Raw genomic sequence first — 57,671 nt, 5'->3', positions numbered from 1 at the left:
ATATTCCTCTGAACTATATTTTTATCCATGGTTTATTTGGCATGCCCGAGATGGGCGGCGCAGGCTGCGGTGTGGCAACAGCACTGGTATTGTGGATAAATGTGTTGTTACTGGCGGCTTATACCAGCGTCACCAAGCGGCGGGAATTTGCCAGCACTCGCTTTTTTTATGGATTTGCGAGTCCAAATCGCACACAGATCAAAAAACTTCTAAAATTGGGGATTCCTATTGGTGTCTCTATCTTTTTTGAGGCCAGTTTATTTAGTTTGGGCGCTCTTGTTATCAGTCCGCTCGGAGAGCTTGCAACAGCCTCACACCAAGTAGCGTTATCAGTGACGTCACAGCTGTTTATGATACCGATATCTGTTGCGATGGCACTCACGATTATGGTCTCAAATCGTTATGGTCAAAAAAACCTCTTAGCCTTACGTCAAGTACAAGCAACTGGACTTGTCTGGACCGTATTGATTGCGCTCACTTGTATGCTTGGTATATGGCTATTTAGACCAGAGTTGGCAGCAGCATTTACCGATAATCCAGCGGTTAGAGCGGAGTCGATGCACTTGCTCATCTTTGCCCTTGCCTATCAGTTATTTGATGGCTGGCAGGTCAATGTCGCTGGTATATTACGCGGCATGCAAGACACCACCATACCGATGTGGGTCACGCTTTTTTGCTATTGGTTAGTGGCGCTACCACTGGGTATCTATTTAGTGCGTTTCACTGATGTTGGCGCTCAAGGCTTTTGGATGGCATTAATCACTGGCCTATTCTTATCTTCTATTCTATTGACCCTTCGTTTGCGCTATCAGCAAAGACGTTTAACCGCGCTGTGGGGTTGAAACTGATTGATTAAAACGTCACACCTCATAACCATTGCTAGCGATATATGGTCACATAGACTATGATAAATCGTAGATGATTTCTTGCTAAAAAGATGGCTTACGTCAAAATATGTAAAAAATCTCAGTTAACAACTGTACATTGATTGCTCATTACTCTGAATCTAGGTATCATTAGCAACTAATTAGACAATATTTAGTTACACTATTTTCGAATTTAGTACAAGGTCAGATAAAAACTATGGATATTGAAAAAATACGCACCCTCATCGCCCTTATGGAAGAAAGTGAACTGGTTAATTTAGAAATCAGTTCAGACGATGAGCATATTAGCTTGACTCGTCACTATGATGCGCCTACACCCACCATGATGGCCGCACCAACTGCTAGCGCAGCGCCTATTGCTGCTGAAGGAAAACCTGCGGAAAAAGCGGGTAGCGTCGAAAACTCGCCAATGGTTGGTGTTTTCTATTCAGCGCCAAGTCCTAACGACCCACCATTTGTAAAAGTTGGTCAAAAAGTTCAAGCGGGTGATACTCTAGGTATTATCGAAGCGATGAAAATAATGAACCCTCTTGAAGCGACTCAAAGCGGTATTGTTGACGAAATCTTGGTAGATAATTCTGAAGTCGTACAGTTCGGCCAACCTGTCATACGTTATAAAGCGTAACGATATTTGCCATACTTTATTTCATTATGGCTGGTTTTTGATATAGGTATCGCATCAAAGTCAAATAACAGGATGCTAGATATCAAAACTTGGTCAATAACTGATGCTTCGACAAGGATGAACCCATGATAAAAAAATTGCTCATTGCCAATAGAGGTGAGATTGCCCTGCGTATCGTTCGAGCTTGTAAAGCGCTAGGTATCGAAACGGTAGGCGTCTACTCTACTGCTGATGCCAACTTGATGCACCTGCGCTTTGTTGATGAGGCAATTTGTATTGGTAAGCCTAATGCCAATCAAAGTTATCTTGATATCAATACCATCTTAACGGCGGCTGAAATCACTGGCGCGGATGCTATTCATCCCGGTTATGGTTTTTTGTCTGAAAATGCTGAGTTTGCTGAGCGCGTAGAAGAAGCAGGATTGACCTTCGTTGGTCCTAACGCTGACCATATTCGCTTGATGGGCAATAAAGTCTCTGCGATCAACGCCATGAAAAAAGCGGGCGTACCAACCGTGCCTGGCTCTGTGGGTGCCGTTACGCTGCACAATGCTGAAGAACAGGCACGTAATATTGGTTTTCCGCTATTGATTAAAGCGGCTTCTGGCGGCGGTGGACGTGGTATGCGTGTGGTTGAACGTTTTGATGAGCTGGTCGGTCAAGTGCAGGCTGCTAAGCAAGAAGCTGAGCTCTGGTTCGGTGATGACACCGTCTATATGGAACGCTACCTACAAAACCCGCGCCACGTAGAAATACAGGTACTGGGTGATGGCAATGGTAATGCCATCCACCTATATGACCGTGATTGCTCATTGCAGCGTCGTCATCAAAAGGTACTAGAAGAAGCGCCTGCGCCAGATATCCCAGATGATGTCCGCGAACCTATCTTGAAGGCCTGTGTGAGAGCCTGTGAGCTTGTAAAATACCGCGGCGCTGGTACGTTTGAGTTTTTGTTTGAGAATAATGAATTTTTCTTTATTGAGATGAATACGCGCGTACAGGTTGAACATCCAGTAACCGAGATGATTACTGGTATCGATGTCGTGGTTGAACAGCTAAAAATTGCAGCCGGCTATGGTTTATCTTATCGTCAAAGTGAGATTGAAATCCAAGGCCACGCGATTGAGTGCCGTATCAATGCTGAAGATCCAGCAACTTTTGTTCCTTGCCCTGGTACTGTCAATCAACTGTTTGCGCCAAGTGGCGCAGGTGTTCGATTCGATTCACATCTATACCCTGGCTATGAGATACCGACTTACTATGATTCACTCATTGGTAAGCTTATCTGCCATGGTCAAACTCGTCAGCAAGCGGTTGCTAAAACCTTACATGCATTAGATGAATTGATCATTGAAGGCATCAAAACCAATATACCGCTACACCGTGATGTGATTTTGTCAGATGATAATTTTGCCAAGGAAGCGCAAAACATTCATTATCTCGAAAGAGAGCTTCTAAACACAGACAAAGCCGAGAAAGAGGCATAGATCAAAACAGCGCTAAGCTGTAGTTTGCTTACTCGTACTGACTGGGACAGTAGTCATTTCCCATAAAAATCAATTTCCACAAAAAAAGCCGCTATCGATATAGCGGCTTTTTTATGCTTAGTAGATGTCGAATAACTCGTGCAATATGATACAAGCCACTTATTATGGCAATACTCTATTAAAAGTCATAAAGCACTCTGTACCGTCAGGATCAGCACACCACTGCATCTGATTGCCATCATGGTATAAAAACGCAATCAACGCTTCGTCACTTTGATCCACTTGGTTGCCTGAGCAGTCTACTTCGTTATTATCATAAATCGTCTTGATAGCGATGACGGGCAGGCCTTCTTCGCGGTGTGTGACTAGATAGCGACCGTATGTCCACTCTTTGCCACTGACCGCCCACATCTCATTGTCCGCGCCAAAATTATATAGCTCACGGCATTGGTTTGACTTATTTACGGATGCCATTAAGTTTTTGCGGCTTGTTGGGTCAGCGTTCACGATGCGCGCTTCACTTTGAGTGATTATGCCACCGTCCATATCAGCTACCACCTTAGGCTCTGAACTGTTTTTTTGCAGACTATTCGATGATGCCGCTTGCTGAGCTTTCGCGTCTTTGGTCATGGTGATAGAACTGTTTAAATCTATCTCCCACTGTCCTGTAATGGCTGGACTAATATGCGTAGTGATTGTCGGCTCAGTAACTGTCTCACCATTCACTGGCAATGAAGCCAGAATAGATGCCAATGTAAATGAAGCAAATGATATAGGTTCCATGATTAACCTTTTATTTATAATATTTTATATACATTAGCGTAAGTCGTAGACACCAAAAACACAAGTAACATTATGCTATTGGGCAAAATACCTTAATCCAAACGATAAGCAAAACCTTAGTCAGTAGTGACGTTGAAGTAAGATAATGCCCGATAATCTAGTCGCTTTCTACTCATAAAAAAATGACACCGTAGCTTTGCTTGTTGAGTACAAAGAGCTACGGTGTTATATATTTATGAAATCAAGACCAGTAAAGTATTACGATATAGTTATCTAATACTAAGCAGCTGCTACACTCAATGCTTGAGCAAAGGCTGATAACGCCCCTTTTAGCATGGCTGAGACCGTGCTACTACATGTACCGATGCCAGAGTACACTTCGCCATCTACATTCAGTTGAATATAAGCGGCGGCATTTGCATTGGTTTTATTATCACTATTGGTATCATCATCGATACCGTTACCACTATTATGATGCGGGTTAATGGCATGCTCTGCATAGTTAATAATATGCAATGATTTACCCGTATGCTGTGCAAGACCGTCGATAAACGATGATAATGGACCATTACCCGTACCATCGATATCAATGGTGTCGTTATTCATCTGGACTTGGCCGCTGAAATACACCTCACCGCCTTTGTTACTGACATTATAATCTAGTAACTCAAACTTACCTTGCTGCAAGTAGGTATCCTCAAAGGTTTGTAAAATTTCATCATTTTGTAATTCACGGGCAACCGCTTCCGCTTGCTTTTGTACCACACGGCTAAAGTCAATCTGCATCCAACGTGGTAGGTTAAAGCCATAATTACGCTGCAAGATATACGCAACACCACCTTTGCCCGACTGGCTATTGATACGTACTACATCTTGATAGCTACGACCAATGTGCGCAGGATCAATTGGCAAATAGGCCACATCCCACACGTTGTCAGTCTCAGTTTGGTTGTTTTCATTGTAATCGAGTGACTTCTTAATGGCATCTTGATGTGAGCCGCTAAAGGCGGTAAAGACCAATTCACCCACATAAGGATGGCGCGGGTGTAGCGGTAAGTTATTGCACTCGCTCACGACCTGTACGATTTCACTCATGTTGCTAAAATCAAGCTCGGGATCGATACCTTGGCTAAACAAGTTCATGGCCATGACCATAATGTCCATGTTACCTGTACGCTCGCCATTACCAAGCAACGTGCCCTCGATACGATCTGCACCTGCCAAAACACCCAATTCGGCTGCGGCTACAGCACAGCCACGGTCATTATGAGTATGAAGACTAATAATGACATGCTCACGCTGAGGAAGATTGCGGCAGAAATACTCTACTTGATCCGCAAAGACATTCGGCATAGATGCTTCAACAGTCGCTGGCAAGTTAAAAATCACCTCTTGGCCTTGTTGTGGCTGCCACACATCACAAACCGCATCACAAACTTCTACTGCGTACTCAGTCTCTGTTTGACTAAAGCTCTCTGGCGAGTACTGGAACACCCAATCTGTCTCAGGGTATTTGGCCGCATACTCTTTCAGTAGTTTGGCGCCAGTGATAGCAATTTCTTTAATTTCGTCTTTGTTTTTGGCATAGACTTTTTCGCGTTGTACACGGCTGGTTGAGTTGTAGACATGGACGACGGCGCGTTTGACGCCTTTTAATGATTCAAAAGTACGGGCGATCAAATGCTCACGTGCTTGTACCAATACTTGTAGCGTCACATCATCCGGTACGTGGTTTTCTTCGATAAGTTTACGGGTAAAGTCAAATTCAACCTGCGCCGCTGACGGGAAACCAATCTCAATCTCTTTAAAACCCACCTCTACTAAGGTCTTAAAAAAGCGCATTTTTTGTTCAATGGTCATTGGATCAATCAGTGCCTGATTACCATCACGCAGATCTACACTTGCCCATATTGGCGACTTCTCAATTGTTTTGCTCGGCCACGTACGATCTGGCAGCGATGGCGCAAAGGCAAATGGACGGTATTTACGGAAGTCAAAAGCGGCATTTTTCGGTGTAATCTTTGCAGTCTTTGCGACTGCCGTAGGCGTGGTTTGGTCAGACATAATCAATCCTTAGATGATATGGTTATTTGTATGTTTAGCTAGATGATTAGCTGTTGTTTAGAATTGTATTTATCATACGAGATAACGAGTAGTTACACCATAATAATAGCAAAGTTTAGCGAATAGAAACCTGCTATTTTTTACTTTATTTTCTATGATTTTAGTGAAAAAACCCAATTTAGTAGTTACAATCAACTAAATTCACTATTGAGGTACTAAAAATGCCAGAAAGTCATTTTAGAAGTATGGGCACAATAGATATAGATGACATCGATAAGCAATTATTGCGCTTGTTACAGACGCAGGCACGTATGAGTATTACGGAGCTTGCTGAGCGTGTCAATCTCTCTGCCACCCCTTGTGCCCGCCGTATTAAACGCTTAGAAGACGCTAATATCATTACAGGCTACCATACCAAAACCGATGCGCAAAAACTGGGCTATCCGCTTGCCGTGTTTATCGCCGTCAGTATGGATCGTCATACGGCTGAGCGTTTTGAGCAATTTGAGCGTAGCGTTCAGAGTTTTGAGGAAGTCGTGAGCTGTAGTATTGTCACAGGACGTACAGAAGACTATCTGATTAAAGTCAGAGTGCGTGATATGGCACATTATGAGGAGTTTTTATTGCATCGCCTCAATCGTATTGAGGGCGTTGCTCAAGTACATACCAGTTTTGAGCTGCGGGAGGTATTCAGCCGTAGCGTCGTATAGAGCGCTCATGGCGTTAAAAATGCTAAGCGAGCGTTGGTGACTGTCTACGAAACATTATTATCAAAATCAGTCCAATCATCAACCCAATAGCAGCGACCAGTAACCCTGCATTGAAATTGCCATCCTCTCCTGCCAATGCTACCGTCACCAAAGGTCCCAAGAACTGCCCTAGCGCATAGGCGAGCGTTGCCAATGCAATCAGTAAATTAGAATAAGCAGGATTGATGTTTTTAAACAACGTGAGGGTCATCGATACCATACCGACGAAGGTCAACCCTAGAATAATAGCATTGCCGTATAATCCAAGCGCACCATCAAACCATATAGGCAAACACATGCCAAACGCTTGTAATACCGTGAGACCCATTAGGGTTTTTACCTCACCGATACGTTTGGCAAGCGCACCCCATAACGGGTTTGATAGCATCGCAAAAACACCAACCACCAACCAAATCATCAATCCAGCATAGGTCTGTGTCGTTAAGCGCTGCGCTGCCATAACGGGCAGGAAAGTTGCTGAGCTGATATAACCAAATCCTGCCAATATATAACTGACAAAAAGCAAAGCAAGCGCTTTATGGTGTCCAGAAATCGCTTCATATAAAGAGCGTTTGAAGTTCAAATAGCTCTGATAAACGGACACGTGCTGATCATAGTCGGTCCGCTGTGATACTGAACTATCTACTGGTTTGGGTTTTATCGCGTAGAGGAGCCATATCAGCGGTAAACTGGTGCAGCCTGCAACCAGCCAAATCACATCAAAGTGATAGCCCAATGTTAGAAGCCACCATGTCACAATGGCAGAAGCACTAATACCAACACCAATACCTGCATAATGTACGGCCGAGAGTATAGAACGGCGCTCGGGGCTCAGGTTTTGAATCACAAACGATGAGCTCAATATCATCGCTACCCCGCTTGCAATGCCTGCGATTAGGCGAATGATATACCATAACGTGAGCGACATATTTGGTATAACGAGTAGCATTGTTGTGACAACACTGATTATTGCCCAAAGCGTCATCGCCTGCCATGTCGCACGCTGAGGCACAAACATAGCAATGAGGGCACCGATAAAATAACCGATATAGTTGATTGATGCTAGCCAGCCAGCAATCGTCGTTGATAGTGACAATTGCACCATAATATCAGGTAGAGTGGCGGTAAAGAGAAAGCGTCCATAGCCCATGACAACTGCCAAACAGTACATACCGATACAGGCAATGGCCGCTTCATTGGTGATGGTAGGAGCGACACGGCTTTTAATAGCAGTCATCATGACAGCGCCATTTTTGTGGCAATTAGCACACAATCCTTTGTGTTAGATAATTAAAAGCAATAGTAAAATAAGTAGGAGTCAAACAGTTATTAGAGCTATTGGGACATCATAAAATAAAAACAAACCCTACAATACATCTAACGTGGTTGTCCCTATCGTATCCTGTCCTAGCATTTGTACACGCTGATCGCTAAACATATCCATGTCAGGGGCTAGCGTACGCATAAACCGATCAAAATATAACATCTGCTTGGTCAATAAAGCAAAGTCGCGTGGAAAATGGATACCATGACGTTTGCCAACTTCGACAATCTCAAGCATCATTTTATTGAGCTCGTCAGCTTGCTCTTTACTGTTAAAAGGCACACCGCTGGTAAAGGTCTTATCTTCTGCCATGATCGTTATCATCATGCGCTCTAGATCGTTACCTAAGGCAACCACATCAACTTTATTGCCACCATGCGTCATTTCCATGTCAATCATATAACGTGCCATCGCTTGATAGTCACTGTCTTGCATCGCTTGCATCATACCCATGCACGCACGCCAGCTCTCGGCTTTTAATTTACCGACAATACCAAAGTCTAAGAAACCAATACGTCCATCGGTTAATAGCATCAAGTTACCCGCATGCAGGTCAGCATGAAAACTATTGCACAGCATAAGACTGGCAAACCAGGTGTTTAATGTATCTGCCATGATTTGCGCAGGATCGCTGCAATACTGACGCATGAGCGACTCATCAACCATAGAAACCCCATATAGGCGGCTCATCGTCAATACACGCTTGGTGGTCAGATCGTCATACACTGTTGGTGCCACTACCCGAGTATTACCTGAGACGGCTAAGAACTGCTGAAAATCGCGGATGTTTTGTGCTTCAGCGATAAAATCCGTCTCGGCAAGCATACGCAGGCGAATCTCATCGATAATTGGCGCGATACTTGCGAACTTCATCGATGGCATCACTATTTCAAGCAGCTTGGTCACGCCATGCAATACGCCCAAATCGGTCTGCATAATCGTCTCGACGCCAGGCTTTTGTACCTTTAGCACCACTTCATCACCATTATGCAGACGGGCAGCATGAACCTGAGCGATAGAGGCAGAGGCTAGCGGCTCTGAGTCAATATGCGCAAACTTATCATCAAGGCTCATACCATCAGTCGCCAGCTCTTCTTTTAGCACCTGCTCGATATAAGCATAAGACAATGGCGTGGTTTGATCCAAGCAGCTCTGGAAAGCAGTAACATAATCACGTGGAAACAGCGAGGGTGTACTGGCGATAAACTGACCGATTTTGATATAAGTCGTGCCTAACTGCTCAAAGGTTTCTTTGAGTAGCATTGCATCAGGTTTTTCCCCTTTTGCCACTCTTAGCGCAGATAAGCCTGCGACACTCGCGGTTTGGCGAACACGGTTGACGACATTAAAGGTATGCTTTAACAAATGCGGACGATGAATTTTCATAAAAAACAACTATGGTAATAGAAAGGATTTGAAAATAGATAATTTCGAAAATAGACTAAAAATATATCAAAGACATAGTATTCAATCAGGGCTGCTACAGACTGGGCATTCTGGATCTTTTCTATAACCCATCAGCCGCTGCTGCATCTGCCTACCATCCCATATAAGCAGCTTATTTGTCAGTGGATTTTTGGTTAATCCCAAATATTGCAAGGCGGTATTGGCTTGTAGGTTACCCATAACCGCAGTGGTGCTCGCAAGCACACCTGAATTGGCACAGGTACGCTCATCGGCAACCTCATCATGCACAAGCGCGCCAAACACGCAATGATAGCAACCTGTGTCCAGATGTGGCTCAAACAGCGCCAGCTGCCCTTGCATCGCAATTGCCGAGGCAGATAATAATGGAATCCGATAATGGACGCTAATGCGATTGATGACGTCACGAGTCGCAAAATTATCCGTACAGTCTAGTAATAAGTCTGGCTTACCAGAGGCTAGATTGAGCAACTCATAAGCATTGTCTTCATCTAACCGCGCCACGGTGCCGTAAGCTTCTATCAAAGGGTTGATGCGTGCCAGCATAGCCGCTGCTGTCAGCGCTTTGGACTGACCGATATCTTCTGGCAAAAACAGCGTTTGCCGTTGCAGGTTACTCGCTTCGATCGCATCATCGTCAATCAGATGCACATAACCAACCCCTGCACGCACCAGTGTCTCAGACGCTGGACAACCAAGGCCACCTGCGCCTATTATCACCACGCGTGCTGACTTTAATCGCAGCTGAGCATCCATATCCCAACCGTCGAGTAGTATTTGCCGTGCATAACGGAGAAGCTCATCATCAGATAGCTGTGCCAAATCGTCTGCCATATTTTTTGCAACCTATAATTAAAAATGTCTATCCATAAAGCCTATTTATGGATATTGCCCTACTGTGACACGATCATTACCACCGTAATCTTGTACCGTGTGTACTGACTCAAGACCATTCTCCAAAAATAACCGTCGAACCGCAACCCCTTGGTCATGGCCATGCTCGATAGCCAGCAGTCCTTTTTTGCACAAATAAGACGGTGCCTGCTGGACAATATGCTCGATATCAGCCAAACCATGATTGGGTGCACTCAGCGCGCTGATCGGTTCAGCGGTTAGTCCCGCCAAATGCTCATCTGCCTCATCAATATAAGGCGGATTTGAGACAATCACATCAAACCGACATTCGTCATCAGTAGGTAACGCTTGATACCAACTGCTTTGGATAAATTCAATATTAGTGACACCATTAAAATCCGCATTATGCCGAGCAATATCGAGCGCCTCAAGCGACAAATCAACGGCGACCACTTGCCAATTGTCTTTTTTTAATTCATGAGCCAGACTGATAGCAATACAACCTGAGCCTGTACCCAAATCAAGTAAGCGCTTATGAGGATTAGATACCGGCTGAGCATTGATCCAATTCAATACTTGCTCGACCAATACCTCGGTATCGGGTCTGGGAATCAAAGTATGCTCATTGACCACAAAATTCAGCGACCAAAATGCTTGCTGACCCGTCAAATAAGCGAGCGGCGTCCCTTCTTGCATCTTAACCATACCAGTATAAAACCGTCTTTGCTCACTTTCTGTCAGCTGATAATCTTCGTCAGTAATCAAAAATAGTGAAGGTTTATCAATAACATATAGCAGCCAATCCGTTGGCCAAAACGATGGTATCTGACGATTTGTCTCACCATTCGTCAGTTGGCCAATTTGCTGCTTTATTTGACGAATGGTCAATGCGGTCATAAGTCACTCTTAAAGATATCGTAAATAAAGATAAAAGTACTGCCAATGCTACTCTGAAGCGCGCGGTGGCTCATTGGTATCGGTCAGGTTTGGATTTGCTTTCGCTAGTTTGTCATCACCATATATGTCATCATTATCACCAATCACAATGTGTTTATCGACCAAGTAGATTAAGATCAAAATTGGCATACCAATCGCAAAGGTGAAAATAAAGAAAAATGGATAGCCCATATTGTCAACGATAGCCCCAGAGTAGCCACCCATCACCTTAGGTAGCAACGTCATTAATGAGGAGAAAATAGCATACTGTACCGCGGTAAAACGAATCGAGGTCAAGGCAGACAAGAACGCAATGAATACAGCGCTGGCAAGGCCTGCCGCTAGATTATCAAAAATCACTGCCACGTACATATGCGGCAAGCTACCAGGATGGTAAGTGAGCAGGACAAATAATAAATTCGTCACACAAGCCAAGATGGCACCGACCATCATCGCCTGCATCATACGCAGTTTTTGAGCCAAAATACCACCCAAAAAGCCACCCGCAATAACCATGATGACACCAACCAGTTTCACAGCATTGGCAATGTCTGTCTTGCTAAAACCCATGTCTTGATAAAAGACATTCGAGATGACCCCTGCGACGATATCAGAAATCCGGTATAACCCAATCAAGGCCAGTAGCAATAATGCTTTTTTGCCATAACGACGGAAAAAATCAACGACTGGTTCGACCCAAGTGGTATAAGCCATTTCTTGTTTGACCACGCCCACTTTGACAGACAGGTAACCCACAACCGATGCCACCAGTAAGCTGGCTAACAGGTGAACCACTTCGAGTACAAAGGCAAACATCACACTGTCTGTCTCTGGCAGTAACGCACCAACATTGACAAAAGCAATGATAAAAGCGGCGACCGACAATACAAATACCAGTACCAAACGGGCATAGTCAGAGGCGGGACGATCAATACGTATCTGCTCGCTCACAGGCTCCCGAATTATCAACGTGGTCACCACACCTACGCCCATCACTGCTGCCATGATCCAATAAGTATTGCGCCATGCTTCGTAACTATAAAACTCTTCGGTCGAACCGAAATAATCTGCCAAATAGAGCGCACCTGCGCCTGCAAAAATCATCCCTAAACGGTAGCCTGCGGTATACATTGCCGACAATACTGACTGAAAACTCGCAGGGGCAAGCTCAATACGATAGGCATCGACCACAATATCTTGCGTGGCGGATGAAAAGCCCAACAGCACCGCTGCCATGGCCATATAGTGCAAACTGCTCTCATCGGTCGGATTGATGCTGGCCATCATATAAATCGCCAAAATAATTAAGAGCTGTGCAATCAAAATCCAACTACGACGACGGCCCAGTAATCTAGTCAATATCGGTAGCGGCACCGCATCCACTAAGGGCGCCCAAATGAACTTGAACGAATATCCCAATGCCGCCCAACTAAAGGTCGTCACTACACTGCGATCAAATCCCGCCTCACGCAGCCATAACGATAGGCTGGAGAAAATAAGCAAAATAGGAATACCAGCCGCAAAACCCAAAAACAGCATGATCATAGCACGCCGATCAAGATAGGCTTTCGCCGCCTCGCCCCATGATTTTTTGGCGATGGGAGGTTTGGGTGGTACAGATTTGACAGCAGACATAATAACTCACCAACAATTGAGACAAATAACACAACTGCGCACAATTTTTATCAATCTTTAGAATCAGTTATCCATCAAGAGATCGATAAAAATTGCTCTACGTTGCACCAATATGATCATTACAACAAAATTCAGTTATGGTACTTGAGAACCGCTACCTTGACTAGATGTTTTTGCATTAACTCATTGATTCTGGCACTTTCATAACGGCTTATATTTCGCTGCAGTAACGAAGATTATAGCAATCTTTCACTATGGTTAAACCAGTCCTTAGTTTTCTTACTACTTACTCTCATCAAAGATGTCTAATAACGCTTTCAGTTATCGGCAATATATAGATAGAGGTAGGATCAATACAAACTTGATCGGCTTATTACTGTCCCACCTAGTAGCAAGAGCAATGGCGTTAATAGCAAGCTGGATGAGGTACTACACCAAGAATTAATGATTAATAATTTAAAACATATAATTTTTATATATTAGTTTTATAAATAAACAGTACTTCGTTATGCTCTCTATATCAACAATGATTATCTTAATTGACGGTTTGTTCTTTCTATTACCATAGCCCAGGAGTTTTGCCATGTCCGATTCAACCAACACCCCAACCGACAAAAACACCACGCAAGATACTGCCGGTTGCCCGATAAACCACCAAGGTAACAGCGACACCGCAACCAATACAACTTATGATCAAGGTGATGATAAGGGACCGACGATTCATAGTGAAAACGCTGATCAAACACACGCACCGCAGCGTCCTAGCATGGGCGGCTGTCCTGTCATGCATCAAGCGCATACTACCACCGCCTCTGCTGCGACTGACTGGTGGCCGAATAGCTTAAACCTAGACATATTGCATCAGCAAGACAAAAAGACTGATCCAATGGGAGCAGACTTTGATTATGCTGAAGCGTTCAAACAACTTGATTTAGAAGCGGTCAAAACCGATTTGAAAAACCTCATGACCGAATCACAAGAGTGGTGGCCAGCAGATTGGGGTCATTATGGTGGCTTGATGATTCGTATGGCGTGGCATTCAGCGGGTACATATCGCGGTGCCGATGGTCGCGGTGGCTCTAATACTGGCAACCAACGCTTTGCGCCACTAAATAGCTGGCCGGACAACGCCAACCTAGACAAAGCGCGCCGCCTACTATGGCCCATCAAGAAAAAGTACGGCAACAAACTATCATGGGCTGATTTGATGATTTTGGCAGGCAACATGGCTTATGAGTCTATGGGCTTTAAAACGCTAGGCTTTGCTGGTGGTCGTGCTGATATTTGGCATCCAGAAAAAGACATCTACTGGGGTTCTGAACGCGAATGGCTGGCACCGACCGAAAACCGTTACGATAGCGATAAAGACCGTGCATCCCTCGAAAACCCACTAGCAGCGGTACAAATGGGCTTAATCTATGTCAACCCTGAGGGCGTCGATGGTAACCCTGACCCATTGAAAACCGCTCAAGATATGCGTACGACGTTTGCGCGTATGTCAATGAATGATGAAGAAACGGTTGCTTTGACCGCGGGTGGTCATACCGTTGGTAAGTGTCACGGTAATGGCGATGCGACGACACTAGAAGACGAGCCAGAAGCGGCGGATGTCAAAGAGCAAGGTCTAGGCTGGCGCAATCCTAAAGGTAATGGCAATGCCGGTGATACTGTTTCAAGCGGTATTGAGGGCGCGTGGACCACCAATCCAACCCAATGGGATCATGGCTATTTTGAATTATTATTGAACCACAATTGGGCATTAACCAAAAGTCCAGCAGGTGCATGGCAGTGGGAGCCCACAGATATTAAAGAAGAAGACCGTCCATTAGATGCTCATGATCCCAGTGTCCGCCGTAATCCGATCATGACTGATGCTGACATGGCATTGATCAAAGATCCTGTTTATCGCGAGATTTCAGAGAAATTCCATAACGACCCAGCGTATTTTGATGAGGTGTTTGCCAAAGCATGGTTCAAGCTAACTCACCGTGACCTAGGGCCTAAATCTCGTTACTTAGGGGCAGATGTACCGAGCGAAGACTTTATCTGGCAGGACCCTATTCCAGCAGGCAATGCAGACTTGAATGCTGATGATATTGCAGCGCTAAAATCGCAAATATTGGACAGTGATTTGAGCCGCCGTGAGTTGATCGTTACGGCATGGGACAGCGCACGTACATTCCGCGCATCAGACTATCGCGGCGGTGCAAATGGCGCACGTATCCGCTTAGCCCCGCAAAAGGACTGGGCAGGCAATGAGCCAGAGCAGCTGCAACGTGTGCTTGAGACATTAACCCGCATTCAGTCTGACTTTGATAAAGACGTAAGTTTGGCCGATTTGATTGTGCTTGCTGGTAATGCTGCTATTGAGCAGGCAGCAAACGATGCAGGCATAGAGGTTACGGTACCATTTACCGCAGGTCGCGGTGATGCAGAAGCGGCAATGACCGATACCGAATCTTTTGCAGACTTAGAGCCACTGCACGACGGCTATCGCAACTGGGTCAAAGAAGACTATGCGGTCTCTCCTGAAGAGATGCTGCTCGATCGCACGCAGCTAATGGGATTGACAGCGCCTGAGATGGTGGTATTGATTGGCGGTATGCGCGTCCTTGATACCAACCATGGACAGAGCCAACAAGGCGTCTTCACTGACCGTGCTGGTGTACTAACCAACGACTTCTTTGTCAACTTGACCGACATGAACTACACGTGGCATCCCGTGAAAACAGGTGACGAGCCAAGCAACACGATCAATAGTTACGAAATACGTGAGCGTAGTACCGGTAATACCAAATGGCAAGCCAGCCGTGTGGATTTGGTATTTGGCTCAAACTCTATCTTGCGTGCTTATGCTGAGCTATATGCGCAGGATGATAACTTAGAGAAATTCGTTCGTGATTTCGTTAGCGCTTGGAGTAAAGTCATGAATGCGGATCGTTATGACGTTGCTGAGTAAGCGTTATTGATTAGATTAATGAACAGTGAGTAAGTCTATCACTCATGAACAGCTATCTTTTAGAAGGTAGCTGTTTTTTATGCCTAAAATTTAGATATTCAACAGTCTTAAATATTCTGAGTTACACACCCCATCTAAATAAAACAAACGACTAAACGACTATAAGAAATACCGTAAAAACAAGAGGACTATAAAAAACATATATTCATAATTATCATAAATTGATAGCTATTTATTATATACAAGAATAATGGCTTTGTTTTACACTACGCTCTTATGGCACATTTGTAAGTTTTTACTTTCATATACAAATCTTTCAAATATAGGTAAGGTTTGTATTGTTACACAATAGGATTCAGTGATGGCAATCGATGTAGTGGTCAACCAGCGACATTTACAAATTCAGCTCAAACAGTTGGAAACAGTCTGGCATACGGTGATTAATGGCTATAACTTAAGTCAAGCAGCGACTGTACTGCACACCAGCCAATCGAGCTTGTCAAAGCATATCGCGGCACTTGAAAACCAACTGAAGACCGAAGTATTTATTCGTCAAGGAAAGCGGCTGACAGGTCTGACCACCATGGGCACCGCGCTCATGCCGCATATTGAGTCTATCTTTGCCGAGATTCGTACCATTGAAAATCTAAGTCTGGATTTTAACAATCCAAATATCGGTACTTTGACCATTGCGACGACCCACACGCAGGCACGCTATGTGCTGCCGAAGGTGGTTAAAAAATTCAAAGATCGCTTTCCCAAAGTCAATTTGATCTTGCAACAAGCGGATCCTGAGACCATCGCGCAGATGGTTATTCGTGGGCAGGCCGATATTGGCATTGCAACGGAGTCATTGCTCCATAATAACTACCTACGCTGTTATCGTTATTATGACTGGACACACCGCGTCATCGTACCAAGCGATCATGAGCTTGCAGGCTTAGAGTCCATTGATCTGCCGACGCTGGCCAGCTATCCGATTGTGACTTACCATGGCGGCTTTACCGGTCGCGGCGCGATTGATAAAACCTTTGAAGCCGCAGGTCTAGAGCCAGATATTGTGTTAGCAGCACTTGATGCGGATGTGATTAGTACCTATGTTGGACTTGGCTTAGGCATTGGTATCATTGCCGAGATGGCCTTTGAACCAAGTCATTATCAGAACCTAACTGCCATACCAGTCGATCATTTTGGACGGTTTACCAGTTGGATGGCAGTACGCGATGATGCTGAGATTCGCCAATATGGCCGCGCCTTTATGGAGCTTTGTCAAAAACAATTTGACAACTAGACAAAGCGGCTAGAGCGTCTGTCTTACCTTACCCCACCTTTACCGAGCTTATGTATAAGTGATAAAATACAGTCTAGAACGTTATTCAACGTTTTATTTCGTTTTTATTTCTGCATGTATTGCTGGACGCCTAGACATTTAATTGTACTGGGTGTCGATCACTACATGTCCATTTGCTTCTATGTAACAGGTGATACCGCTCATGGAAAAACTCGTAGCGATCATTATGGCAGTTTTTGCCGTCCCCTTGATTATTGGCGGCGCTTATCTGCTCTCTTTAGGCGGTAGTCCTTACTATCTTTTTGCTGGCGTTATGATGTTAACGACAGCATTTTTATTGTTCAAAAAACACTGGAGCGCTTACGGGGTGTACGCGATATTTATCGTTGTGACACTAGTATGGTCGCTTTGGGAATCTGGATTTTATTGGTGGGCGCTGGCAACTCGCTTGGGTTTCCCACTAATATTTGGTTTATTAATGCTTTTACCGTGGGTCTCTAAGAAGATGCACGGGAAACACGCTCAAGTAACAACCACAAACAACGTTAAGAAAAGTCCTCTTTATTATTGGGGACTAATGGCCAGTGTGGTTGTGGGCGCACTGCTCTCTTTCGGTAGTATGGCCAATAATGCCACCGACAAATTGGGCGAACTCGATTTAACTGCCAAAGATGACGGCGATCAAAACGCCACTTCTACCAACCTTGGCGACCCATTATCCACTGGTGAGCAAACACCAGATGGCGAATGGAGCGCGTATGGCCGTACTGATTATGGACAACGCTACTCTCCTCTGGCTCAGATCAACACTGAGAATGTCAAAGATTTAGAACTCGCTTGGCAAATCCAAACCGGTGATGTCAAAGGTCCTAATGATGTTGGCGAAACCACTTATCAAGCAACACCATTAAAAATCGGCAACGCTCTTTATATGTGTACGCCGCATAACTGGGTGCTAGCATTAGATGCCGACTCTGGTGAGACTCTATGGAAGTTTGATCCTAAGGTTGGCGAAAACCTCCAACGTCAGCATCAAACCTGTCGCGGTGTATCTTACTATGCTGGTCAAGCTGGTACAAACAGCACTACGCCATCAGCTAATGCTAATATCGAGACAGCTAGCAATAGCGCCGTCAGTGACACCACTGATAATAACGTAGTAGCGGCTAATAAACCGGCCGCGACTGGCGATACATTGGTGCAAAAAATTGCTGGAAATACCTTTGAAAATCCTTCCAAGCAATGCGATGCCAAGATCTTTATCCCAACTTCTGATGCCAAGCTATATGCATTAGATCCAAAAACGGGACAACGCTGTCAAGACTTTGGTGAAGATGGTGCATTAGACCTCATGCACAACATGCCGTTCCCGCAAGCAGGCTACTACTACTCAACGTCTGCACCCGTCGTCGCAGGTGGCGTTATTATTGTCGCTGGTGCTGTTAACGACAACTACGATGTAAACTCACCCTCTGGTGTGATCCGTGCTTATGACGTGAATACTGGCGAGCTTATGTGGAACTGGGATTCAGGCGATCCTGACAACACAGCTCCTTTTGATGTCAATGATCCAACTCAAGTCTATCGCACCAGCTCGCCAAACTCATGGTCGACTGCCAGTGCTGATGAAGAGCTTGGTTTGGCCTACTTCCCAATGGGCAATCGCACGCCCGATCAGCTCGGTAGCTATCGTAATGCTGCTGAAGAAAAGTACGCAACCTCTGTGGTCGCACTAGATCTTAAAACAGGTGAAGCGCGCTGGGTACAGCAGTTTGTCCATCATGATCTTTGGGATATGGATACGCCTGCTCAGCCAACATTGCTTGACTTAAATACCGCTGATGGTGTCCAACCTGCGTTGGTTATACCGACCAAACAAGGCGATGTCTACGTCTTGAACCGTGCCACAGGCGAGCCTATTGTACCTATCAAAGAGCGTGATGCACCGCAAGGCTATCTCATTGCTGGTGAACATGCTGCTCCGACGCAACCTTACTCTGGTTTGAGCTTTGAGCCGCCGATGTTGAAAGAAAAAGACATGTGGGGCGCAAGTCTCATCGATCAGATGATGTGCCGTATTGAGTTCAACAAACTCAACTACGACGGCCGCTACACGCCGCCATCAACCAATGGTACTTTAGTCTATCCTGGTAACTTTGGTACCTTTAACTGGGGCGGACTCGCTGTTGATCCTGAAAATGGCGTGATGTTCGGTATGCCAACTTATCTTGCCTTTACCTCAAAACTCATCCCTAAAGACACACTTGGCGATGTTGAGACCAATAAAGGTGAACAAGGTGTGAATGCCAATGAAGGCGCAGACTATGCGGTAGAGATGGGACCATTCTTATCACCACTTGGTGTACCTTGTCAGCAGCCACCATGGGGCACTATTGCAGGTGCTGATCTGGCCACAGGCGAGATTGCGTATCAGCGCAAAAACGGTACCGTACAGGACTTATCTCCTATTCCAATCAAGTTTGAATTGGGGGTACCTGGTATTGGCGGCCCTATCATCACTAAAGGTGGCGTCGCATTCTTGTCAGCAGCAACAGAAAACAACTTCCGTGCTTATGATTTGAAAAATGGCGATGTCCTATGGAATGTTCGTATTCCAGCAGGTGGTCAGGCTACACCTATGACCTACTTGAACTCTAAAGGTGAGCAGATGGTGGTATTGGTAGCTGGTGGACATGGTTCAGTAGGTACGAAGATTGGTGATTATGTTGTGGCTTATAAGCTTGGCGATCAAGCCAAATAAGTGATTTAAAAAACTTACCATTTACATAATGTCATTTCAAAAAAGCAGGTAACTTCGGTTGCCTGCTTTTTTTATGTGCGACTGGTTTTGTTATACAAATACTTTTGATATAGATATGTTTGATAGCAAGCTTATCAGCAGCCTTATCTTTTGCTAGCTATACCTACTATCCACTAATGGCGCTTTGTTATGAATTATTACTGCTTGGTCACACGGCTTGAAATCGATATCAATGACAAGCATATCAAGAGAAAATAATTAATCACTCTACTGGATAATTTATGAATAACAAAATCCCTTTATCTTTTTTAGATCTCGCACCTGTACCTGAAGGCAACACCATTGCTGAAGGCATCGCCCAAACGGTACAAACCGCGCAGCAAGCAGAGAAGTCTGGTCTAAACCGTTATTGGATGGCAGAGCATCACAATATGCCGGGTATCGCTAGTGCAGCGACCTCAGTCCTACTGTCACATATCGGTAGCCAAACCAAGCGTATCCGTATTGGTGCAGGCGGCGTGATGCTACCAAATCATGCGCCTTTGGTAATTGCTGAGCAATTTGGCACATTGCAAGCATTATATGGCGATCGAATTGATCTCGGTTTGGGCCGCGCACCTGGCACTGATGGGGCGACGTTTCAGGCACTGCGCCGCCAAATGAAAGACGCCGAGCGTTTTCCACAAGATGTACAAGAACTGATTTACTTTTTGGGCAATGATACAGATGGCAGCCCTGTACAAGCGTTCCCCGGCGCCAGATCAGGCGTCCCTATTTGGATATTGGGCTCGTCCCTATTTGGTGCGACCTTAGCCGCGCATTTAGGACTGCCCTATGTGTTTGCCTCACATTTTGCACCGCAAATGCTCGGACAAGCAATTAAAGCCTATCGTGAGCAATTCAAGCCGTCTGCCTATTTAGATAAGCCTTATGTCATGCTGGCTGCAAACTTGTTACTGGCTGACGACGATGAGACTGCTCAGTATCACTTTACCTCAGCACAGCAGAGTTTTGTACGTTTGCGCCGTGGTGAGACAGGTCAAATGCCAAAACCTACGCACGATATGGACAGCATCTGGAGCCAAGCAGAAAAAATGATGGTAGATAATGCGCTGTCAGTATCGTTTATTGGCTCGGTTGGGACAGTCAAACCAAAGCTTGCGCAGTTTTTGGCACAATATGAGCCAGATGAGCTAATCGTCACGGCCAACATCTATGATCAAGCAGCGCGTTTGCGTTCACTTGAACTTACACCTGAGCTAAATTTGTTTACTTTACAATAAGATGGAACGCTTGCATAATTATTGATAAACCACTATGAGATCATACTTATGGAACCCTCTGCTTTTATTGGTTCATCGATATTTATGTATATCGTGGCATTTCTTGCAGTCATGGCCATCGGTGGGTATCTGACCTACCGTACCAGTCCTAAGCGTAAGCAACGTCGAGAAGAAAAGCGTAACCGAGACAATATAAATTGACATTCACCCCCCCTTTTTTCAAAATAGAAAAAAAGGGGGTTTTTAGTATTACAACGACCAGTTGACGCTATGTCCAACAAAGCACTGAATATATAAGCTACATCAAACCAAGCGCACGTAAGGCGGCCGCACCAAACGCCATGCCAAACATACCAACCACCGTCGTAAACGCCAAGATATTTGCCGCGAGCACATCATTGCCACCCATAGCCTTCGCCATCACATAACTGGCCGCTGCGGCTGGTGATGCCACCATCAAGAATAACACGCCCATATGGACGCCTGATAAACCAAATGCTAATCCAATCGCAATGGCGATGATTGGCGCAATCACAATCCGACCAATACTTGCCTGCATAGATAACCCTGAGGCACTCAGCATCGATTTCAAATCAATACTAGCACCAGCGCAAATCAGTGCCAGCGGCAATGCAACCGCTGCCAACAAATCACCAGTCGTGTGAATCACACCTGTGAGTGGTGGCAATGGCAATGCCTTATAAGCAAATGCTGATAGCAATGCCAAAATAAGTGGGTTGGTAAAAACTTTTTTGAGGATCATAATACTGCGACTGATCAAAGTATCATCCACATTTTTAGAGACACGACTTAACGTAATGACCGCTAAAATATTGAACAATATGGTGACTAAGCCCATGTAAACGGCACCAATACTTAAACCACGCTCACCATAAGCATTGGCAACGGTTGCGAGGCCAATAATAGCCATGTTGCTACGGAAAATACCTTGTACGAACACGCCTTGGTCGGCAGGACGTTTGATGAAGCGTTTGGCATACAGCTCCGCCCCAAAGAACAGGACAAATGTCACCAAAATACCAACAAAAATTAGCTTAACTTGCTGACCATAATCAACATCGCTATCGACCACGCTAAAGAATAGCAAGCAAGGCAGGCAGTAGTTAAAAACAAAGCTGGATGCCTGATCAATGAAACTTTGGCTCGCCTCGCCACGTCTTTGCATAAAAAAACCCAACCACATCAAAGCAAGGTTGGGGAATACAATAGTAATAGCAAAAACAATAGCATCAATCATAAATAGGCTCAATTCGGTGACAAGCCCATCATGATATGAGCATCAACAAGAAAATTTAATAAGTAATAATCAGATTTTACGACCTAGTATAGAGACAAAGCAGCAAGTAAGACAAGTTTGAATGAGACTTTATTTCGTTAATAGAGTGGTTTTTCAATAAACAAAAGCCCGCAATAAAATATTATTACGGGCTTTTTATATCATGGATGCGTTGTTATAAAAGGCTTTGGCATACTACCGTTACGAGTCAAGCGCAGCCTTTGCTTTTTTATGTTTTTTGACCGTCATCGCCAATAACTGTATGGCCGCAGGTGTGACACCGCTGACACGTCCAGCTTGAGCTAGCGTCGCAGGACGAACTTGCGTGAGTTTTTGTACAATCTCGTTTGATAGCCCTGATACCACACTATAATCAAAATCTAGCGGTAGCGCCGTGTTTTCTAAGCGCTTCATTTGATCAATATCTTCTTGCTGACGATCGATATAGCCGGCATATTTGACAGAAATCTCGATCTGCTCTCCTACTTGCGCATCAACGGTTGAGTCAGTAATAGCCGCGATATCAGCAAAACGTATCTGCGGACGCTTGAGCAAATCAAAGGCAGTCGATTCTTTAGAGAGCACCTCACCTGTCTGCTCAGACAGTTTCTGACCCAAGGTATTTGTCGGCGTGGCCCACATGTCTTTTAGGCGTGACGTCTCTGTCGAGATCGCCTCCATTTTTTCTTGATATGCTTGCCAGCGCACATCATCTACCAGCCCTAGCTTGCGACCCGTCTCAGTTAAGCGCTGATCGGCATTGTCTTCACGTAGCAATAAACGATACTCTGCACGGCTCGTAAACATACGATAAGGCTCGGTCGTACCATGGGTGATCAAATCATCCACAAGTACGCCAAGATACGCTTCATCACGGCGCGGGGTCCACGTGTCAAACTCGCTATTGTTAGTAGTGACCAATGCGGCATTGGTCCCTGCTAGCAAACCCTGCACGCCCGCTTCTTCGTAGCCTGTCGTACCATTGATCTGACCCGCAAAGTACAGACGATCAATCGATTTGGTCTCAAGCGTGGGCTTGAGATTTTGCGGATCAAAATAATCATACTCGATGGCATAGCCTGGACGCGTGATATGGGCGTTCTCAAGCCCTTTCATGCTATGAATAAAATCTAACTGCACATCAAATGGCAAACTGGTTGAGATACCATTCGGATACAGCTCATGCGTGGTCAGGCCTTCTGGCTCAATAAAGATCTGATGGCTGTCTTTGTCCGCAAAACGATGAATTTTATCTTCGATAGACGGACAATAACGCGGGCCTACGCCTTCAATTTTGCCAGAGAACATCGGTGAGCGGTCAAGATTTTCACGGATGATATCGTGGGTGCGCGCATTGGTATGTGTGATATAGCAGTTAACCTGCTCAGGATGCATAGAGACATCACCCATATAGCTCATGACAGGCAGCGGCGTATCACCTGGCTGTACCGTCATCACGCTAAAATCAACGCTACGGGCGTCGATACGTGCTGGCGTGCCTGTTTTTAGGCGACCTACTGGCAATTTCAGCTCACGCAAGCGATCGGCGAGCTTGATAGAAGGCTGATCGCCTGCACGTCCGCCATTCGAGTTTTCTAGACCAATATGAATGACACCGCCCAAGAACGTCCCTGAGGTTAATACGACTGTTTCGGTCTTAAAAACAATACCTGTAGAGGTCACAACAGCTGTAGCACGGCCATTTTCTACCAAGATATCATCAGCGGCTTGCTGAAATATATCTAGGTTTGGTTGATTCTCTAACGTATGACGAATAGCCGCTTTATACAAGATACGGTCGGTTTGCGCACGCGTGGCACGAACGGCAGCGCCTTTACGGCTGTTTAGTACACGAAACTGGATACCTGCTTTGTCCGTTGCTAGCGCCATCGCGCCGCCTAACGCGTCAATCTCACGCACTAAATGCGATTTACCGATACCGCCAATCGCGGGATTACAGCTCATCTGACCAAGCGTCTCGATATTATGGGTCAACAATAAGGTCTGAGCGCCCATACGTGCAGCCGCCAGAGCAGCTTCTGTGCCAGCATGACCACCGCCGATTACTATCACGTCGTAATGTTTTGGGTATTGCATGTGTGCCTCACTTGACTCATAACGCTGCTGATTGACGTATCTTATGTTCAAATAAGAAAACCATCAGCAAATAAACGTCAGTCGTATTTATAAAAAAGATAACGACTCAGTTAAGTCGTTCATAATTGGTTGAATAACCCATCATTATAACAATTTTTTCACGCTTAAAAAACGCTAGGATAAAAACTATTATAATTAAGCGCAAAGATACTTACGCCAGCATCACTTTGGTTGTTAGCTTTTGAGTTCGTAATGATCTCTTAGTTATTACTGTTTCCACGGCTCAAGGGTACGAGCTGATCCGATTGACCGCTAGACAGCATATGATGGCTACCATACCCTTCTGGGTTTATCTGTAGATAGGCATTCATTTGACCAATCGCCTCACCATCATCACTCGCTAAAATCTGCGCTTTGATAAGCTCAACTGGCGGTAATGGTAAGTTTTTGAGTAAGGCCAAGCGCTGATGGTTATCACCCTTGTTGACTACTAATTCGATAAGTTGACGAGCATCGATTGGCAAATCTGGCGTGTTTTGAGCCAACAATGCCAAGTGATAAGCACCTGCTGGATCTTGGTCCACAACAATGCGCTGTTCAATAGCGATATACGTCGCTTCAGTTGCACCGCCTGCCACACTAAGCTGATGAATACACTTCAGTGCTGAGTATGACTCATTATTAGCAATCTCAATGATCCGCGTAGATTCGTTTTTTAAACGCGCGCGACGCTTTTCAATCGCTGCTTGCGCAGCCGCTTCTCTCTGCTCATTTGACTGTTCATTGGTTTGGTTATTCATAAAGCTCTCTTAATTATCTGATAATTATTATTTATATCGCTGGTATCTTGGACACTATATGGGGGTAAATCCCATAAAAACAACGAAGCCTAATGACATAGGCGCGTGGAAATACTAGTAGGGACAAGAATAGATAGAGTATTAGTGACACTAATAGCAATAATAAAAAAACCCAAATAGCCATTAATGACTACTTGGGTTTGCTGTGCTCGTATCTTACACTCGTATCTTACAAAGACTAATTGGACATTAAAGACATCCAACTCACACTTTTAATTATTAAGCAGCAGGGCTGTTTGCTTCAACCAATGGCTTTAGCTCGCCTGATTGATACATTTGCAAGATGATGTCTGACCCGCCCATCAACTCGCCATCAATCCATAATTGTGGGAACGTTGGCCAGTTCGCAATTTTTGGCAACGTTGCACGGATTTCTGGGTTTTCTAAAATGTTTACAAACGCAAATGGACGACCAATCTGAGTCAACACTTCGATAGAGCGCGCTGAAAAACCACACTGCGGAAATTGCGGTGTGCCTTTCATGTAAATAATGACTTTATTGTCACGGATTTGATCACGGATCAATTGTTCAACGTCGTTTGCAGTAGTGTTTGGGGTTTGCTCACTCATAAAAGCTCCTATTGATAAAGCGGTTCATTAAAATGATTATTTATATAAAAATAATTGTGTAAAGACGTGGCTGATACATGGGGCAACTGCCGCTGTATTACAAGCACGAATTTCGATCTATGTAGGTTCAACAGTATTAGGGACTAATAATACCACGGCATTGGCCATGATGCCTTCTTGACGACCCGTAAATCCCAATTTTTCAGTCGTGGTGGCTTTTACACTGATATTGCTAATATCTGTTTGTAAGTCGCTCGCGATATTAGCGCGCATCGCTTTGTTGTGCGGTGCCAGCTTTGGACGTTCACACATCACCGTGATATCAGCATTGCCTAGACTATAACCAGCCTCTTGCACTTTACTATAAACATAACGCAGCAAAATCCTTGAATCCAATCCAGCATGCGCCGCATCGGTATCAGGAAAATGCTGCCCAATATCGCCAAGTGCAAGTGCGCCCAGCAGCGCATCAGCCAATGCATGCAAGACCACATCCCCATCAGAGTGTGCGAGCAAACTATGAGAATGCTCAATCGGCACGCCCGCTAGAATGACATATTGTTGCTGCTGACCATTATTATGAAAAGCATGAACGTCAATACCTTGACCAATTTTTATCATTATTATTCCAAGATGAGTTAAAGGTGATTAAAATAATTCAAAACCACTATCTGAATTTTCAAAGTGGTTTTACGAGTAGCCAGACACCATCGGTCGCCACCAGTTTCAATTAACTGGTATAATATGACGTTTATTTTATCATAATACCAGATCCAAAAGACAAGATGACGTTGTTCTGCTGAGACTACGCATTGTAGTGATTGCATAACGCTTGGCGTCGGCATGTACTTTGGATAACGTATAAATAGTTGAGCCGTTTTATGTCAGCCATACAATACACTTCAAGCACAACCGTTTCTGAGTCTTTTAATGCTCATCGCCCTTTAACACTTGCTGATGTCGAAAATCCTAGCACCAAGCATGTGATCGTCGGTATGTCAGGTGGGGTCGATTCTTCTGTATCAGCCGTATTACTTCAGCAGGCAGGCTTCAAGGTTGAAGGCCTGTTTATGAAGAACTGGGAAGAAGATGACGGCACCGAATACTGTACAGCAATGGATGACCTCGCAGACGCGCAAGCCGTATGTGACAAAATTGGCATCAAACTGCACACGGCCAACTTTGCGATGGAATATTGGGATCGCGTATTTGAGCACTTTTTGGCAGAATATAAAGCCGGCCGCACCCCTAACCCTGATATCTTGTGCAACAAAGAAATTAAGTTTAAGGCGTTTTTGGACTATGCGTTGACGCTTGGTGCAGATTATATCGCGACCGGTCACTATACGCGCCGCAGTGTGAACTATATCAATGCCGAAGGTGACGAGGTTGCGCAGCTCTTACGCGGTCTTGATAATAATAAAGACCAAAGCTACTTTTTGCATGCGGTTGGCGGTGACAAAATCGCTAAAACCTTATTCCCAGTTGGCGAGCTTGAAAAGCCAGTGGTACGTCAAATCGCTGAAGAGCATGACCTAGCGACGGCTAAGAAAAAAGACTCTACGGGTATTTGCTTTATTGGTGAGCGCCGTTTTAAAGATTTCCTACAACAGTACTTGCCTGCCCAAAAAGGCGAGATACTTACTGATGACAATAAAGTCATCGGTACTCATGATGGCCTCATGTACTACACATTGGGTCAGCGCGGTGGCATTGGCATTGGCGGTGTCAAAGACCGTCCCGAGGAGCCGTGGTTTGTATTGGCAAAAGACTTAGAGAAAAATCGTTTAATCGTCGGTCAAGGGCATGAACATCCCATGCTAATGAGCAACGAGCTAAAAGCCTATAAGCTCGATTGGATTGATGGTTTACCACCTGCGGATGTGTTTAGCGACGAAGGCTTAGCCTGTATGGAGAAGTCTCGCTATCGCCAGCCTGATCAAGCGTGCCGCGTGTTTGCGACCAATGCTGATGGCAGTGAGGTTCGAGTGGTATTTGATGAGCCGCAGCGCGCTGTCACTCCTGGACAGTCAGCGGTATTTTATATCGATGAAGTATGTTTAGGCGGCGGCGTGATTGAATCTATCGATGCACCATGTGGATTTTAATTGATTCCTAACACCCAACTTAAAGCACAGATGTTGATGCAGCAAATAGATTTATTTTGACGAGGGTCAACATCGCTTTATTTGCATAGACCACTTTTTTAATATCATATTTCTGCTATATTACGCGCAACGATTTCGACGTCGTTTTTTATATGGTAATTTTTTATCTAGACTCTTGCAGTTTTTTATTTCATAACTACTGAGGCACAACCATGACCCCACTTACCGCTCTCTCTCCAATTGATGGTCGTTACGCATCAAAGGCTGACAGCTTACGTCCTTATTTATCTGAATTTGGTCTAATCAAAGCTCGCGTTACGGTAGAGATTCGCTGGTTGCAGTCTTTAGCTGACAACAGCGCAATTGGTGAATTAGCAGCATTTGATGACCAGACCAACGCTTTTTTGAATGCAATCGTTGATGATTTTGGTGAAGCCGATGCCCAAGCGATCAAAGACATCGAAGCGACGACCAATCATGATGTAAAAGCGGTTGAGTACTTTATCAAGAACAAGTTCCGGGGTCAGGACGCTTTAATTGATTCTCTTGAGTTTATTCACTTTGCCTGTACCAGTGAAGATATCAACAACTTATCGTATGCATTGATGCTCAAAGACAGCCGCAAGCTTGTCGTTGCCAAAATGCAGCAAGTGACTGATAGCATCGTTGACTTAGCGATTGCTCATGCTGATCAACCAATGCTATCACGCACCCATGGTCAGACAGCCAGTCCAACGACATTGGGTAAAGAGATGGCAAACGTGGCCTACCGCCTTGCTCGTCAAATCAAGCAAATCAATCAAGTAGAGTTATTGGGTAAAATCAATGGCGCCGTTGGCAACTACAATGCGCATTTTTCAGCGTATCCTGACGTCGACTGGCAGAGTCATGCTGAAGCATTTATCAATCAGCGTCTAGAGTTAACCTTTAACCCTTATACGACTCAAATTGAGCCACATGACTATATCGCTGAGTTGTTTGATGCTGTTAAGCGTTTCAATACCATCTTGATCGATTTTAACCGTGATATTTGGCAATATATTAGCTTAGGCTATTTTAAACAGCGCCTAAAAGACGGTGAAGTTGGCTCTTCTACCATGCCGCATAAAGTTAATCCAATTGACTTTGAAAACTCTGAAGGCAACTTAGGCGTTGCCAACGCGATGCTGGCCCATTTGGGTGAGAAGTTACCGATTTCACGTATGCAGCGTGATTTGTCAGACTCTACCGTATTACGTAATATCGGTGTTGGCCTAGCACAGAGCATGATTGCTTTTGATGCGTGCCTAAAAGGGGTGGGTAAACTTGAGCTAAATGCACAGCGTTTAAATGACGACTTGAATCAAGCGCAAGAAGTGTTGGCAGAACCGATTCAAACGGTCATGCGTCGCTACCGTGTTGAAAACCCGTATGAAAAACTAAAAGCCTTGACTCGCGGTAATGCCATGACTCGTGAAGCCATGCTAACCTTTGTTGAAAGCGATGAGCTATTGGCTGTTAGCGACGCGGATAAAGAACGCCTACGTGCATTGACGCCTGCTACTTATATCGGTAATGCCGCTGAGCAAGCACGTGCTATTAAAGAGTGGATTGCCAAGCTGTAAAGTTTGCCAAGCTGTAAAGTTTGCTAAGATGAATTGAATACCTTAAAGCAATAGAGATAAGGCACAATTGCCTCATCTCTATTTGTTCAAACTGGCTATACATTCGCCTAAGTCTATAAAAAAACAACCTTACTTTGCATGCTATGATGATCTTAAAAACTCATAGGTGATAAGTAAGGTTTTATTTTTTATCCTTTTTATCATCATCGTCATCACTATCGCCTGGTATGATAGCTTTACCGACCGCGACCGTGCCTTTGACTACGCCTTTGGTGGTTTTATAGGCGACTTTGGCAGGCACGGTGACGATTTTATGGACACAAGCTTGCAAGAAAAACACGCTAGCAATAATGACAACAAAATGTAATTTTTTCATAACTTTCCTACGATTTGATGGCTGCTCTGATGATAGCCATCAGATAGGTGATCATCATAAACGATTAATCCCTTCCTATAAAGCATCCCTTACCATCAATCTTGTACGTATTTAAAATATGGATTTACCCATGACCTCTATTCCTCTTTGTCTACCCGACTCTATTACGCCTGAGCAGTTTTTGGCTGAATACTGGCAGAAAAAACCACTGCTTATCAAGCAAGGCTTACCGCAGCTGATCGATATGTTTGAGCCCGATGATATGATGGGTCTTGCCCTTGAAGAAGATGCTAGCGCACGCTTGCTAACCCAAGCAGCCAGTAAAAAAGAAGGTCAAGCGCAGTGGCAACTCAAAAAAAGCCCACTGAGCGAGACTGATTTTGAGAACCTACCAGAACAATGGACCGTATTGGTACAAAACCTAGAGCAATGGTCACCAGAGCTCGGTCAGTTGTGGCAAGCGTTTGACTATATTCCGCAGTGGCAGCGTGATGACATTATGGTCTCTTACGCGCCTAAAGGCGGCTCGGTCGGCAAGCACTATGATGACTATGATGTATTTTTGGCGCAAGGCTATGGCTCTCGCCGTTGGCAGCTAGGTAAATACTGTGATAAGAATACGGAGTTTGTCGCAGATGAGCCGATAAGACTGTTTGATGATATGGGCGACATCATCTTTGATGAGATATTAGAAGCGGGTGACGTGCTTTATGTGCCGCCCAAACTCTCGCATTTCGGCGTGGCGCAAGATGATTGTCTGACGTTTTCTTTTGGCTGCCGTCGTCCAAATTTGATGCAAATTATCGATAGCTTAGCGGATATCGCCACCAACGATAGCGATTTGTTTATTCCGCTGCTATTGCCGCAAGCACTACAGGCATCTGGCGCATTGCAATCAGAGAGTATCAGTGCGATCAAAGAGCAGCTCTTGCACATGCTACAGTCTGAGCGTGGTGATGATATGATTCGTCAAGCAGTCTCTGAGGTGGTGAGTAAGCGCCAATACGATGCGCTGATGCCAGAGGAAACACTGGGCACCGATGAGCTTGTACAAGCCTTGTCTGAAGGTGCGCTATTGCAAGCGGACTATAGCAATCGCCTACTCTATAACAAAACTGGTAATGGTATTGTGCTGTATGCCAATGGGCAGCGTCTCGATGGACTTGATGATGCAGCAATAGCAGTGTTGGTACGTTTGGCTGATGGAGAGCCATTACAATATAGTGATGTGAAGGATATCGATACAGATGATTTAAGCGAATGGTTAGAAAACGGTTGGATATGGGTCAATATGACTGAATAAAACATAATCATCAAATTTTAGCTGAATAATGCACAATAAAAAAACCGCTATCTGATAATTACTCAGATAGCGGTTTTTTCTTATGCATATTACACAATTACTCGTTCAATACTCATAATGATGTATCAAACGCCGCTTAGTATTTATTAAAACCACTATAAACACTAAACGTGTTGGTCGTTAATACTATTACTCTGTACCAAGCTCAAGCAAGCTAGCATTACCACCAATCGCTGTGGTGTTAATCGTCTTAACACGCTCAGTGACAAAACGATGCAGATAATCAGGCGTTAACATCTCAGACAGTCCTTCCATATCAGTGACACTGATGACTTGAGTCAAAATACCATCTGTCTTTGCAAGCTCTTGACTGATGGCTTGTACTTCACTACGACTGCCAGAAACGGCCACCTGAGCAAGACGATCAATGTATAAAAGCGTGATGGTTTGCGAGTCATTAGCCACGCTCAATACATCTTCGCTAATACCCGTATCGTACAGGATTTTAGCGGCTTCATTGCACATCTCATTTTGGCTTGGGCAATGCAGTATGACTTCATTACCAGTCAATAATGCAGCCACAAGCTGACCTAGTACGGCCATTGCTCTGGCTGATTCGCCACCAACGACCATTGTCTTACCACGACCAGTGACGTACAAGTCGTTTGACTCACCTGTCGCACCAGTCATACGATGCGTCTCATCTAAGCTTGGCGCCGCGTTCAATAGGTGATTGAATAAACGCTTTGCTTTGTTGGCATCACCAGTCAATAGAGACAACTTTGGAATTGCCGCCTCTAGGTACGTTGCGCGATTGACCGCGCCAAGTAGTCGCCAAGATTCACAAACCTGGGCATGATTTTTTTTGAATTCAGTCGCCATGTTGCTACTCCTTATGCGAGTTCTGTTTGAGTGGTTGTTTGGGTGTTAACATTTGTTTGGTTGCTACCATTTGATTCTGAGCTAAGCTGCATCAGACGCGCAACATAGTGCGGGCCACCTGCTTTCGGGCCAGTACCAGACAGACCACAACCACCAAATGGCTGGACGTTTACGACCGCGCCGATTTGGTTACGGTTGATATAAGTGTTGCCTACAAAAGCACGGCGCTCGATATGCTCAACAGTTTTTTCGATACGGCTATGAATACCCATCGTCAAACCAAAGCCTGTGTTGTTGATAGCGTCAATCAGCTTATTCAGATCACGTGCTTGATAGCGCAATACGTGCAGGATTGGACCAAAGTGCTCACCACCAATCACATCAATACTGCTTACCTCGATTGCGGTTGGCAATACAAAGGTAGAGTTTTCTTGGCTGACAACCGAGCTTGAACTCATTGGGGTTTGAGCCAAGATAGTAGCGGTTGGCTCAGCGTCCATACGGGCGATATGCGCCTCTAAACCATTTTTGGCATCAGCATCAATCACAGGACCCACATCTGTGGCAGCGTATAGTGGATTGCCAACAGACAGCTCAGCCATATTGCCTTGTAACAGCTCAATCAAATCATCCGCCATCTCATCTTGCACGCACAATATACGACAAGCTGAACAACGCTGACCTGCTGAACCAAAGGCCGACAATACCGCATCTCGAACGACTTGCTCTGGCAGTGCTGTTGAGTCAACAATCATTGCGTTCTGACCGCCAGTTTCAGCGATAAATACAGGCAGCTCGCCACTCGCTTGAGCATGATCATTCAAGCTTTGATTGATACGCTGAGCAGTTTGGGTTGAGCCAGTAAATATCACACCTGCTATGTTATCAGCAGCCGTTAGCGCTCCGCCCACATCACCGGCACCTGTCACCAATTGTAGTGCTTCTGCTGGTACACCCGCTTGATACATGAGTTGCGCAGCAAAATGCGCAATCAAGCTGGTTTGTTCAGCAGGCTTAGCGACTACCGTATTACCTGCTGCCAGTGCCGCCACGATTTGACCCGTATAGATAGCCAATGGGAAGTTCCATGGACTAATACACACAAAAGTGCCACGTGGTTTATAAACTTGACGAGATGGCTTACCAGACAAATCTGTAAACTCATGCACGACATCGTCTAGGCGCTCTGCTTCATCAGCGTAAAAACGACAGAAATCAACGGCTTCTTTGATTTCATCGATGCTGTCTTGCATAGTCTTACCAGCTTCGACTTGGCATAGTGCCATTAGCTCAGCGTAGTTTTCTTCAAATAGCTCAGCGATTTTACGCAGTATTGCCGCACGCTTGGTCACGGCTACGTTTTGCCACATGCTTTGACCAGCGACAGCCACATCAATTGCTTGACGAGCCAATTCTGCATTGGCATATTTGACTTCACCAGCGCTTACGTCATGATTCCAAGGCGCAAGTACAGGCTGCGCATCAAGCTGATGGGTGACGCCATCTACTTCATATTCATTAATTGCTTGGCCGTTGATGATAGGTGTCGCTGACCATTTTTTATTGAGATGGCTATCAATAGCTGCTTTGAACGGTAGCCATTGTGACTCTACAAATATATTAGGGCCAAAACTTGCACGGCGCGAACCATAAATCTCTAGTGGTAGCGGAATATCTGGGTTGTGCAAGGTTGGGTTGGCAAGTAGCTTGTCATATGGATGCACAGTTAGTTTTTCAATCGGATACGACTTGTCTAATAACTGATGAACAAAAGAGCTGTTGGCACCGTTCTCTAACAAACGACGTACCAAATATGGTAGCAAGTCTTTGTGCGCGCCAACTGGTGCATAGATACGTACAGGAATCTCATAAGCTTGCAAAATATGGTCATAAAGTGCATCACCCATACCGTGCAAACGCTGGAATTCAAACTCTTTATGGGTGCTCATGGTCATGATTGAAGACAGTGTGTGCGCATTATGCGTCGCAAACTGTGGCCAAATAAGACCGCGCAGATGGTCTGATAATAAGAAACGCGCACTGGCAAGATATGCGGTATCTGTACCTTCTTTGCGTGTCCAAACTGGATAGCCTGATAGACCTTTTTGCTGAGCAAGTTTGATCTCAGTATCCCAATAAGCGCCTTTTACCAGACGTACTGGAATGCGATCGCCTACTTCAGAAGACAAACGAGCAAGCCAAGCCAATACAGCAATAGCACGTTTAGAATAACCTTGTACAACGATACCTAGGCCATCCCAACTAGCTGTTGAGTTATCACGGTATAGAGACTCAAACAGTTTTAAAGAAATCTCAAGACGATCCGCTTCTTCGGCATCAATACTAAGATCAACATTGACCTCGCGTGCCGCTTCAATAAGGAGCAAGCAGCGTTGACGCAATAGACCCATAACTTGAGCTTCTTGTGTCGCTTCATAGCGAGGATGCAGCGCAGACAATTTGATAGATACTGATGGCTTAGGCATACCTTCTTTGACTTTGACGTTGGCCGTCGCTTTGATCGCATGCAAGTAGTCATTGAAGTATTTTTCAGCATCTCTATGCGTGATAGCCGCTTCACCTAGCATATCGAATGAATAGGTATAACCTTTATTACGATATGGCTGGCTGTTTTTATTGGCGTCTTCGATGGTTTCGCCCAATACAAACTGATGGCCCATGATGCGCATGGCTTTTTGCATGGCACTACGAATGACAGGCTCACCCATCTTTTTGGTCATGCGATCCAAGAAACCTGATGCAGTAGTGCTGCTATCAATACTGACGACACGGCCTGTCATCATCATGCCCCAAGTAGAGGCATTGACCATGAAACCATTGTCATTTTTGATGTGCTTTTTCCAATCTGCCACACTCATTTTGTCATGAATCAATGCATCAGCAGTATAATTATCCGGCACTCGAATCAACGCTTCTGCCAAGCTCATGAGCAAGATACCTTCTTGGGTATCAAGGCTATACTCAAGCAATAATGAGTCAACCATCTTGACGGCTTTGCCATCGTTACGCACATGCTCAACCAGCTTGCGTGTCTGCTCAGCGGCAGCATCACGCTCCTCTGCACTAGGCTTGGCAAGTGGCAATAAATCAGCCAACCAACGCTGTTCATCAACGCTATATAGTGGCGAAATACGCTTATATAACTCTTCTATTGGCTGGGCAAGATACTCTGGCGACAGCATATCAACAGGATTGAACAAAATCGGCTCTTGCGGGGTAAACTGGTCTACTGGGTTCATAACAACTCCATAACTATCGTTTAAAAACCATAATAAATGGTGCTTTAGGAAGTCTGATCGTCCTGCATAACTGCTCGTAACCGCTATCAAAATAGAGGTTATGGAAGGATATTCACAGCAATAATCAAAAGACCAAACGGCGCCATCACAAAACTAGAAAATCCAGCACATGCTGGAGATGGTTAAGTAGGTCGTTCCACTGTTAAACGGGCTACGTTAACAATACAAAGGCAACAACGAAAAATTAAGCGGCATTAGTGCCTTCTTCTTGTTAGTAGTGAAAGGAGTGTGATGGCCAAATATCGCTTGAATGAAGTGATAAAAAAACACTTAAACAAGCCCAAACATACCATCTTAAATGTGCAAATTCACTGTAAGAAAAACCTCTACGGCGTTGATTGAGGTGATGCGCTTAACTCGGCTATAATATCATGAAAAAAAAATTCAAACTAACGCTTTTTTTTATTTTTAAAAATTAATTTTTCTTTAAAAAACAAATATTTACAAGCAATTTTTCAGTCATGACGCTTTGGTTATATTTTTTAGTTTACTATTACTGATTAATTATTACCAAAATTTTGGGTTTTAATCGTAACAATTTTGGGCTCACTAGTAAGCTAAGTACCATCTCCAAATAATAAAAACCCTCTTTACCATCAAGTGATAAAGAGGGTTGTATGGTTAGGTCTCATACCTAGCGCAATACGCCTTATAAGAAGATAATTTTAACCAATAGCACAAGAGTCAAAAGCCATACAGCAATGCTGATATCAGCGAACTTACCAGAGATCGCTTTGACCGCGGTAAAGGTGATAAAACCAAGTGCGATGCCATCAGCGATAGAGTATGTCAGCGGCGTGAACAGCAATACAACTACAACAGGCGCCGCTTCTGTTAAGTCGCTCCAGTCGATGTCTTTTAGGGTGCCCATCATCAGTACGGCAACATAAAATATGGCACCGGCCGTCGCGTAGGCTGGGATCATACCGGCTAATGGAGAAAAGAAAATGCTTAGTAAAAATAACACACCAACAGTGACTGCCATCAATCCTGTACGGCCACCTGAGGCAATACCAGAGATACTTTCGATATAACTGGTTGTCGATGAAGTACCAAGTAAAGAGCCTGCAACTGTCGCTGTTGAGTCTGCTAATAGCGCCTTGCCCATATTAGGAATATTGCCATCTTTGTCAGTCAACTTGGCTTGGCTAGTGGTTGCAATGAGCGTACCTGCAGTATCAAATAAGTCCACAAATAAGAAAGCGAAGATCACACTGATCATACCCACATCAAATGCGCCAGCGATATCGAGCTGCATCAGTGTCGGCGCGATAGAAGGCGGTGCAGATATGATACCGGTAAACTGTGTATAGCCCATTAGCAAACTAATCAGAGCAACCAGCAAAATACCAATGGTTACCGCACCTGGGACTCTTTTATAAGACAGACCAATAATGACGACAAAACCTAGAGATGCCAATACAGGACCAAATGACGTCATATCACCAAGAGCAACCAAGGTCGCATCATGATTGACGATGATACCTGCACTCTGCAAAGCAATAAAAGCCAAGAATGCACCAATACCAGCGACCACGCCGTTTTTGAGAGAGTTTGGAATCGCATTGATGATTGCCTCACGAATCTTAAAGAGGCTTAATAGAACAAAGATACAACCTGACAAAAACACCGCACCCAGCGCGGTTTGCCATGCATACCCCATACCTAAGACCACGCCATAGGTGAAGAAAGCATTAAGTCCCATGCCTGGCGCTAATGCCACTGGTAGTCGGGCATAGATACCCATGATGAAACAACCGACTGCTGCGGCCACACAGGTTGCGACAAATACGGCCCCTTTGTCCATACCTGCATCGGCTAAGACATTAGGGTTAACAAAGATAATATAAGCCATCGTCAAAAACGTGGTTATACCAGCGACGATTTCTGTTTTGATCGTGGTATTGTCACCATTAATCCCAAAATAGCGTTCAATTGCATTCATAAGTGTTCGCCCCCAACTGGCTAATAAAAAATCACCACTACCTAAAACTAAACATGACCTCAGCAAAATGGCGATGCCGCAGTAAGAATAATGTAGTAACAAAGCGTAACATATTAGACGAGTTGTCTTACAAACTCAATCGCTGATAATGTCTAACTCGTATAAAAAACAATTAAAAACACCACTTTTATAACGATAAAAAGTCTATACAAATTTGAATTTTCTTATAGTCTCTAGCTCAAATCATTTATGTATACTAGTAGGGCGTGTTGCCACTATATTGTTAAAATATTTGATGTATCGTACTTTTTGTCTGGTTAACACATTAATAATGACGTTTCTTTTATTTAGAAGTAAACTAACAGGTTATTATGTTGATGTCTCAGTGGTTGAGCGTGGTCTCAAATAGTCTCTTACTAAACCCGATTGCCGAGATCTTTACTGCGCTTAAGATTCAACGATAAAGTATGCTTATTATTTTTAGGGTTCGTTTGGTTTGGATGTCTTTATTTAAACCAGCTGTTGTCAATTATCCGTGAGTCCATTACATGCCTGAATCATTAAATATTATTGATCTTATTACCCAAGCCAGTCTATTGGTACAGATTGTGATGGCGTTATTGCTATTAGCCTCTTTGTTCAGTTGGGTCATTATTTTCCGTATGAGTGCGCGGCTCGGTACAGCCAAAAACTTTGATCAACAATTTGAGACTTGGTTTTGGTCAGGCGAAGATTTAGCAAAGCTGTATCAAGGCGTACAAGGCTCACCTGATCGCCAAGGACTTGAGCAGATTTTTTATGTGGGATTTTCAGAGTACCTGAGAATGCATAAAAAGCGTCAACCTAAAGATGACATCATCGACGGTGTTGAACGTAAACTGCGTGTCGGCTTGGGCCGTCAGCAGCAATTACTCGAGTCAGGACTGACGACGCTAGCGAGTATCGGCTCGGTGGCTCCTTACATTGGACTGTTTGGAACCGTTTGGGGCATCATGAACGCGTTTTTGGGACTGTCGCAAACCGAGCAAGCCACCCTAGCCTCTGTCGCGCCTGGTATTGCTGAGGCGCTGATTGCGACAGCCATGGGCTTGTTTGCCGCTATTCCTGCTGTATTGGCATACAATCATTTTACGGCAAAATCTAGCCGTCTTTATGATTCACGAGCACTGTTCTGTGACGAGATGACAGGCATGCTACAGCGCGAGACCAGTGTGCAAATCCCCGTTGCTAGAGAGACGCAAGTGAGTGCCACTCAGGTGAATGGGCTATGAAACCAAATCCCTATCGCCGTGAGAAAAAAGCGCTGAATGCAGAGATGAATGTCGTTCCCTACATCGACGTTATGCTGGTGCTATTGGTGATATTTATGGTGACCGCACCCATGCTCATTACGGGTGTCGATGTTGATTTGCCAAAAGAGCAAACCAATACCATGAGTCAGAGCCAGTTGCCCGTCATTGTCTCATTGACTGACAAGGGTGAGATTTTTATCAGTTATGAAAATAATATCGACTTGCCTATTAGTGAGCCTGAGCTAATTAACACTTTATCCAACTTACAGTCTCAGAGCGGTAATACCAACACTGAGCCATTGCAAGTGATGATTAATGCTGATCAAAATAACCAATATGGCGCTATCATGACGCTCATGGCAACTTTGCAGCAGGCAGGTATTGAAAAAGTAGGGTTATTGACTGGTGCGCCTTTACCGACGCCATCACTCCAATAGCTATACCTTCTATATAGGTATGTCACATCATAGCAGCCAATCCGATAAACCACGTTCATGAGTATCCATATCATGCATAATGCGCCTGCCGTCTATGTCCCCACCGAACCTGAAGGCAACGGGCTAACACTGCCTACATTACTCAGTTTGCTAGCACATGGTCTTATAATCGGCATACTGATTTATAACTATCAGACCACTGAGGTTGAGACTGCTGGTAGCATCGAGACGGTCATGGTAACTCCTGAGCAGCTCGCTGAAATGCAAGGACAGATATTGGCCAATCGTGCAGCAGCCAGCGCCATGCAAATGGACAGCAGCACCAGCGACTCAGCCAGTAGCGCTCAACAAGAAACCTCAAGTAGTAGTAGCTCAAGCGCTCAAAATCCAAGCCAGCCTAACTCCCAGCGTGTCCCTGTGTTTACGCGATCTGACGAGCCTGCCAGTCAGCCTATGCTTATGAGTGAAGAGCAACATCAACGCCTGCGCGAGCAAAACCAAGAATATGAGCGCAGAATGGCTGAGTGGGCAGCGCAGCTAGACGAATCCGCGATAGAGGAGCTTGATCAAGTAGAGCAAGACAAAAGAGAGCAGATGATCGAAGAGCAAAAAAGGCTTGGAGATTTTCGCCAAAAGCAAAACAATCCACCCAAGATCAGACGCCCCACGGCTAACGATCGTAATATACAGATTGATACCGATGGCTCTGGCAATGCAGGCCGAACCTTTAGTCTCTCAGATGGTCAATCAACCATCTCCGGCGAGACCTCAACCTCTAGTACTTCTAAAGGTAGTAGTCGCTCTGCCTCAAGTGGTAGTCGCGGTGCCAGCAATAGTGAAATCATCAATCTAATCAAGCGCAACTATACGCCGCCTACCGCAGCGAAAGGCTCTACCCAGCGTGCCACCTTAAACATCACCGTTAATGCCAATGGTGACGTGGTCAATGTCACCGCATCTGGTCCTGATAGCGTCGTCAATGAAGCTGCCAGACAAGCAGTGCTCAACACAGGTAGCCTACCAATCGATGCTGATGACCCAAAATATCCTACCTTTACTATACAGTTTAAAGGTAGCAATTAATCAGTTGCTAGCGTCTTGTATTATTGATAACGTGATGTTAAGCGGCTTTTATCGCATCGTTTTTTCATCTAAATATAGTAAAGCCCAAATAAAACTGATATAGCATCACAAACACACTCGATTAAATACTATTTTCCTTGCTTGCTGTGACTTCGTCTCCAGAGGCTACGAAAAATAGCCTTTAATCTCGTTGTGTCATTTTTAAATTGACTTATCTATACTTGCCTCATCGACTATAAAAATGACTATCATATTAATTTTAGGAGCGCCATTGACCCATGTATACTCATAAAAAACTACTAGCCTCTTTACTTGCGGGTAGTTCAGCATTACTTATCTCGCAAAACGTGCTCGCAGCCCCTGTCGTATTAGAATTGGACTATGAGATTCCTGTCCAACAAAACCAAGTCGCGTTTGTACCATTCGCAGGCGATTCTGTTTTGTCCCCTATTATTTTAAATGATTTGAATAATACAGAACTAAAAGTCACCAGCCAAAACCTACCGCAGCAGCCACGCAGCAGTAGCGAACTGGCAGGCACACTGCCAGTATGGCAAAGTATGGGCATACCCTATCTAGTCGTCGGCAGCACTCGTACCAATCGCGGCAAAATCGTCACCGATTACGAGGTCATCGATGTCAAATCTGGTCGCGTGATAGAAGGCAAGCAAAGCCTAACCGCTGACAATAACAGAGAAAGCATGCGCTACGCCGGTCACGTCATCGCAGATAAAGTCTATGAGCTGATTACGGGCATTCCAGGGGATTTCTCAGGGCGTATTGCTTATATAGAAGAAACAGGCACTGGCAAACAAAAAGTCTCTCGTCTAAAAGTGATGGATGCTGATGGTGAAAACGCCAAAACCATCACTGAGGTAGCTGGGTCTATCTTCTCACCAGCATGGTCACCTGACGGCAATCGCATTGCCTACTCGGTACAACGTGAAAAATCATATCCCGTCATCTACATTCAAAACGTCAGCGGCGGCGGCGCCAGTGTGCTAACGCCTTTTTCTGGTAGTAACTTGAGTCCGTCATTCTCCCCTGATGGCAGCAAAATCCTATTTTCTAGTAGTTTTGAGGGTAGCGCCGATATCTATGAGATAAGCGCAAGCGGCGGTACGCCTAGACGCCTCACTAATTTGCCAAGCAGTGAGGTGCAGCCAAGCTACGCTCCTGATGGCAAGTCATTTGTATTTGTCAGTGACAAAGCTGGATTCAATAAACCACAAGTCTATCGTTATGAGTTTGGCTCGGGACGCACCACCAAAGTATCTAATGGTGGCTATGCAACCAGTCCGCAGTTTAGCAGCGACGGAACACAAATCGCCTTTTTAAGTGGACGCTCAGCCGCGATTATGAATAGCAATGGTGCGGTGACGACCAACCTTGGTAATACGGGTATCGATGAAGCCCCAAGCTTCTCACCCAATGGCAAGCGCGTGGTCTATGCGTCAACCCAAGGCGGCAAAGGTGTACTAACGATTAAATCATTGAATGGTGGCGAAGCGTTCGGCAAATCAGGACAAGGCATCATCCGCTCACCCGTATGGTCATCAAGTCCAAAGTAATTTAGGCAACTGAATCACAACGTTAGAATTTACTCATACAAAAAGCCTTAATCATAATGAATATGATTAAGGCTTTTTTGTGTCATAAGCTGCTAGAAGAAAAGTGATAAAACCTACTTAGTAAAACCTGCCCGCCGTCTTATGCACTCTTCTTAGGTACCCTTCATTCGAACTCATTTTTCTTCCTTATTGTTAGTAATAAACCCGTAAACCGGTTAGTACCAAAAAAAACATTGCATTAACTTTCATTTTACCTATATCCTAAATAGGTCTGACTAATTGGTCAGGTTATTTAGATATTGGCCAACAAATATAAACTATTACTGTTGTCTATTTTAAGGTCGGGAACTTACCCCTATTATTTGAATCGATAAAAAACAGGTCAAGGATTGGGTTTTAATTTTTATCTAATGATTTGTTACGTTGTCTGATATATACAGCTAATTGGGTGCTAAGCAGTTATTCTAGGAGGAAACCACCATGAGTGAAAACGTTCCAGCAAATACTGATTTATTATATAGACTGCACGACCGCCCCAACCCTATCAAAGCATTCTTAGGTGCCATACAGCACGTACTTGCTGCTTTCGTTGGTATTATTACCCCTTCACTAATCATCGGTGGCACTTTAGGTTTAGGGGAACATATCCCCTATCTGCTAAGCATGTCCTTAATCGTATCTGGAGTCGCGACTTTTATTCAAACGCGAAAAGTAGGGCCCATCGGCTCTGGCCTTATGGCATTACAAGGCACCAGTTTTGGTTTTTTGGCGGCAGTATTGACCGCAGGATTTGTAGTAAAAAACCGCGGTGGTAGTCCTGAAGAGATTTTATCCGTTATCTTTGGTGTGTCGTTTCTCGGTGCATTTGTTGAGATATTTTTGAGTCAATTTATCACCAAACTCAAATCATTTATGAGCCCTATTGTTACTGGCTGTGTGATTGTCACGATTGGTTTGTCCCTAACAAAGGTAGGTCTCACTGATTTGGCAGGTGGGTTTGGTGCTGAGGATTTCGGTAGTATTCCAAACCTACTCTTAGGTGGTGGCGTACTCGTCAGTGTGGTGCTCATTAGCATTATTAACAATAAGGTTATTCGCTCAAGTGCTATCTTTATCGGTCTGATGTTAGGCTTGCTCGCTGCCGTATTTATGGGGCGCATTGATTTTTCATTGGTGTCTAAAGCGGATTTTTTCACCGTTCCCATTCCCTTCAAATATGGTTTTGGTTTTGATTGGCAGGCATTTATTCCCATTGCCTTTATGTACATCATTACCAGTATTGAGACCTCAGGCGACTTGACCGCTACCTCGATGATTTCAGGCGAACCGATCAAAGGCCCTCTCTATGAGAAGCGCATTAAAGGTGGTGTGTTGGGTGATGGTGTCAACTCGCTGATTGCGGCTGTATTCAACACTTTTCCTGTGACAACCTTTAGCCAAAATAACGGCGTGATTCAGATGACGGGGATTGCCAGTCGCTATGTTGGTTTTTATGTTGGCGGTATCTTGTGCCTGATGGGTCTATTTCCTATCCTTGGTGCGATTTTCACGCAGCTGCCCAAGCCTGTCGTAGGCGGGGTCACGCTACTGATGTTTGCCACTGTCGCAACTGCGGGTATTCGTATACTATCCACCGTGGATTTTACCCATCGTAATGTCTTGATTATCGCCACGTCACTAGGATTAGCAACGGGTATTGCATTCGTTCCTGACGTACTCTCACAGACGCCGCAATTTTTCCAAAACATCTTTGGCTCAGCGGTGACGATGTCCGGTATTGTGGCAATCACGCTTGATATAATCCTACCAAAAAACTACGGTGTAGAATTTGATACGGCTGAACAACATGCCGAAGATGGCTTAAAAACAGCGCAAAAAGTGGCATAAATTTGAATGTTTAGCCCTGTCTGAAAGTAAAACGAGGTGCCATAAAATTTGTTTATGCACCTCGTCCACTGTGATCGCTTAATCACAATGACTTAACTGTATATAATCATTCAAGTCCACAGCCTCGTAAAATAAAAGGCACTAGAAAATCTGCTGCGCGCGCTTCATCTTCTGCGTCATAAGCTGTTTTGTCCATCAGGCCGACAATTTCAATCTCAAATTCAGCGTAACGCTGGGTCGTCGCCCATATCAAAATTAGTAGTTGCAAGGGATCTGTAATCCCAATCTTGCCTTGCTTATGCCACTCTTTCATGACTTGCGCTTTATCATTTACCCAATCTTTCATCGTTGTTGACATAAATTCGTGCAAGTGAGGCGCACCGCCGATGACCTCAATGGCAAACAACTTATGACGACTAGGATTGACAAAAGCTTGATGCAGCTTGGTACGGACAAACTTTTCAATGACAGTTTTTGGATCGCTGTCCACTGTCATGGTCACCAAGCCGTCATTCCATTCTTCAATAATCGAGCGTAGCACCGCCATATATAGGTTTTTTTTGTTTTTAAAATAATAGTGAACGTTGGCTTTAGGCAGTCCTGCTCGATCAGCGATGCCTTGCATCGTAGCGCCGCGATAGCTTTGGAGCACGAACTCCTCTTCAGCTGCTGCCAGTATCAACGCTTGATTGTGCGCGCGCGTAACTTGTTGACTACGATGCGATGGCGCATCAGTAGTCAGGATATCCTCTTTCTGATTATTTTGAGTCATAACAATGGTATCTCACTCCAAGTGGCTGGTTCGACAAAATAGTCGCTATATTTTTGAATGTTTTTATATATCAATGCACAGATTTTCGCAGCATGAGCCACCAAATAAAAAAATTCTCATAAAACAGTTGACCAATTAGTCAGGTTTTAGCAGAATGGTAATTATAAATCACACGTATTACGACCAAAACTATACTGCCATGTCATTTTGCGGCTCAACTATTAGTATTTCCTCAAAAAATACGTTCTGTATCGTCAATTTATCATGATTAGAAAGCTAGCAACTTAAATACGCACTGTGGGTTTGCTTAAATAACAATGCAAACGTCGAAAAACTAAAAAATGAACCATAAAAACATCGATTGCTATCGCTAAGTCTAAGCAAAAAACCACCATGTATAAACCTTTATTAAACAATAGTTATCCAGTCCACATAATGGGCTGTCATATCAACAAAAAGGATATCACCATGAGCTTAACCTTAGCGCAATTTAATAATTTGTCTCAGGAAGTAGCTATTGCTCAGCTTTTAATCTGCTGTACCAGTAGCGTTTGGGCAAATAAGATTGCCAATGCGCGTCCTTTTGCAGATTTCGATGCGCTCTTAGCGAATAGCGACGCTATCTGGGATGAGGTACAAACCAATGAGGCCAACTTGCTAGAAGCATTTGATGGACATCCACAAATCGGTAATGTGGCTTCTTTAAAAGAGAAATATCGCAATACACAAGATAGCGCCGCACATGAGCAGTCTGGCGCTAACGATGCGGCAGACGATGTACTCGAAGCGCTCGCTAAAGGCAATCAAGATTATCTTGATAAATTTGGTTTCATTTTTATTGTCTTTGCAACCGGCAAAAGCGCACAGCAAATGCTCGATTTGCTCTTGGCGCGCCTGCCAAACGACCGTGCCACAGAGCTGGCCAATGCCGCCGCAGAGCAAAATAAAATCACACGTTTACGTCTAAGCAAACTATTAGGTAATGCTTAGATGATCAACAGCTATCAAACCACATTATTACTATCGATGTTTGTCCGACGTTCTACTTATCAAATACGCTAGCATCATTACTCTATTTACGTCTTTACTAAATACAAAGGAAGCCTTATGTCTGCCACCTTATCGTCACATATCTTAGACACTCATTTGGGCACGCCTGCTGCTGATATCGCCGTCCGCCTACACCGCGTACCAGACAGCGGAGACACGATACTGCTTGCGCATGGGACGACCAATCACGATGGCCGCGTGACACCAGATGCTTGGCAGTTTGAGTCAAGCATTGATGACACTGAGCGTCAGCTAGATACGGGGCGCTATACCGTGACGTTTGATACTCAGGCATATTTTGATGCCCAGCAGCTGACGGCATTCTATCCGCAGGTAGTCATCGACTTTGTGATAAAAGACGCAAGCCACTATCACGTGCCATTACTTCTGAGTGCGCATGGTTATAGTACCTACCGCGGATCATAACTGACCCTTATTATCAAAAAACTGTGAGCGAAAATCGTTATCCGCTCATAGCCATTTTATTTAGACATTGTCATATTAAAGGACACTTACCGCATGGGCGCCTATCTTCTCGAATGGTTGAGTTTATTTTTTCGCTGGTTTCATGTTATCGCAGGGGTGGCATGGATTGGTGCATCGTTTTATTTTGTGTGGCTGGATCTGAGCCTACGCAAGCCGCCACAGTGGAAAGCAGACAAAGGCATCTCAGGTGATCTGTGGGCCGTCCATGGCGGAGGGTTTTATGAGATTGCCAAATACAAGCTCGAACCAGAGGAAATGCCAAAAACGCTACATTGGTTTAAGTGGGAAGCTTACACGACTTGGCTGACGGGTGCGGCGATGATGTCGATCGTCTATTATGCCAATGCAACTGCCTATCTGATCGATCCAAGCAAAGTGCCTTTTACCAGTATCGGTGCCATTGCGACAAGCTTGCTGTTTTTATTTGGTAGTTACTTTATTTACGAAGTCATTGTGCGCAGTCATTTGGGCAAAAACGCCTTTATCTTTAGTACCCTGATTTTTATCTTGTTGGTTATCGCGAGTTGGGGTTCTTATCAGCTGTTTAGTGATCGCGCCTCGTTCATCCATATCGGGGCGATTTTGGGCACGGTGATGGTCGGTAACGTATTCTTCGGTATTATGCCAGCGCAGCGCGCACTCGTTGATTGTGTACGCCGCGGCGAAAAACCGGGCAAAGAAGTCGCTGAATTGGCACTGCAAGCCAAAAACCGCTCACTGATGAATAACTACTTTACTCTGCCACTCATCTTTACCATGATTAGCAACCACTATCCGATGATGTATGCTCATGAAAAAGGTTGGTTGGTATTGGTCTTCGTTGGCGTTATCACTGCAACGGCACGTCATTATTTTAACCAAAAACATTTAGGGCATAAAAAACCACGCTACTTGGTTATCCCAGCCATACTGACCGTATTATTAATTATTTGGATGCGACCTGAACCAATTGATCCAGCGCCTGCAATGCCCGCTACTGCCGCAGTAACACCTACGACAACTAATAGCACCCCAACAGCTACAAGCGCGACTACTAATACTGATAACGTTAATAATAGCAGTGTTAGCAATAATGCCGCCACTGCTGCTGAAGCCGTACCAGTGAGCGCATCAGTAGATGACGCTATGATGGATGTTGTACATACACGCTGTAGCACTTGTCATGCAGTGCAGCCCACACAGCAAGGCTTTGCCGCACCGCCAGCAGGTATCATTTTGCAAACACCAGAAGATCTAAAAACACACAAAGCAAAAATCGTCACTGCGGTACAAACTGGCTATATGCCACTTGGTAATATCACTCAGTTAACAGATATAGAACGTCAGCAGCTTGTAGCGTACGCATCATCCCTGTAGTTTGTTATCAATAGAAAACTTTCCTTGGCGAGCAATATTCAATTAAATATTTAAGGCTCTACGAGATATAGGAACATAAACAATGAGCAAAAAAATCATCAGTGATTTTAATCAAAATACATACCCACGCGACCTAAAAGGCTACGGTGGCAAGCCACCAAAAGCCAATTGGCCAGGCGGTGCAAAAATCGCCGTACAGTTTGTCTTGAATATCGAAGAAGGGGCAGAAAATAGCGTCATCCATGGCGATGGACAGTCCGAGCGCTTTTTGTCGGATATCTTGGGTACGCCCGAGTTTAACAACCGTCACCAGTCTATTGAGTCTGCATTTGAATACGGCAGCCGTGTTGGTGTGTGGCGGGTGTTGGATGTGTTTAAAGAGTACGGCGCTCCTATCACCACTTTTACTTGTGCTGCCGCTGCCGAAAAAACCCCGCATATTATCGAGCGCGTATTAGAAGACGGTCATGAGATTGCCAGTCACGGCCTGCGCTGGATTACTTATCAATATATGTACCGCGAGACGGAACGTGAGCACATCCGCCGTGCAACCAACATATTTGAGCGCATGCTCGGCAAGCAGCCACTCGGCTGGTATACGGGACGCGATAGCCCAAACACGCGCGAGCTGGTCGTCGAACAAGGTGGCTATCACTATGACTCTGACTCCTATGGCGATGAGCTGCCGTACTGGCTCAATGTCAAAGCCCAAGAAGGCGATCTAATCACACGCAAGCCGCATTTGGTCATCCCTTATAGCCTAGAGACCAATGACATGCGCTTTTCTTCGAGTCCAGGGTTTACCCATGCCGAGCCGTTTTATCAGTACCTCAAAGACAGCTTTGACACCCTTTATGAAGAAGGCGCAGAAACCCCCAAAATGCTGACCATCGGTTTGCATTGCCGCATTATTGGACGGGCAGGACGTATCAAAGCGTTAAAGCAGTTTTTGCAATACATCACCAATAAGCCTGACGTGTGGATATGCCGCCGTGATGAGATCGCCAAACACTGGTACGACAACCATCCTGCAACACCAGACAACACAGCCAACTGGATGTAGCTTTTGCCATTGCCTCGCTCATTGAATACATCGCAGTGTGTCGAATAAATAAAACAAGTGGCACACGATCAATTAAATCTACTATCAAATAAAAGGAATCATGATGAGTCAAAACACTTCAGAAGTGGGACAAATCATCTCAGCAAATAATCTACCTGAGAGCCTGCCAGCCTTTACTAAAAAACCCAACGTAGCCGACAGTCGCTTGGGTGCCAAAGCGCTATTTGCGACCGATGACTTTTTTGCGGATAAAAGCCGCATCCTAAATCCTGATGCGCCTATTTTTGTGGTCGGCAAATTTGACGATAACGGTAAATGGATGGACGGCTGGGAGACGCGCCGTAAGCGTCATTTGGGCTATGATTATTTAGTCATTCAGCTGGCGCGTCCGACCAAAATCGCGGGCCTTGACATTGATACCAGTCACTTTACGGGTAACTTCCCCTCTTCTGCCAGTGTCGATAGCTTATACGCGCCAGAGCTACTACAGCAAGATGAAACTGAGCTTACTAGCCTCAGTAAAAAAGACTGGGACAGTAAAAACTGGCAGGCGCTAGTGGATATGACGCCGCTACAAGGACACAATCATGAGTTTATCGAAACTGATAACGAGCAAACGGTCACCCATATCCGTTTGAATATTTACCCAGATGGCGGCGTGGCTCGACTGCGTGTCTATGGTGATATCCAACTTGATGCCAGCCTAAACAATCAAGGTGAAATGCTCGACTTGGCAGGCGCGTTAAATGGCGGTCGTGCAATCGCCAGTAACGACGCACATTTTGGTGCTGCCAGCAACTTACTGTTACCGACCAAAGCGCCCAATATGGGTGATGGCTGGGAGACGCGTCGCCGCCGTGAGCCAGGCAATGACTGGTGCATTATTGCCTTAGGTCAAGCAGGTATCGTGGATTCTATCGAGATAGATACCGCTCATTTTAAAGGCAACTATCCTGATAAAGTATCCATTCAAGCCGTCTACTCGCCAAATACGCCAGAGCAAACCTTGGTCACTCAAAGTATGTTTTGGGATACGTTGCTTGAGCCGCAAAAAACCAATGCGGATGACATCCATACCTTCGGTAACGACAAGCTCTTAATAGACCAGCCTATCACCCATATCCGAGTCAATATCTTCCCTGATGGTGGTATCAGCCGCGTGCGCGTGTTTGGCAAAGTAGCAGATCATGTTGGTACTACTGATAATACAGAGGTCAAATAATGAGTGTTATCTTAACGGCTCAGCCTTTGACCAAAGGCGACTTTGCCCCTTACGGCTCGGTTATCGAGCGCTATAGTGAGGAGGAGCAAACCGCTGACAACACTTATGAGATCAATAATGGCTATGCGGTTCGCCATCATGCGCTTGCTGCGAGTCAGATTGAGGGTGGCACTGTCGGTATGAGTATCTTTCGAGCCAAAAAACGTGAGAATCCGATTGCCCTCTCCGTCATGGAGTATCATCCGTTTTGCACGCAAGCATTTGTGTCGATGGAAGGTCAGGACTATGTCGTCGTCGTTGCCAAAGCAGGTACGCCGCCACAATCGCCTGATGATCTGGCCGTGTTTTATGCCAAGTCGCATCAAGGCGTACAGTATGCTGCCAACGTCTGGCATCATCCCTTATTGGCGCTTGGACGCGACAGTGACTTTTTAGTGATTGATCGTATCAATGGCGAAGGTAACAACTGCCATGAGATAGACATTACGGACTGGGGTGTGCTTATTGAGTTAGAAGACGTCAGTTAGAAAATGTCAGTTAGAAAAAAAGTCGCCAAGCTATCTCATAAGCACAGACAAAAAAGCACAGAACAAAAGATACAGACCAATCAAAGCCCCGTTTATGATATATAAACGGGGCTTTTTTGTGACTCATGTTTTTCGCCAGTTTATCAGACCGCAGATTTTCGATAGCGGCTCTGACCAGCAATTATCGTCTGCTCAATCACTCTATCATCACCCAGCATAATCAGCACAAATAACTGCTCTTCAAGGGTTTTGGTCTGCGCCATACGCCGCTCTAACAATGCTGTGGCCTTCATATCAATCACGACAAAGTCCGCTTCTTTACTGGGCATAAAGTTACCAATCTTATCATCTAATAGTAGCGACTGCGCATTGCCCAAAGTGATCTGATACAACCCTTGGTGTGCTGATAATTGATTACTTTGTAGTTGCTGGACTTTGTATGCCTCTGATAACGTCGTGAGCATCGATAAGCTCGTGCCTGCTCCAACGTCGGTGGCGATACTAACACCGGTATAACTTAACGTCTTTGGTAAATCGAACAGCCCACTACCCAAAAACAGATTGGACGTTGGACAATGTGATATCTGCGTGCCAGTCGCGCGTAGACGCTCGTATTCTGGTGTCTCAAGGTAGATACCATGCGCCAAGGTGGTACGGCGGCCCAGTAATCCCATATCATCATAGACGTCGAGGTAGCCTTTATGATTGGGATACAGCTCCTGCACAAAAGCCACCTCATCACGGTTTTCTGCCAGATGCGTTTGCAAATACACACTGTCATGGCTGGCATACAACTCACCTGCCAGACGTAATTGTGTAGGGCTCGACGTAATCGCAAAGCGCGGGGTAATGGCCACATGCTGACGCCCGCGCTCATGCCAATTATCAATGATATTTTGAGTGTCACGGATACTTTGCTCAGCAGGCACACATAGCGGCTCAGGCGCATTTTGGTCCATCAAGACATTACCCGTGATCATACGCGTATTGAGCCTGTGGCTTTCAGCAAAAAACGCCTCGGCAGATAACGGATGACTGGTTGCAAAAACCATCGCACTGGTCGTGCCATTGGCAAGTAATTGGTTCAAAAAAAACTGCGCGGTATCATGCGCTATTTTTGGATCACCAAAGTTGGCTTCCGTCACAAAAGTATAATTATTGAGCCAATCAAGCAGTTGCTCACCATAAGCGGCAATCATATCTATCTGCGGATAGTGCACATGGGTATCGATAAAACCCGGCATGATGAGTTTGTGCCGATGGTCATGAATCTGTACTGGTTCTTGACTGTCATTAGTAGCGGTCAGCACATAATTTGCTAGCATCGCCTCTCGACTGCCATAATTGATAACCAGTCCAGTCTCATCATCAATAACAAGTGCACCGTCGGCAATATACTCAGGGTAAACACGCACGCCTGCAACTACTGGAAGCAACGTTGTATCTTTATCAACGGTCAGATTTACGAGAAAGTCAGGAATTCTAGTATCGGATAATTCAGCAGCCGTACGCTTAGCAAGGTCATCTTCGCTAATATAATGTAATAAATGAGCTTGATAAATATGTAGGGTCATTTGGTAGTCTCACAATGGCGTAGTAGTACTGAGCGTTTAAATTATTTAATGAAAAATGACACGGCTTCATGAAGTAATTAGTCCCTTCAAAGAGCAACCTGATGATAACGTTGTAATAGCTGTGCCGCGATAGATACAGCCACCGCCATTGGCTCTTTGCCGCCGATGGGTAATCCGATTGGCATGATGAGCTGATTGACTAGTTGCTCACTATAGCCACGCTGAATCAAACGGTCTCTAAAACGCTTGGCTTTGGTGGATGAGGCAATACAGCCAATATAAGGTAATGAGATATCTGAGCGCTTACTATCAGCTAAGCAGATATCAGAAGTAGTATCTAATGCTGCGCGCACCAGCTCAAAATCCACACTATGGTCATGCGTCATAACCAAAATAAAACGCTGACCACCCTGCTCGATAAATGGACGCACAAAATCGACAGGATCGTCATCGATATGCGCACGGATATGCCTTGGTAGCTGATAGAGTTGTGATTGATTCGGTGTGGGGTTTTGGTAGGCACTGTTGCCTGCTTGGCCCGTTTCACTGGAGTTGGTTTTATCAATCAAGTAACGCTCAAACATCTCTGGGCGACTGTCTACCCAATCTACCTGACATGGCAATTCAGCAAGGATAGTCATGAGCGCTGATGCCACATGACCTGCTCCAAATACCAGTACTGTCATCGGCGGCGTCACGTTAAAGCATTCGAACATAACAGTGACGCTACCACCGCAGCATTGGGCCAATTTCGCACCCAGTGGGTAATGCTTAGTATAAACCGCGTCTCGGCGTACCGCTTTAGAAGGAGCTGACGCGCTTGTCTCATTAGCTTCAGAAACTTTTGGTTTGACTTGTTTGGATACCGTGGTGGATATCTCGCCACTTAATAGCTGACGAGCAGTAGTAATCACATCGTGCTCTAGACCGCCGCCACCCAGCGTATCTACGATACCATCCTGCGTGATAATCATCTTTGCCTGTAGTGCACGCGGGGCCGAACCATTCACAGCCACGACCGTTGCCAACACATGAGCCATGCCGCGCTGCTGATATCGCGCTAGACCTTCATACCAGATAACTGGTGGGACCAATGACTCACTCACTGTGCGCAGGACCTCTTGCCCCTGCAACATTTGGGTGCTCTATCGCCTCTGGCTGCTCATCGGTCTGTTTGCCGGCTACCTCTTTTGGATCGATATCTTTGGCATGACGCACATCTTGCGGCATGACTTTGTCGTTATAGAGACCGCCCTTTTCTTCTATACCTTCAACAAGACTATCCATCGTATCCTTGTCCGCTTTGGTCTCTAGATCCCAAGACGACCCTTCCATACGCATAACTGCTTTTAATACGGCTTCTGGGGTCGCAGGCATGGTCAATTCTGGATTTTTTTGATAATTACCAAGGCTAGCCACCGCGTTATTGATAGCGCACCAGACACTGGCAGCCAACATAAACGGCGGCTCACCAACGGCTTTAGAATTATAGATAGTTTGTTCTTCGTTTTTGCGATCGTATAGTTTCACATTCCACTGCTTAGGCAAGTCATGCGCCGTTGGAATTTTATAATTGGCAGGACTATCGGATGCAAGCTTTCCTTTATCATTCCAGATCAGCTCTTCTGCTGTGATCCAGCCCATACCTTGCACAAAACCGCCCTCAATCTGACCGATGTCAATGGCAGGATTGATCGATTGTCCTGCATCATGCAGCACATCACAGCGCAGCACTTTGTACTCACCTGTCAGCGTATCAATCTCAACCTCAGCACAAGCTGCACCTAGCGCAAAGTAGAAAAACGGACGTCCCCATGCTTTAGAGCGATCATAAAATATCTTCGGCGTTTTATAGTAGCCAGTAGACGATAGGCTGATGCGATTTTGATACGACAGCTGAATCATTTCGGCAAAGGTTAGTGTCTTTTTATCACCGATATAGACGTGGTTTTTTTCAAAGCGTATGTCTTCTTGTGACACCTCAAAATGCTCAGCAGCAAATTCAACAATGCGCGCTTTGATACTTAAGCAAGCATTTTGCGCTGCTTTACCGTTGATATCGGTACCTGATGACGCGGCAGTTGGTGAGGTATTAGGTACCTTATCCGTACGAGTCGCTGACACTTTTACTGTATCTAGATCCACATCGAACTCATTGGCGACAATTTGGGCGATTTTGATATACAGACCTTGCCCCATCTCCGTCCCACCATGATTGAGGTGGATGCTGCCATCGGTATAAATATGTACCAGCGCACCCGCCTGATTGAGCGTCTGCACCGTAAATGAAATACCGAATTTTACGGGCGTTAGCGCGATACCTAAACGCTTGTCACTACCTTCTGCGGCGGCTTTTTGATTGAATTCTATAATTTGCTGACGGCGCTTGTCGTAATCGCAATCCGCTGCCAGTTTGGTCATGATGTTTGCTAAATCGAAATGTTCAATGGTCTGACCGTAATGGGTGCTTTGACCATCTTGATATAAGTTTGCTAAGCGCACTTGCAGCGGATCTTGCCCCAAGGTATAGGCAATATGGTCCATCATATATTCAGCGGTCATTAGCCCTTGTGGACCACCAAATCCTCGATAGGCCGTATTGGATACGGTATGCGTCTTACAGCGATGACCCGCCACACGAGCCGCTGGATAATAATAGGCATTATCACAGTGGAACATCGCTCTATCGACGATGGCATCAGATAGGTCTGGCGCATAACCGCACAGACCAGCCAATTGCATATCGACGCCCAATATACGCCCAGACTTATCTAAGCCAACCTCATAACGATTGGCAAACTCATGACGCTTACCGGTCACGACCATATCATCTTGGCGATCTAACCGCATACTGACAGGAACGTTATGGCGCTTGGCAACGATACCGCACAGACACGCCCATGCCGCGGCTTGCGTTTCTTTACCACCAAAACCACCACCCATACGGCGTACGACCGTATTGACCGCATGAAAGGGCAAATCCGTCACTTCGGCGACGAGCTGCTGCACTTCACTTGGATGCTGTGACGACGTATACACTTCCAGCCCGCCATCATCACAAGGCACTACATAAGATACTTGTCCTTCAAGATAAAAGTGCTCTTGCCCGCGCATATGAATATGACCTTCAATACGAATCGGTGCACTCTCAAGCGCCGTCGCCGCATCACCACGCTTCATAAAATGACTCGGACGCACAAATAACTCTTGCTCTAGCGCTTTATCAATACTAAGTACCGCTGGCAATGGCTCATATTCTACTACTGCCTTGGTAGCCGCCTTTTTGGCAGCGCGATGGCTGGTTGCCACCACCACAAATAGCGTCTGACCGACATACTCTGTAATGTCATTCACCATCAGTGGCTCACCATCAAACACCGCACCGATATCTGTCTGCGCCGGTAAATCTTTAAAACTTAAAACATCAACGACCCCATCAGCCTCTCTGACAGCACTCAAATCCATACCTAATATACGTGCATGAGCGTGGCTGCTTTTACCTACTGCTAGATGTAGCGTGCCTTGTGGTTTGGTAATATCATCCACATAAGTTGCCGTCCCCATCACATGGGTGATCGCACTGTCATGCTTGGCTGACGTGCCAATCTTGTTTTTTGGCGGACGCACGCGGCGGATACTATAACTGTCAAATAAAGACGAATGATGGCTCATAGCAAATCTCTTCTATTAGTACGCATTTACTGATGCGCTTTTTTATTTCTGACAAATACACTCATGACGCAGTATTGATACTCAATTACGCTGACAGTCAAGCGCTCTCAGCCTGCATCTCTGCTACTAAATGTTTACCGCACTTCACCAGTAGACGCTGCACCACATGCATGCGATATTCACGGCTGGCTCTGACATCCGTCATTGGTGTGACATCTGCAGATAACACCTGTGCTGCTTGCTCAAAACTTGCAATATCAGTAGCTTGACCAATAAGCGCTTGCTGACAGTGCACCGCAAGCAGTGGTATCGCTGCCATGCCACCGAGCCCAAGCTTTACATTGTCGATAATTGCACCATCTGCTGACACATCAAGCCGCGCCGCAAGCAAGCACGCTGAGATATCATCTTCGTAGCGTTTGCTAATCTTATGGATAAATAAATGCTGATGATCTTGCATCAAAGGAATATGAATAGCGACAATATAACTGCCTGCTTGCAACTTGGTCTTTTTATAATCTAAGAAAAATGCTGATAACGGTATGATTTCATCCGTATAAACCGAATCACTACTATCTAAATCTTTACCTGACTCTTCACGATTCGGCGCGCAATGACGCAAATGAATTGACGCATCTAACGCCAAGAGAATCGGTGGCAAATCACCAATCGGGGATGCGTTGGCGATATTACCGCCGATGGTGCCCATATTACGAATTTGCGGAGAGGCAATGCGCTCAAACACTTGCGCAAAGCGTGGAAAATACTGCTCAAGCACAGGGAGCATTTGCTGATAGCTCATGCCAGCCCCTAGCACTAGCGACTGACTTTGAGTTTGTTCGTCAGTCGATGTGTTACTATTTGCATCTGATAGCGACCAAGACTTTAGCGCCTCAATACCTGAGAGCTGAATAATGATCTCGTGATCGATTAGATGCTGCGTCACACTCAATCCCAAATCCGTACCACCTGCCCAGATCGTCGCCTGCGGATTAGCTGCTAATATTTGATTAAGCTCGTCTAGTGACTTGGGTATATATAACCGTCGCCCAGCATCATTGAGTGCAGGGGCAATAGCTGTTGACTCTACATTGTCCGACTCGGCTTCAGCTGGCGCATTTGCAGATACTGCTGATTCCTTTGTACTACCCATCGCGTCTGTTGCGAGACTGATAGTCAAGTCTTTCACCACCGACTGCTCTGCCTCTCTTTTCTGACCGATATCGCTCATCAGTAGGCCTGCCTCGATAATCGGACGATAGCCTGTACAGCGACATAAATTGCCCGATATTGACGCAACCACTTCATCATAGCTCAACTGCTTAGCATCACTCTGACTTGCTGCTTCCGAACTTGTCTGCAAACGATTATTTTCGTAGACGCAGGCCAGTGACATGACAAACCCAGGGGTACAAAAACCACACTGCGATCCGTGACACTCAACCATCGCCTGCTGTGCTGGATGCAGCAAAGCACGTTCTGGATGATGCTCAGGATTGTCCGCCAAGTAGGACGCTGTCATAAGATGATGACCGTCCATCAGCGACAATAGCGTAATACAGGAGTTAATCGTATAGAATGGAGGCGTAGCATTTTTTTCGTTGCCATTTTCATCATTAAGCGTTTGCTGGATAGTGCTAGGCAGGCGTTGAGCCATTACCGTACAAGCACCGCAATCACCACTGCCGCAGCCTTCCTTCGTATCCGTTTGGCCTTCATGCAATCGTAGATACTCAAGCACTGTCGTATTGGGGTTAAGCTGGGTTAGCTCATGGTATTTTCCATTGAGATAAAAACTAATCATAGCAAGGCTCGGCTAAAATAATGAAAGTGAGTATAAGACTGAGAAGCATTAGTGGTTTGAGTACGAAAGGTAAACGCTTAATCTATATTTTGCTGCAACCGCTCAAGTAAGTTTATCGGCAAGTACGTTTTTAGTTTTTAATAGACCTCTTGCAAAAGTAGCAAAGGGAATTAAAATAGGAAGACACTCATAACTTTTTAGGAACCATGCCAAACATAAATAAGCTACTCAAACAAAGTGACGCTGGTTTTAAACGCTACACTGGCATTCATAAAGCCACCTTTTATGACATGCTTGAGGCCATGCAAGAGCATGAAGCATCTAAGACCAAATCAGGCAGACCAAGTGTGCTCAGTCTTAAAGCACAAATACTATTAGCCCTGACTTATTGGCGTGAATACCGCACGCTTTATCATATCAGTATGGACTTTGGTATTCATGAGTCTTCT

45 protein-coding genes (1 of these 45 running past the window's edge) are annotated in these 57,671 nt (G+C 45.1%); 24 read left to right on the top strand and 21 right to left on the bottom strand.

Annotated features, from left to right (window positions below; all coding sequences use genetic code 11):
• From BLR43_RS04325 to accC, 3 genes are all read left to right on the top strand, one after another.
• Positions 1 to 842: the 3' portion of an MATE family efflux transporter gene (locus tag BLR43_RS04325; protein ID WP_093069064.1), read on the top strand. 526 nt of this gene lie to the left of the window's left edge; 842 of the gene's 1,368 nt are visible here — the last part of the coding sequence; the start codon falls outside the window, past its left edge; it ends in the stop codon at positions 840 to 842.
• A 241-nt stretch (positions 843 to 1,083) separates the two neighbouring features.
• Complete coding sequence (accB, locus tag BLR43_RS04320; RefSeq protein WP_071001444.1) at positions 1,084 to 1,512, top strand: acetyl-CoA carboxylase biotin carboxyl carrier protein; 429 nt, start codon at positions 1,084 to 1,086, stop codon at positions 1,510 to 1,512.
• 125 nt (positions 1,513 to 1,637) lie between these two features.
• Positions 1,638 to 2,999 (top strand): acetyl-CoA carboxylase biotin carboxylase subunit, encoded by a 1,362-nt coding sequence (gene accC / locus BLR43_RS04315; protein WP_093069062.1) that lies wholly within the window; start codon positions 1,638 to 1,640, stop codon positions 2,997 to 2,999.
• 162 nt (positions 3,000 to 3,161) lie between these two features.
• On the opposite strand, the gene BLR43_RS04310 is transcribed toward accC, so the two are convergent.
• Positions 3,162 to 3,782 carry a hypothetical protein gene (locus BLR43_RS04310; RefSeq protein ID WP_071001442.1) on the bottom strand — a complete coding sequence of 207 codons (621 nt, stop codon included), beginning with the start codon at positions 3,780 to 3,782 and terminating at the stop codon, positions 3,162 to 3,164.
• Between the two features lie 279 nt (positions 3,783 to 4,061).
• Positions 4,062 to 5,846: a 2-isopropylmalate synthase gene (leuA, locus tag BLR43_RS04305; protein ID WP_071001441.1), complete on the bottom strand. Its 1,785-nt coding sequence runs from the start codon at positions 5,844 to 5,846 to the stop codon at positions 4,062 to 4,064.
• Positions 5,847 to 6,067: 221 nt separating this feature from the next.
• Here leuA and BLR43_RS04300 point away from each other — a divergent pair, with 221 nt between their 5' ends.
• The gene (locus BLR43_RS04300) at positions 6,068 to 6,556 is read left to right on the top strand and encodes an Lrp/AsnC family transcriptional regulator (protein WP_071001440.1); all 489 of its coding nucleotides are present in this window, start codon (positions 6,068 to 6,070) and stop codon (positions 6,554 to 6,556) included.
• Between the two features lie 22 nt (positions 6,557 to 6,578).
• Here BLR43_RS04300 and BLR43_RS04295 read toward each other — a convergent pair whose 3' ends face one another.
• From BLR43_RS04295 to BLR43_RS04275, 5 genes are all read right to left on the bottom strand, one after another.
• The gene (locus tag BLR43_RS04295; protein ID WP_093069056.1) at positions 6,579 to 7,835 is read right to left on the bottom strand and encodes a YbfB/YjiJ family MFS transporter; all 1,257 of its coding nucleotides are present in this window, start codon (positions 7,833 to 7,835) and stop codon (positions 6,579 to 6,581) included.
• 126 nt (positions 7,836 to 7,961) lie between these two features.
• Positions 7,962 to 9,305 carry an ABC1 kinase family protein gene (locus BLR43_RS04290; RefSeq protein ID WP_071001438.1) on the bottom strand — a complete coding sequence of 448 codons (1,344 nt, stop codon included), beginning with the start codon at positions 9,303 to 9,305 and terminating at the stop codon, positions 7,962 to 7,964.
• An 81-nt stretch (positions 9,306 to 9,386) separates the two neighbouring features.
• Positions 9,387 to 10,178, bottom strand: a complete 792-nt coding sequence (locus BLR43_RS04285) for a HesA/MoeB/ThiF family protein (protein ID WP_071001437.1) — start codon at positions 10,176 to 10,178, stop codon at positions 9,387 to 9,389.
• 45 nt (positions 10,179 to 10,223) lie between these two features.
• The gene (gene prmC / locus BLR43_RS04280) at positions 10,224 to 11,096 is read right to left on the bottom strand and encodes a peptide chain release factor N(5)-glutamine methyltransferase (RefSeq protein WP_071001436.1); all 873 of its coding nucleotides are present in this window, start codon (positions 11,094 to 11,096) and stop codon (positions 10,224 to 10,226) included.
• Positions 11,097 to 11,144: 48 nt separating this feature from the next.
• Complete coding sequence (locus BLR43_RS04275) at positions 11,145 to 12,770, bottom strand: AmpG family muropeptide MFS transporter (RefSeq protein ID WP_071001435.1); 1,626 nt, start codon at positions 12,768 to 12,770, stop codon at positions 11,145 to 11,147.
• A 766-nt stretch (positions 12,771 to 13,536) separates the two neighbouring features.
• Here BLR43_RS04275 and katG point away from each other — a divergent pair.
• The 5 genes from katG to BLR43_RS13575 all read left to right on the top strand — a co-directional run bounded on the left by katG (position 13,537) and on the right by BLR43_RS13575 (position 21,265).
• Positions 13,537 to 15,729 (top strand): catalase/peroxidase HPI, encoded by a 2,193-nt coding sequence (gene katG / locus BLR43_RS04270; RefSeq protein WP_093069228.1) that lies wholly within the window; start codon positions 13,537 to 13,539, stop codon positions 15,727 to 15,729.
• Positions 15,730 to 16,090: 361 nt separating this feature from the next.
• Positions 16,091 to 17,020 (top strand): LysR substrate-binding domain-containing protein, encoded by a 930-nt coding sequence (locus BLR43_RS04265; protein ID WP_093069053.1) that lies wholly within the window; start codon positions 16,091 to 16,093, stop codon positions 17,018 to 17,020.
• Positions 17,021 to 17,222: 202 nt separating this feature from the next.
• Entirely contained in the window at positions 17,223 to 19,781 is a 2,559-nt protein-coding gene (locus BLR43_RS04260) for a membrane-bound PQQ-dependent dehydrogenase, glucose/quinate/shikimate family (RefSeq protein ID WP_093069051.1), read from the top strand.
• Between the two features lie 281 nt (positions 19,782 to 20,062).
• Positions 20,063 to 21,064 carry an LLM class flavin-dependent oxidoreductase gene (locus BLR43_RS04255; protein WP_093069048.1) on the top strand — a complete coding sequence of 334 codons (1,002 nt, stop codon included), beginning with the start codon at positions 20,063 to 20,065 and terminating at the stop codon, positions 21,062 to 21,064.
• Between the two features lie 48 nt (positions 21,065 to 21,112).
• The gene (locus tag BLR43_RS13575) at positions 21,113 to 21,265 is read left to right on the top strand and encodes a hypothetical protein (protein WP_167669382.1); all 153 of its coding nucleotides are present in this window, start codon (positions 21,113 to 21,115) and stop codon (positions 21,263 to 21,265) included.
• 97 nt (positions 21,266 to 21,362) lie between these two features.
• On the opposite strand, the gene BLR43_RS04250 is transcribed toward BLR43_RS13575, so the two are convergent.
• The 5 genes from BLR43_RS04250 to ispF all read right to left on the bottom strand — a co-directional run bounded on the left by BLR43_RS04250 (position 21,363) and on the right by ispF (position 26,509).
• Positions 21,363 to 22,322, bottom strand: a complete 960-nt coding sequence (locus BLR43_RS04250) for an AEC family transporter (protein WP_093069046.1) — start codon at positions 22,320 to 22,322, stop codon at positions 21,363 to 21,365.
• A 240-nt stretch (positions 22,323 to 22,562) separates the two neighbouring features.
• Positions 22,563 to 24,458, bottom strand: coding sequence for a tRNA uridine-5-carboxymethylaminomethyl(34) synthesis enzyme MnmG (mnmG, locus tag BLR43_RS04245; RefSeq protein WP_093069044.1), 1,896 nt, complete (start codon positions 24,456 to 24,458; stop codon positions 22,563 to 22,565).
• Positions 24,459 to 24,718: 260 nt separating this feature from the next.
• Entirely contained in the window at positions 24,719 to 25,258 is a 540-nt protein-coding gene (locus tag BLR43_RS04240) for a hypothetical protein (protein WP_093069042.1), read from the bottom strand.
• Between the two features lie 279 nt (positions 25,259 to 25,537).
• Entirely contained in the window at positions 25,538 to 25,888 is a 351-nt protein-coding gene (gene grxD / locus BLR43_RS04235) for a Grx4 family monothiol glutaredoxin (RefSeq protein ID WP_071001428.1), read from the bottom strand.
• Between the two features lie 117 nt (positions 25,889 to 26,005).
• Positions 26,006 to 26,509, bottom strand: a complete 504-nt coding sequence (gene ispF / locus BLR43_RS04230; RefSeq protein ID WP_058025333.1) for a 2-C-methyl-D-erythritol 2,4-cyclodiphosphate synthase — start codon at positions 26,507 to 26,509, stop codon at positions 26,006 to 26,008.
• 374 nt (positions 26,510 to 26,883) lie between these two features.
• Between ispF and mnmA the strand changes: the two genes are divergently transcribed.
• Both mnmA and purB read left to right on the top strand, forming a co-directional pair.
• A complete protein-coding gene (gene mnmA, locus BLR43_RS04225; protein WP_237182809.1) occupies positions 26,884 to 27,996 on the top strand; it encodes a tRNA 2-thiouridine(34) synthase MnmA in 1,113 nt (370 codons plus the stop codon).
• A gap of 212 nt (positions 27,997 to 28,208) precedes the next feature.
• The gene (gene purB / locus BLR43_RS04220; protein WP_071001426.1) at positions 28,209 to 29,600 is read left to right on the top strand and encodes an adenylosuccinate lyase; all 1,392 of its coding nucleotides are present in this window, start codon (positions 28,209 to 28,211) and stop codon (positions 29,598 to 29,600) included.
• 181 nt (positions 29,601 to 29,781) lie between these two features.
• Here the strand turns inward: purB and BLR43_RS04215 are convergent, their stop codons facing one another.
• Positions 29,782 to 29,976, bottom strand: a complete 195-nt coding sequence (locus BLR43_RS04215; protein WP_071001425.1) for an NF038104 family lipoprotein — start codon at positions 29,974 to 29,976, stop codon at positions 29,782 to 29,784.
• Positions 29,977 to 30,106: 130 nt separating this feature from the next.
• On the opposite strand from BLR43_RS04215, the gene BLR43_RS04210 reads away from it, so the two are divergent.
• Complete coding sequence (locus tag BLR43_RS04210) at positions 30,107 to 31,279, top strand: cupin domain-containing protein (RefSeq protein WP_071001424.1); 1,173 nt, start codon at positions 30,107 to 30,109, stop codon at positions 31,277 to 31,279.
• Positions 31,280 to 31,468: 189 nt separating this feature from the next.
• On the opposite strand, the gene BLR43_RS04205 is transcribed toward BLR43_RS04210, so the two are convergent.
• The 3 genes from BLR43_RS04205 to BLR43_RS04195 form a co-directional block, all read right to left on the bottom strand.
• Positions 31,469 to 32,161: a 1-pyrroline-5-carboxylate dehydrogenase gene (locus tag BLR43_RS04205; protein ID WP_071001423.1), complete on the bottom strand. Its 693-nt coding sequence runs from the start codon at positions 32,159 to 32,161 to the stop codon at positions 31,469 to 31,471.
• A gap of 11 nt (positions 32,162 to 32,172) precedes the next feature.
• Complete coding sequence (gene putA, locus BLR43_RS04200; protein ID WP_093069040.1) at positions 32,173 to 35,421, bottom strand: bifunctional proline dehydrogenase/L-glutamate gamma-semialdehyde dehydrogenase PutA; 3,249 nt, start codon at positions 35,419 to 35,421, stop codon at positions 32,173 to 32,175.
• Between the two features lie 709 nt (positions 35,422 to 36,130).
• Positions 36,131 to 37,426, bottom strand: coding sequence for an NCS2 family permease (locus BLR43_RS04195; RefSeq protein WP_093069039.1), 1,296 nt, complete (start codon positions 37,424 to 37,426; stop codon positions 36,131 to 36,133).
• Positions 37,427 to 37,974: 548 nt separating this feature from the next.
• Here BLR43_RS04195 and tolQ point away from each other — a divergent pair.
• The 5 genes from tolQ (at position 37,975) to BLR43_RS04170 (ending at position 43,696) form a co-directional block, all read left to right on the top strand.
• Positions 37,975 to 38,697 carry a protein TolQ gene (tolQ, locus tag BLR43_RS04190; RefSeq protein WP_058025342.1) on the top strand — a complete coding sequence of 241 codons (723 nt, stop codon included), beginning with the start codon at positions 37,975 to 37,977 and terminating at the stop codon, positions 38,695 to 38,697.
• The gene (gene tolR / locus BLR43_RS04185) at positions 38,694 to 39,155 is read left to right on the top strand and encodes a protein TolR (RefSeq protein ID WP_058025343.1); all 462 of its coding nucleotides are present in this window, start codon (positions 38,694 to 38,696) and stop codon (positions 39,153 to 39,155) included. The genes tolQ and tolR overlap by 4 nt, the downstream gene beginning before the upstream one ends.
• 57 nt (positions 39,156 to 39,212) lie before the next feature.
• The gene (locus BLR43_RS04180) at positions 39,213 to 40,238 is read left to right on the top strand and encodes a cell envelope integrity TolA family protein (protein WP_227674245.1); all 1,026 of its coding nucleotides are present in this window, start codon (positions 39,213 to 39,215) and stop codon (positions 40,236 to 40,238) included.
• Positions 40,239 to 40,516: 278 nt separating this feature from the next.
• Positions 40,517 to 41,809, top strand: a complete 1,293-nt coding sequence (locus BLR43_RS04175; protein WP_071001418.1) for a PD40 domain-containing protein — start codon at positions 40,517 to 40,519, stop codon at positions 41,807 to 41,809.
• A gap of 480 nt (positions 41,810 to 42,289) precedes the next feature.
• Positions 42,290 to 43,696, top strand: coding sequence for a nucleobase:cation symporter-2 family protein (locus BLR43_RS04170; protein WP_071001417.1), 1,407 nt, complete (start codon positions 42,290 to 42,292; stop codon positions 43,694 to 43,696).
• A gap of 106 nt (positions 43,697 to 43,802) precedes the next feature.
• Here BLR43_RS04170 and BLR43_RS04165 read toward each other — a convergent pair whose 3' ends face one another.
• Positions 43,803 to 44,468, bottom strand: coding sequence for a TetR/AcrR family transcriptional regulator (locus tag BLR43_RS04165; RefSeq protein ID WP_093069025.1), 666 nt, complete (start codon positions 44,466 to 44,468; stop codon positions 43,803 to 43,805).
• Between the two features lie 468 nt (positions 44,469 to 44,936).
• Between BLR43_RS04165 and uraD the strand changes: the two genes are divergently transcribed.
• The 6 genes from uraD to BLR43_RS04135 all read left to right on the top strand — a co-directional run bounded on the left by uraD (position 44,937) and on the right by BLR43_RS04135 (position 50,172).
• A complete protein-coding gene (gene uraD / locus BLR43_RS04160) occupies positions 44,937 to 45,458 on the top strand; it encodes a 2-oxo-4-hydroxy-4-carboxy-5-ureidoimidazoline decarboxylase (protein WP_093069023.1) in 522 nt (173 codons plus the stop codon).
• Positions 45,459 to 45,575: 117 nt separating this feature from the next.
• Positions 45,576 to 45,944, top strand: coding sequence for a hydroxyisourate hydrolase (uraH, locus tag BLR43_RS04155; RefSeq protein ID WP_093069021.1), 369 nt, complete (start codon positions 45,576 to 45,578; stop codon positions 45,942 to 45,944).
• Between the two features lie 93 nt (positions 45,945 to 46,037).
• Positions 46,038 to 47,360, top strand: coding sequence for a urate hydroxylase PuuD (locus BLR43_RS04150; RefSeq protein WP_093069019.1), 1,323 nt, complete (start codon positions 46,038 to 46,040; stop codon positions 47,358 to 47,360).
• Positions 47,361 to 47,442: 82 nt separating this feature from the next.
• Entirely contained in the window at positions 47,443 to 48,423 is a 981-nt protein-coding gene (puuE, locus tag BLR43_RS04145) for an allantoinase PuuE (RefSeq protein WP_093069017.1), read from the top strand.
• 103 nt (positions 48,424 to 48,526) lie between these two features.
• Positions 48,527 to 49,645 (top strand): allantoicase, encoded by a 1,119-nt coding sequence (alc, locus tag BLR43_RS04140; RefSeq protein WP_093069014.1) that lies wholly within the window; start codon positions 48,527 to 48,529, stop codon positions 49,643 to 49,645.
• A complete protein-coding gene (locus tag BLR43_RS04135) occupies positions 49,645 to 50,172 on the top strand; it encodes an ureidoglycolate lyase (protein ID WP_093069012.1) in 528 nt (175 codons plus the stop codon). The genes alc and BLR43_RS04135 overlap by 1 nt, the downstream gene beginning before the upstream one ends.
• 143 nt (positions 50,173 to 50,315) lie before the next feature.
• Here the strand turns inward: BLR43_RS04135 and guaD are convergent, their stop codons facing one another.
• The 4 genes from guaD to BLR43_RS04115 form a co-directional block, all read right to left on the bottom strand.
• A complete protein-coding gene (guaD, locus tag BLR43_RS04130; RefSeq protein ID WP_093069011.1) occupies positions 50,316 to 51,746 on the bottom strand; it encodes a guanine deaminase in 1,431 nt (476 codons plus the stop codon).
• A gap of 86 nt (positions 51,747 to 51,832) precedes the next feature.
• Complete coding sequence (locus BLR43_RS04125; RefSeq protein WP_227674244.1) at positions 51,833 to 52,852, bottom strand: XdhC family protein; 1,020 nt, start codon at positions 52,850 to 52,852, stop codon at positions 51,833 to 51,835.
• Positions 52,845 to 55,418, bottom strand: coding sequence for a xanthine dehydrogenase molybdopterin binding subunit (xdhB, locus tag BLR43_RS04120; protein WP_093069002.1), 2,574 nt, complete (start codon positions 55,416 to 55,418; stop codon positions 52,845 to 52,847). The genes BLR43_RS04125 and xdhB overlap by 8 nt, the downstream gene beginning before the upstream one ends.
• A gap of 97 nt (positions 55,419 to 55,515) precedes the next feature.
• On the bottom strand, positions 55,516 to 57,222 hold the full coding sequence (locus tag BLR43_RS04115; protein ID WP_093068999.1) for a xanthine dehydrogenase small subunit: 1,707 nt from the start codon (positions 57,220 to 57,222) through the stop codon (positions 55,516 to 55,518).
• 206 nt (positions 57,223 to 57,428) lie between these two features.
• Between BLR43_RS04115 and BLR43_RS04110 the strand changes: the two genes are divergently transcribed.
• The coding region (locus BLR43_RS04110; RefSeq protein WP_143007410.1) for a helix-turn-helix domain-containing protein at positions 57,429 to 57,671 on the top strand (243 nt) is incomplete at its 3' end.

Origin of the sequence: Psychrobacter pacificensis, assembly GCF_900101915.1 — a bacterium.
Classification (GTDB): Bacteria; Pseudomonadota; Gammaproteobacteria; order Pseudomonadales; family Moraxellaceae; genus Psychrobacter; species Psychrobacter pacificensis.
This window is presented reverse-complemented; position numbering and strand designations above follow the sequence as displayed.

Excerpts from the sequence above, each read along its gene's own strand:
- purB (WP_071001426.1), top strand. The coding sequence starts at position 28,209 with ATGACCCCACTTACCGCTCTCTCTCCAATTGATGGTCGTTACGCATCA.
- BLR43_RS04210 (WP_071001424.1), top strand. The coding sequence starts at position 30,107 with ATGACCTCTATTCCTCTTTGTCTACCCGACTCTATTACGCCTGAGCAG.
- accB (WP_071001444.1), top strand. The coding sequence starts at position 1,084 with ATGGATATTGAAAAAATACGCACCCTCATCGCCCTTATGGAAGAAAGT.
- BLR43_RS04290 (WP_071001438.1), bottom strand. The coding sequence starts at position 9,305 with ATGAAAATTCATCGTCCGCATTTGTTAAAGCATACCTTTAATGTCGTC.
- BLR43_RS04195 (WP_093069039.1), bottom strand. The coding sequence starts at position 37,426 with ATGAATGCAATTGAACGCTATTTTGGGATTAATGGTGACAATACCACG.
- BLR43_RS04275 (WP_071001435.1), bottom strand. The coding sequence starts at position 12,770 with ATGTCTGCTGTCAAATCTGTACCACCCAAACCTCCCATCGCCAAAAAA.
- ispF (WP_058025333.1), bottom strand. The coding sequence starts at position 26,509 with ATGATAAAAATTGGTCAAGGTATTGACGTTCATGCTTTTCATAATAAT.
- BLR43_RS04265 (WP_093069053.1), top strand. The coding sequence starts at position 16,091 with ATGGCAATCGATGTAGTGGTCAACCAGCGACATTTACAAATTCAGCTC.
- mnmG (WP_093069044.1), bottom strand. The coding sequence starts at position 24,458 with ATGCAATACCCAAAACATTACGACGTGATAGTAATCGGCGGTGGTCAT.
- katG (WP_093069228.1), top strand. The coding sequence starts at position 13,537 with ATGGGCGGCTGTCCTGTCATGCATCAAGCGCATACTACCACCGCCTCT.
- BLR43_RS04300 (WP_071001440.1), top strand. The coding sequence starts at position 6,068 with ATGCCAGAAAGTCATTTTAGAAGTATGGGCACAATAGATATAGATGAC.
- alc (WP_093069014.1), top strand. The coding sequence starts at position 48,527 with ATGAGTCAAAACACTTCAGAAGTGGGACAAATCATCTCAGCAAATAAT.
- BLR43_RS04165 (WP_093069025.1), bottom strand. The coding sequence starts at position 44,468 with ATGACTCAAAATAATCAGAAAGAGGATATCCTGACTACTGATGCGCCA.
- uraD (WP_093069023.1), top strand. The coding sequence starts at position 44,937 with ATGAGCTTAACCTTAGCGCAATTTAATAATTTGTCTCAGGAAGTAGCT.
- BLR43_RS04135 (WP_093069012.1), top strand. The coding sequence starts at position 49,645 with ATGAGTGTTATCTTAACGGCTCAGCCTTTGACCAAAGGCGACTTTGCC.
- grxD (WP_071001428.1), bottom strand. The coding sequence starts at position 25,888 with ATGAGTGAGCAAACCCCAAACACTACTGCAAACGACGTTGAACAATTG.
- putA (WP_093069040.1), bottom strand. The coding sequence starts at position 35,421 with ATGAACCCAGTAGACCAGTTTACCCCGCAAGAGCCGATTTTGTTCAAT.
- mnmA (WP_237182809.1), top strand. The coding sequence starts at position 26,884 with ATGTCAGGTGGGGTCGATTCTTCTGTATCAGCCGTATTACTTCAGCAG.
- BLR43_RS04255 (WP_093069048.1), top strand. The coding sequence starts at position 20,063 with ATGAATAACAAAATCCCTTTATCTTTTTTAGATCTCGCACCTGTACCT.
- guaD (WP_093069011.1), bottom strand. The coding sequence starts at position 51,746 with ATGACCCTACATATTTATCAAGCTCATTTATTACATTATATTAGCGAA.
- BLR43_RS04175 (WP_071001418.1), top strand. The coding sequence starts at position 40,517 with ATGTATACTCATAAAAAACTACTAGCCTCTTTACTTGCGGGTAGTTCA.
- tolQ (WP_058025342.1), top strand. The coding sequence starts at position 37,975 with ATGCCTGAATCATTAAATATTATTGATCTTATTACCCAAGCCAGTCTA.
- BLR43_RS04310 (WP_071001442.1), bottom strand. The coding sequence starts at position 3,782 with ATGGAACCTATATCATTTGCTTCATTTACATTGGCATCTATTCTGGCT.
- xdhB (WP_093069002.1), bottom strand. The coding sequence starts at position 55,418 with ATGAGCCATCATTCGTCTTTATTTGACAGTTATAGTATCCGCCGCGTG.
- accC (WP_093069062.1), top strand. The coding sequence starts at position 1,638 with ATGATAAAAAAATTGCTCATTGCCAATAGAGGTGAGATTGCCCTGCGT.
- BLR43_RS04180 (WP_227674245.1), top strand. The coding sequence starts at position 39,213 with ATGAGTATCCATATCATGCATAATGCGCCTGCCGTCTATGTCCCCACC.
- leuA (WP_071001441.1), bottom strand. The coding sequence starts at position 5,846 with ATGTCTGACCAAACCACGCCTACGGCAGTCGCAAAGACTGCAAAGATT.
- BLR43_RS04115 (WP_093068999.1), bottom strand. The coding sequence starts at position 57,222 with ATGATTAGTTTTTATCTCAATGGAAAATACCATGAGCTAACCCAGCTT.
- BLR43_RS04260 (WP_093069051.1), top strand. The coding sequence starts at position 17,223 with ATGGAAAAACTCGTAGCGATCATTATGGCAGTTTTTGCCGTCCCCTTG.
- BLR43_RS04250 (WP_093069046.1), bottom strand. The coding sequence starts at position 22,322 with ATGATTGATGCTATTGTTTTTGCTATTACTATTGTATTCCCCAACCTT.
- tolR (WP_058025343.1), top strand. The coding sequence starts at position 38,694 with ATGAAACCAAATCCCTATCGCCGTGAGAAAAAAGCGCTGAATGCAGAG.
- BLR43_RS04170 (WP_071001417.1), top strand. The coding sequence starts at position 42,290 with ATGAGTGAAAACGTTCCAGCAAATACTGATTTATTATATAGACTGCAC.
- BLR43_RS04215 (WP_071001425.1), bottom strand. The coding sequence starts at position 29,976 with ATGAAAAAATTACATTTTGTTGTCATTATTGCTAGCGTGTTTTTCTTG.
- BLR43_RS04295 (WP_093069056.1), bottom strand. The coding sequence starts at position 7,835 with ATGATGACTGCTATTAAAAGCCGTGTCGCTCCTACCATCACCAATGAA.
- BLR43_RS04240 (WP_093069042.1), bottom strand. The coding sequence starts at position 25,258 with ATGAATAACCAAACCAATGAACAGTCAAATGAGCAGAGAGAAGCGGCT.
- BLR43_RS04150 (WP_093069019.1), top strand. The coding sequence starts at position 46,038 with ATGGGCGCCTATCTTCTCGAATGGTTGAGTTTATTTTTTCGCTGGTTT.
- puuE (WP_093069017.1), top strand. The coding sequence starts at position 47,443 with ATGAGCAAAAAAATCATCAGTGATTTTAATCAAAATACATACCCACGC.
- BLR43_RS04205 (WP_071001423.1), bottom strand. The coding sequence starts at position 32,161 with ATGGCGACTGAATTCAAAAAAAATCATGCCCAGGTTTGTGAATCTTGG.
- BLR43_RS04285 (WP_071001437.1), bottom strand. The coding sequence starts at position 10,178 with ATGGCAGACGATTTGGCACAGCTATCTGATGATGAGCTTCTCCGTTAT.
- BLR43_RS13575 (WP_167669382.1), top strand. The coding sequence starts at position 21,113 with ATGGAACCCTCTGCTTTTATTGGTTCATCGATATTTATGTATATCGTG.
- uraH (WP_093069021.1), top strand. The coding sequence starts at position 45,576 with ATGTCTGCCACCTTATCGTCACATATCTTAGACACTCATTTGGGCACG.
- prmC (WP_071001436.1), bottom strand. The coding sequence starts at position 11,096 with ATGACCGCATTGACCATTCGTCAAATAAAGCAGCAAATTGGCCAACTG.